Genomic DNA, 56883 nt, shown 5'->3' on the forward strand with positions numbered 1-56883 from the left:
TATTTCTATGCCGATTTACCTAAAGGCTACCAAATAACTCAGTTTGATACGCCAATCTGCACAGGCGGATACATCGAGATCAAGCTCCAGGAGAGTACAAAAAAGATCAATCTCACCCGTATTCATATGGAGGAAGATTCGGGTAAATCCATTCACGATCAGGATCCGTTTCACACATTGATCGACCTCAACCGTGCCGGGGTTCCACTATTGGAAATTGTAACGGAACCGGATATCAGAAGTGGTGAAGAAGCATATCAGTACCTTTCTGAAGTACGAAAACTGGTTCGCTACCTCGAGATTTGTGATGGAAATATGGAAGAAGGATCGCTTCGTTGTGATGCTAATATTTCGGTCAGACCCAAAGGATCCAAAGAGTTTGGACAAAAGGTAGAGGTCAAGAACATGAACTCGATTCGCAACGTGCAACGCGCGATTGAACACGAGACGAAAAGACAAATTGAAGCTCTCGAAAACAACGAAGAAATATTTCACGAAACGCGCACTTTCAATGCTGTAGATGGAACAACTACCAGTATGCGGAGTAAGGAAATGGACAATGATTATCGCTACTTCACAGAGCCCGATTTACTTCCGCTGGAAATTACTACGGAGTACATCGAGAAGATGAAAAACGAGCTTCCTCCTCTACCGAATGAGCTTTTCAAAAAGTATGTGGAGGATTTCAACCTCTCAGATTATGATGCCGGTATCCTTACAGACTCAAAAGAAATCGCACTCTACTTTGAAGAGGTTGTTTCAAACACGAAGAACTTCAAAGCTGCAGCAAACTGGGTGATGGTAAATGTGAAGTCTTATCTCAACGAGAACGCATTACACATTTCAGACTTCCCTGTTTCACCAAAACAAATTGCAGAGTTGATTCAACTCATTGATGATGGGAAAATCAGTCACTCGGTAGCGTCACAAAACTTATTTCCGGCTCTGACCGAAACATCAAACAAATCACCTCTCGAACTCGCTAAAGAATTAGATCTTATCCAGGATCAAAATGAGGATAATATCAAGCAGGCTATTGAAAGAGTAATTGAAAATAACCCTGATGAAACTGAGCGTTACCGCAACGGTGAAAAGAAATTACTAGGCTTTTTCATGGGACAACTCATGAAAGAAACGCGCGGTAAAGCTGATCCTAAAAAATCAAATTCGTTAATCAGAGAAATGTTAGAATTATGATACGTACACTTTCGCTTTTAACCTTAATCACATTTGCACTTTTCTCTTGCTCTCCTGAAGAGAAGGGAAATGTATCGATTGAAGGAAAAATTGACAATGCTCCTAACCAAACTCAAATTTACCTCTTCCATGTTTCACAGTCAACTCAGGCTGTCGATACGGCTGATTTCAACGAAGACGGAACTTTTAAAATGATTTATGATGTTGATAAGCCCGGTTATTACAGATTGGGGTTCAATAAGGCTAACAACTATGCTTCGTTGATTTTACAGCCAAATGATAAGATTACTGTGAATGGTACTTCAGGCAATTTAGAAGGCTACGCTCAGGTTAAGGGCTCTAAAGATGCAGAAGACTTACAGGAGATGCTCCAATTACAAATGTCCTATTACACGAAGGCTGATAGCCTCAAAAGGGCAATGCAGTATGCACAGCAGAACAAAGATCCTAATTCTTACAGAGAAGCTCTTGGCGTTTTGCAAAACTCAAGATCGCAAATGATGGAGTCGATGAAGACTTTCATCAAAAATCACAAGGGATCAATTGCTAACTTAGCTGCTATAGAGCAACTGAGACCAAATCAGAATTTTGAGTTGTATAAACAGGTTAGAGATGATCTTTCTGAGAAAATGGAAGGTGTTTACATCTATGATCGTTTTGCTCAACGAGTTGAAGGTATCGAAAAAACATCGGTTGGCAGTAAAGCTCCAGAATTAGCATTTCCAAATCCAGAAGGAGAAACTGTAAAACTATCTAGCCTACGAGGCGAATATGTTTTAATCGATTTTTGGGCATCGTGGTGCAAGCCATGTAGAGCTGAAAACCCTAATGTCGTTAGAATGTACAACAAATACAAAGACAAAGGATTTGAAATTTACGGTGTGTCTTTGGATAAAAAGCGCAACGCATGGCTGCAGGCAATTCAGCAAGACAACATTGAATGGGTTCAGGTCAGCGACTTAAAAGGATGGCAATCAGAAGCAGCAGGCATTTACAGCGTTAGCTCTATACCGGCAACATTCCTTCTCAATCCTGAAGGTGAAATCATTGCCAAAAACCTTAGAGGCAGAGAGCTTGAAAACAAGCTTCAGGAAATATTTGAATCCTAATTTACTTTTTTGAAACAAGTTCAATGAGGTCGGCTAGTCTGGTTGAGTAGCCGATCTCGTTATCGTACCAGCCCACAACTTTTACCATATTGCCAATTACACTCGTCAATAATGCATCGAATATACTCGAATGCTTGTTGCCCTGAATATCTACTGAAACAACAGGGTCTTCTGTATATTCCATAATCCCTTTCAACTCATTTTGAGCAGCTTTTTTGAATGCTTCATTGACCTGTTCAATAGTCAATTCATCTTTGATGATGAATGTCATATCTGTCAATGAACCATCGGGTACTGGTACACGGATTCCGGCTCCACCCATGTGGCCGTCTAGCTCGGGAAATATCTTTGTTATTGCCTTTGCAGCACCCGTTGTTGTTGGAACAATGCTCATAGCTGCTGCTCGAGCTCTTCTCAAATCAGAATGAGGAGCATCCTGTAGTTTTTGATCACTCGTGTAAGAGTGAACAGTCGTGATGTAAGCGGCTTCTATTTCGGTCAGATCCTTCATAACCTTTACCAAAGGCGCAGCAGAATTGGTAGTACATGAAGCATTGCTAATTATTTGTTCAGAACCATCAAGAATACCCTCATTGATCCCGATGCAAACACTTTTAATGTCATCACTTTTGGGTGGTGCAGAAAGAATTACCTTTTTGGCTCCGGCTTTAATGTGTAAACCTGCTTTGTCGATCGTTCTAAAGATACCTGTAGATTCAACTATAATATCAATATTCAAATCTTTCCAGGGTAAATTCTCTGGTGAACGTTCACTGAACATTTTAATCTCCTTGCCATCAATTGAAATTGAATTTTCATTCCATGACACATTTCCCTGGTACTTACCATGTACAGTATCGTACTTGAATAAGTGACCAAGTATAGACGGTTCTGAAAGATCATTAACTGCAACTAGATTGACATCACTACGAGTTATTAACTCTCTAGTGAGCATTCTTCCAATTCTTCCAAAACCATTTATTGCAACATTTATCATATCGAGTGACTTTCCGACAAATTTAACGGCTTATCATAAAAAAAGCCTCCAAATTGGAGGCTTTTTCAAAATATTAACTGAAATAAGTTATCTCATAATTACTTCACTACAATAAAGCGAGCAGTCTTTTTAACGCTGCCATTAGTAATTGTAGCGATATAAGTTCCGCCTTTAAAGTCTGATACATTTAGGCGAAGCTTTTTCTTACCGGATTGATTTGCTTTATCAGTAAATGATCTAACGAGTTTTCCACTCAGGTCATAGATAGCGACATCTACTTCTTCGTTTGCTGAAGCTGAGTATTCAAATGTTCCCACATTTGACATTGGATTTGGATACACTTTCATTTCAATGTCTCCATTTTTATCAGCAAAATCAGGATACTCTGGAGTTGAATTTACAAGATCACTTGTTCTCCAGATACCTCTACCATGAGTACCAGCGTAGATAACTTCATTGTTTGTCGCTTCAGTCCAACCTAATTTTTGCTGACGAACCTCAAAAACAGGAACGTTAGCTAAAGTTGCATTCTCATTACTCCAGGTAACGTTTGTACCGGAAGTTGAAAAATCTGAAGTTGACCAGATACCAAAGTCAGTACCTAGAAGTACAATGTTAGGATCCAACACATGATATTCAGCATCGTAAACCGGGAAATCTTCAAGATTACCCTGAGCATTTCTAGCTACAGCTGCACCAGGTGCAGAAACAGCGTTATCTAGTTCATAAACGTGGTTTTGATTTCCGTAATTACCAACTGTTACAAGAACTTTCTCAGGATCGTTAGGGTGAATTGCAAAACCAGTTATGTTGTTATTTTGACCAGCACTGAATAAATTCCCATTGTGCGTCAGAACGTTTGCTGGATCATCCTCCATATAAAGGTTTCTGAAACCACTAAATCTATGTACACGGCCATTTCGAGTTCCAACGAATAAGTGATTACCATCTTGAGAGAATTTGAGTGATCTTATTCCAGTGATCCCCCAAATATCAGCAAGATTATGCCATTCAGGTATAGTGTTATCTAAAACTTCTCTTGAGAAAATGATACCTGCATTTGTAACAGAAGCCATATATCCTTGTACAGGGTCCTGAATTCTTACAGAGTCTCCAACATTAAGTGCTGTTGTTAGTGTATAATCAAATGGATAATCTAATGTAGCACTATTGATTTTTAGCACATCTCCATTGTTAAATGTAGCTGCATAATAACCAAAGAAATCTGACTGATCTGCCGGAGCAGCGTCAAAGCTGAAGCTATAGTCGTAAGTATTGTAATCAAAAGTACCAACACTATCGCCATCTGTATTTTCTAAAACTCCATCACCATCATAATCATTTACCCTTTGAGGATTTCCTGGTGTTGGGTTAAAGAAAGAAATACTTCCTGGTGCAATTTCAGCCGCTGGTTGGTTTGGCACAACAGTACCTGAAAATGCTACCTGACTACCTGTGAGTTTTCCTAAAAACTGCTCTACAGTATCAGCTCTAAAGGTAATTGAATCAATACTTGTTGAATCATCAGCACTTTCCCAAATATCAAACTTTGTGTTAAAAGGAGCTTTTCCTAAACCAGCGTAAGGTGAAGTAGAATTAAAAGATCCCCTAAACTCAAAAAATGGTGTTGAGGTACTTGGTGGCTCAAACTTGATAATACGGTTGTAATAGAGCGAAACGAATCCAATTTCTCCTAGTTTGGAAATCTCGGTATCAAAACCGTCACCACCGGCAACTTCAACTCCATCTGTAGTACCACCGATGTCTGTATCACCAGTTTCAAGAAGGAAAGTACCATTATCCTGAGTACCACCTAAAACCTGACCCTGTGGCCCTACAGCAATATCGTAGAATTGAGTAGTAGTAAAATTACGGTTTAGCGTAGAAAATGACATACTTCCACTTGTTGCGTTGTAACTTACTCCAACACCACCGTCATTACCAATATACATTGTATTAGGATTGTTAGGATCAAAAGTGAAGTAGTGCTGATCGGCATGAACGTAAATACCAGAAAATGGACTTGCAAAAGTTTCAGCTACGCGAATCCATGAGCCATCGATTTTGTAAATCTGAACTCCACCGATCATTAATTTTTCACAATCATTTGGAAATACTTCAAGAGCAAGATCATAGAAACCCTGACCTGTTCCAAATAGGTTAAATGTAGAATCAAGCGTTGTTGTAGGAGGCAAAGGTGAATTAACTGACCAATTCAAACCACCGTCAGTTGATCTAAATACTCCTCCCAGGTCTCCACTATTAGTTGTAATAGCGTAAACGTAATTTGGATCAGAGTCACAATAATCTAAATCAATTCTTTCAATAGAAGCCGGGATTTGACCGGGTGCAGGTTGATAGCTGCAGTCAACAGTGGGATCATCAGAATACCATACACCAATACCAAGTCCAACTAAAACTCTTCCATCTGGAGTAATTTCGATATCCTGAACAAATGCATTATCCTGTGTGCAATTTGCTGTTAAGGTTTTCAATGGCTTCGTCCAGGTTTCACCACCATCAGTAGATACAAACAATCCATTAGAAGTACCAGCAAATACCTTGTTATCGTCATCAGGATGAACTTTAAGTCTGTTAACATAAGACCAATCCTGATTTGTATTGTATGCTGCAGGAATAGTTGATTGTAATTGCTCAAAAGTTTCACCGCCATCAGTAGATTTAAAAACACCACCACCTGGCATAGGTGCTGAACCTTCAAATTCAGATCCTGTACCCACATAGATTGTTCCATCAGGCCCCTGATCAATAGTAGAGATAATTAAACTTGGCATAAGATCATTGATCGGTTCCCAGGTTGATCCACCATTAAAACTCTGGAAAAGACCACCGGAAACACTACCAGCAATCAAATGTTGAGAATCTTGATTGTCAACAAGGATTGCTCTTGTACGGCCCCCTTGATTATCAGGGCCCATACTCTCCCAGTTAAGTCCTAATTGAGATGTTTTATTAGCTCTTTGTCTTGCAACTTTTTCTCTCGCTTCAAAAACGTCTTTTGGTTCAAACTTTCCTGTATTAACGTTTGCTCTCAACTCACTGAAGATTTTATCTCCACCCATCAAACGTTTTGCTTCATTATTCCCCTCTTCACGAGGCGCATATTGAGGTGTTTTTGGAATAATTTCTCCAAAAATGAAATACGCCCCAACTAATCCTGCGGCTATCGAGCTCAGTAAAACTTTAATCTTCATAGATTTACGTTCTTTAAACTATTTTTAAAAAATCTGTGCCAATTTATATTATTTTAACAACTAAGAAAAATTAAATTTAATTTCCGGTAGTTTTCCCTACATATTCGGGATGAAATTGGCGCTTTTCGGCTTATTTATCAATGTGTTTCTCGGCATGGTAGCTGGATCTAACAAGCGGACCACTCTCCACATATTTAAATCCTTTTTCCAGCCCTATTCTTTTATATTCAGCAAACTTCTCTGGTGTAATAAACTCATCTACGGGCAAATGGTTCGGTGTTGGTTGTAAGTATTGTCCCAGAGTCAGGATGGAAACTCCTACTGAACGAAGATCATCCATCGTTTCAATTATTTCTTCTTCAGTTTCTCCAAGTCCTAACATGATTCCACTCTTGGTTGTCATTCCGCCTTTTTTGAGTCTAAATAGAACTTCTAAGCTTCTATCGTACTTAGCTTGTATGCGGACTTGCTTTGTCAATCTTCTAACTGTTTCGAGATTATGTGAAACAATTTCAGGAGCTACTTCAATTACTCGCTGAAGGTTTCCCCACTCTCCTCTAAAATCAGGTATAAGAGTTTCAAGTGTGGTTCCGGGACTCAATCTACGTACGGCTCTGACCGTTTCAGCCCATATTTCAGATCCACCGTCTTTAAGGTCATCCCGATCGACTGATGTTAAAACGCAATGCTTAACTCCCATCAATTTCACAGATTTTGCTACTCTTACAGGTTCAAATGGATCAACTTTATCTGGTTTACCGGTTGCCACGTTGCAAAAGCCACAAGACCTGGTACAAACATTCCCGAGAATCATAAAGGTGGCTGTTCCTGCTCCCCAGCACTCACCCATATTTGGGCAGTTTCCACTCTCGCAAATCGTATGGAGCTTGTAGTTGTCTACAATCTCTCTAACTTCACGGTATTCTTTTCCAGTAGGTAATTTAACACGAAGCCATTTTGGCTTGTTTTTCATTACTCTACCTTCTTTGTTGTGAATAGATGTCTTACGTTGCTTTGTAGCTACTTCAGCCATATTATATAATCTTCTTTCCGAATTGAATATTTAAGTAAAATGTCAACCACAACTGGTTGTTGTCAGTATTTGCCATGATCGGAACCTCTTTGCTATATGCATCTAAAACGGCTCCAACCTCTAAAGCTTTCAATGTTTTATCGAGCGGTGCGTATTCAAAGTTCATCGCTACTCGTGCCGAAGCTCCCGGCACTAATGAGGAGTTTGCTAACCCGGTAAAAATTCCCGCTCTGCCGTGGATTATATTTGGATTATGAATCTCAGGATCGTAGCGCTCTACATTGATAATATCTGGTCTTGCAATTGTACCCTGCTCGGTAATTTCTAAATAGACCGGCTTTACTATTCCAAGGATAGGACCTCCAGAATAAACCCAACTAATCTCAACTCCTTTTTTCAACTCTTTCCCAAAAATCACATCTTGTCTACCAATGTGCATTCTCAAAGAGGTCAATGAATTTATTTTACCAAAAAAGTATCCTCTGGCATTATCATTATACGGGTTATAAACTTTCTTTTCCTTTGGATGCTTCATCATCAATAACTCGGCACTCCAAATCCGTTTCGATGAACCTGTCAAATATTGAGAATAGCGAAAGTTTACGCCAAAACCATGTGAATGGACAACCCCACCGCCAGAATAATCGGCACTGTAATACAGCTTTGTGTCGTCATCACTTTGGGCTCTGACCGAAGTAAAAGCCATAGCGATGATGAATAATAGATTAATTGTGATAGCTTTGAGTACTCTCATGAAAAAACAAATGTAGTGAAATAACGCATATAGGATTTTAATTGTTTTATGAAAATTGCAGCTTTAGAATACAAAGGAAATTTAAGAGTTGAATCTGTTCACCTCAATTCAAACCAATTGATTTTTACCGATGCTCCAAAAGACAACAATGGAGAGGGAAGAGCGCATTCTCCCACCGATTTATTTTGTGTTTCTCTCGCGAGTTGTATGCTTACGATGATCGGTATTAAAACCAAATCTTTGGATTTTGATCCATCTGGTACAAAGGCTGAAGTCCACAAAACGATGGATAGTGATCCCAGAAAAATCAAACAAATAGATATTCACTTCCAGTGGAATCAGAAAATTCAAGACAATAAGCTAAGAGAATTATTGACTCAAACAGCATTGAATTGCCCTGTTAGTTTGAGTATTAACCCTGACATCACTTTAAATACTTACTTCAACTTTGAATAGTGGTTAATGACTCAGCTTCAATATTGTTGTGTGACTCATGATGAACCACTTTGCCATTATCTATGACAATCAACTGGGGAGATTCGTGATATACTTTGAAATTATCTGCAATTATTTGAGATAATTGCCTGTTGCGAATAACATCAACTTCAAATATATCTACATCAGAAAATTCAGCCTTCCAATCAGACTGAAAAGACCGTTTAACCCAACTACTAACACCACAGCGTGAACTGTGCTTAAAAATAGCAAAGCTATATGGCTTCTCCTCTAATAAACGGTTTAACTCTTCCTCACTTTTGAGTTCGTGCCAACTCATGAACGTACATCAGTCGTTTTTTGAGGAGTTGCATCACCGTAAGCAGGACACTTTTCGTGACTTTTGCAAGAACTTATTAAAACTCCCAATACAAATACGACTAAACCAGTTAGGACTACTTTTTTCATTAGTTTCGAATTTTAATGTTGAACAAAGGTAAAGGATAATTACAATTATTCAATTTTACCGTTGTTTAGTTTTCACCATTAAAACGTGAATATCAAACAAGTGTTGCCATGAGTGAGCTAAAAATCAACCCTCAAATAGAACCTTCGTGGTTAGAGGTTTTAAAAGAAGAGTTCGAAAAAGATTACTTTAAATCGATTAAAGAACATCTTATTGAAGACAAAAAGAACCACACGATCTATCCTCCCGGAAGCATGATTTTTGAGGCATTCAATCAAACTCCTTTTGATAATACCAAGGTTGTTATTCTAGGTCAGGATCCTTACCACGGACACGGTCAGGCTCACGGAATGTGTTTTTCTGTGCAAAAAGGAGTTGCCATCCCTCCCTCTCTCAAGAATATTTACCAGGAATTAAAAAAAGACCTTGGAATTGAGCCCCCAAACCACGGACACCTCATGAGTTGGGCTAAAGAAGGCGTGTTCTTGCTCAATGCATTTTTGACGGTCAGAGCCAAATCACCTGCATCGCACCGCAAAATTGGATGGGAGAAATTTACAGATCAGGTGATTAAATTACTCTCTGATCATAAAGAACATCTCGTTTTCATCCTCTGGGGAAACTTTGCCAAACAAAAACAAGAATACATTGACACGGATAAACATTGTGTGATTACCTCACCTCATCCCTCACCTTTTTCAGCAAATAATGGTTTCTTTGGCAGCAAACCCTTTAGCAAAGCAAATGAATACTTACAATCTAAAGGGATTGAACCCGTTAATTGGGAAATTAAATAAAGTGAAAATACGGCTAGCATTCATATTTATAGTAGTCGCACAATTTGCTTACTCTCAAAACTGGAGTTTCCGTTTTCCTATAGACTCAGTAGATGTATCCAAAATTGAACTGGATGAAGAGTCGCTTACTCCGGTAAAAAAATCATTATTGGAAATCCAAAGTGATCTCTATCAAAACGGTTATTTAGCAGCCTCAATTGATAGTTTCAAAATTGATTCTGCATCAGCAATCATTAGTGTTTATCTCAAGAAAGGAGATTCGTACAAATGGACTTCTCTAAACCCCGGCAATACCGATGAAGGAATACTTTCCAAATTAGGTTACCGAACAAAAGTCTATCGAAATAAACCTGTAAACAGTAAACAGGTTGCAAATCTGCTCGATGATCTCATTACTCATTATGAAAACAATGGATTCCCATTTGCATCAGCCCAATTAGATTCTCTTAAAGTTGATGGAAATGATATTGAAGCATCTCTCTATGTAGAGAAAGGAACGAAAGTCACAATCGATTCAATAAGGTTTATATCAGAAGATAAACTACCTGAAAACTATTTGGCTAACTACATCAACATCACGAAAGGATCTCTGTACAGTGAAAAGAAAATCGGGCAAATTGAAACCCGTTTTCAGGAGCTGTCATTTGCCAATTTATCCAGAAAACCTGAAGTTCTGTTTGGGAAGAATAACACTATTTTGGTTCTGACCGTGAAAAAAGAAAAAGCGAACAACATTGACGGGGTTTTAGGTTTTCAACCTCAGGAAGATGAAAATGAAGACCCAATATTTACTGGCGATGTACAACTGAACTTTAAAAATGCCCTTGGAATAGCCGAAAAAATTGCGCTGCAATGGAAAAGACTCCAGGATCAAACTCAACGAATCGATTTGGAAGTTGAGATACCTTACATTTTTAAAACACGTTTTGGTGTATCAGGCGAGTTGGGCATTTACCGGCTAGATACTTCATTTACCAATATTGAGCAACAACTCGGCATTCATTATTACTTGCGTGGAGACGATAAAATCACGGCATTTATCAATCAGTCATCAACAAATTTGATCTCAACAGAGCAATTTGAACAAAATACATCTCTCCCTGAAAATGCAGATGTCTCTTATTTATCTTACGGCCTGGGAGCAACAATAAGCAACCTTGATTATCGATTGAACCCCTCAAAAGGTTATGAATTAAAAATAAAAGGGCTTGTTGGGAATAAAGAAATAGAACGAAATCCGGCACTTGAAAACGTGGATTACGACAGTATTGAACTCTCTACTACTCAATACAAAACCCAGCTCAATTTCAATCACTACATTCCATTAGCTGAGCGACTCGTTTTTAACAACAACGTTCAGGGAGGCTTGCTCTACAACGAATCGCTGTTCAAAAATGAGCTGTTTAGAATTGGCGGATTGCGCACTTTGCGTGGCTTTGATGAGGAAAGTATCTTTGCCTCGAGCTATGCAATCCATAAATCAGAGATCCGTTATATCTTAGAGCGAAATTCCTTTGTTTATGGCTTTTTCAACTGGGCATGGTACGAACGTGACATTTCAAACGAATTCGTAACTGATGTGCCTTACGGTTTTGGAGCCGGAGTTAGCTTTGAAACAAAAGCGGGAATTTTCACAATTAATTACGCGCTGGGAAAACAGTTTAATAACCCTGTCACATTCAGATCCGGAAAAGTGCATTTCGGATTTGCGAACTTCTTTTAATAATGGAAATAACAACGATCATATTATTAGTTTGCATCGGCATAATCGGGTTTGTGATCGGTAAGTTGATCGAGCAAAAAAACACCAGGTCCAGATTAGCAAAATCTGAGAATGAAGCTGTAAAAGCGAGTCAGGAGCTGGAATCTTCTCAAAAACATACCCAATACTGGCAAAAGCAAGCTGAAAAAGCTGACTTGCGTATTCAACAATTAATTGAAACGAAAGCTTCGCAGGAGAAAACGATCGAATACCTCCAGGAGCAAACACAAACACTCAAAAAAGTACGGGAAGACTTCAACAAAGAGTTCAACGCCATTGCTGATAAGCTTTTTAAAGAACACGCCAAATCGTTTTCTGAAACGAGTAAATCTGAACTCAATCAACATCTACTTCCATTCAAAGATCAACTCAAAAGTTTTGAAGATAAAGTTGAGTCGCTCAAAACACGAAACATTGAACAACACGCGGCTCTCAACAATCAGCTCAAGAGTTTAACCGAGCTCAACAAAACAATCGGAAAAGAAGCTGAAAATCTCATCAACGCGCTAAAAGGAGACAACCAAAAACAGGGAGCCTGGGGAGAAGTTATTTTAGAACGAGTTCTGGAAGAATCTGGACTTCAAAAGAACAGGGAATACGAGGTTCAACACTCAACATCCAATCAGGAATCGCGACAAATAAAACCCGATGTCATCGTTCACCTTCCCGAGAACAAACACATTATCATCGACTCTAAAGTTTCACTCAAAGCCTATGAGCAGTATGTTTCGGCCAATGATACTGAAGAGCGAAAAAAAGCCGGGCAGTTACACGCTGCTTCACTCAAAAAACACATAGCCGGGCTCAGCCACAAACAATACGAAACAGCCAAAGGCCTCACAGCTCCGGATTTCGTTTTGCTCTTCCTGCCAATCGAAGCTGCTTTTAGCACCGCTTTACAGTCAGATCCAAAACTTTTCACCGATGCATGGGAAAAAAGAATCGTGATTGTGAGCCCCACAACCCTGCTGGCAACGCTTAAAACGATTGAATCTATCTGGAAACAGGAACGACAAAACAACCACACAAAAGAAATTGCTGAGCAAGGTGGGAAGCTTTATGATAAATTTGTAAACTTTATTGCCGATTTGGAGCGTGTAGATAAAGAATTATCGCAGGCGCAAAAAGCTCTTGATGATGCTCACAACAAATTGCATACAGGGAAAGGAAGTCTCGTTTCAAGAGCTGAAAAAATGAAAAAACTTGGAGCCAAAGCACGACACCAAATCCCAGATAAATTCACCAACGATGAATAGATTTTTTTCAATACTCGTCATTGTTCTTGCAGCTTACTTCTTTCAGGGGTGTGCCTCAACAAAGTCGATCAGTAACAGCAACCTCTCCAGTCTTTACAAACGAGGGAATAAACTCTTAGAACCTGAATTTGATGTTTTTCATAAAAAGCACGGACAAACTGATGTCCACTTTAAAGTGAATACCAAACAATTGTTGTACGTCCGCAATCCGGCTGACAGCCTTTACAGCGGAAAAATCAAGATATCGTATTTACTCTACAAGCATTTCGACTCAAATGAACTTATCGACAGTGCATCAACTGTCCTGACTGATGTTACCGATTCTCTTCAAAGTAAAAATCTCTATGGCAAGTTTTCACTGACAATACCAATCGGAAACCGATATATATTGCGGGTTAAAACAACAGACCTCAACCGAAAACAAGAAACAGAGAAACTCATTCTCCTCGATCGTGAAACACCAACTAACAGGCAAAACTTTTTGGTTCTGAACGAAAAAACAAACCTTCCTTTTTTCAAGAAGTACGGAACCGAAAAAGACTCGTTGAGAGTTGTGTACAACATGCTTTTAGCTGCTGATGAAGTGACGGTTGATTTTTATCAGCGTGATTTCCCTGTTGCTCCTCCTCCATTTGCCGTTTACAAAAGAGAGCCTTTCAGTTACGAGCCCGATTCCAGTTTTACAGTAACAACCGGATCTGACAGTAGCTTTCATTTTACTCCTTCAAAAAAAGGCTTTTACCACTTTAAGGTAGATAGTAAAAGTAGAGAAGGATTGACGTTTTATCACTTTGATAAGCAGTTCCCTGAAATCTACAAAGTTGAGGATATGATCTCAGCTCTACGGTTTATCACCAGCAAACGCGAATATGAGCAATTACAAACTGCTCAAAACAAAAAGGTAGCTGTTGACAGTTTTTGGATTCAATTAGCTGATAGCAAAAAAAGAGCTCGTGAACTCATTAAAACTTTTTATAACCGCGTTCAAAATGCAAACTATTTTTTCACCTCTTACAAAGAAGGTTGGAAAACAGATCGCGGAATTGTCTATTTAGTTTTTGGTCCGCCAGAGATTGTCTATAAATCTTCAACAGGTGAAAGCTGGATTTACGGAGAAGAAAATAATTACCTCTCCACTACTTTCAACTTTGTCAAGATGAACAATCCATTTTCTGATAACGACTACTTACTCAAACGATCTCCAAGTTATAAAAACGCATGGTACCGCGCTGTTGAGAAATGGCGTGAAGGACGTGTTTCATCATTAGATTATTAATTATTGTGAAGAAAGAACAACTCATTTTTGGAATTCACCCAATCGAAGAAGCGATTGAAGAAGGGAAAACGATTGAAAAAATTTTCTTGCTTAAAGGTGACACAGGCGAGGGAATTAAAATGGTTCAAAATCTTGCCCGAAACCATGAAATTCCATTTCAATACGTCCCGCATCAAAAGCTAGAAAGACTAACAAAGAGTAATCACCAGGGAGCAATAGCCATTTTATCTCCGGTTGATTATCATGCCCTGGAAGATGTAGTTGTAGAAGTATTGGAAAGAGGAGACGATCCTTTTATTCTTCTCCTTGATGGAATTACCGATGTTCGAAATTTTGGCGCTATTGCCAGATCTGCTCAGGCAGCCGGAGTTCACGCTATCGTTGTTCCAAACAAAGGTGCTGCTCCAATTAATGAAGATGCGATCAAAACATCGGCCGGTGCGCTTTTGAAAATTCCAATTTGCAAGGAAGCACACCTCGCTGATGCTGTTTATCTGCTTCAGCAAAGCGGGATTCGCGTAATTAGCCTGACCGAAGAAGGAAAAGAATCGATCTACGACAAAACGATCAATGGTCCGGTTGGCATTATCATGGGCAACGAAGACAAAGGTATTTCTAAAAAGCTCTTGAAAATCAGCGATGAAACAGCACACATCCCAATGCCTGGGAATTTAGATTCCCTCAATGTAAGTGTGGCTTCCGGAGTAACGCTATTCGAAATTGTGCGTCAACGACTTAAAGGTTAAAAAAACTGCTATGAAAAATTCATTTCTCATTCTGTTCCTGTTTTTATCGGTAATGGTCAGATCGCAGGTGACTTACGACAACATGGAAAATCTCCGTTCAGATTCGATCGATGTTTTGCATTATCACCTCGATTTAGACATGACACAAACCGAAAACCAGTTTATAAGTGGAGCCGCTACCGTGAAATTCAGCTCGCTGGATGACGGATTACAGCACCTACCACTCGATCTGCTGGCTCTGACCGTTGATAGCGTAAAACAAGAAAATCAACAATTGAATTTTTCTTATAATGACACACTGCTCATCATTAATCTGGGCAGAGTGGTTGACTCTAGCGATGTTGATTCAGTAGTTGTACATTACAGCGGTTCGCCAACTCAGGATGCAACCTGGGGCGGGTTTTTCTTTTCAGGGAACTACGCGTATAACATGGGAGTTGGATTTGATGCTAAACCGCACAATTACGGACGTATTTGGCACCCTTGTTTTGATAATTTTAAAGAAAGGGCTACTTACTCATTCAATGTAAAAACAGATGACAATCAGGTATCGACCTGTAATGGGATTTTGGTCAATGAAACGCAAAATGGACAAGTAACGACAAGACAGTGGGAACTGAATGATGCAATCCCGAGTTATTTAGCCTGTATTGCAGTTGCCCCTTACGCAACGGTTCATCAAAACCACCGTAACATCCCGATTGAACTCTACTCACTTCCATCTGACACCAACAATTTAAAAGCCTCTTTTTCCACTCTTCCCGATGCGATGGACGCTTACATAGATAATTATGGTCCATATCGATTCAGCAAAGTAGGCTACTCGATTGTTCCATTTAATGCAGGCGCAATGGAACACGCGACCAATATTGCTTATCCGCGCTATGCGATTGACGGTACACTGGGAAATGAAACACTGATGGCTCATGAGCTCTCTCATCACTGGTGGGGCGATTTAGCAACTTGTGAAACACCTGAGGAAATGTGGCTCAACGAGGGAATGGCCAGTTTTTCAGAATACCTTTATCTGGAACACGTTTACGGCTACGATCGTGCAAAACAAGCTATCAAACAAACACTTGAAACAGTGGTCAAGAGAGCTCACATTGACGAAGATGAGTTCAGGCCAGTATCTGGCGTGCCGCATCAGTACACTTATGGACGCCATGTTTACGACAAAGGATCTCTTGTAGCTCACAACCTGCGTTTCTACCTTGGTGATTCTACATTCTTTAACGGAGTTGAATCCTTTCTCGATCAATACAGGTTTAAAACCATGAACTCTGAACAGCTCCGCGATCATCTGAATACTCAATCTACAACTGATATTTCTCCGTTTTTTGACGATTGGGTTTTTGGTGCCGGATTTCCAACAATTGAAATCGAAGAGTTTAGTTCGAGCCAATCAGGCAATAATTACGCTATTGAGCTCACAACTGAGCAAAAGCTGTTTGGAGCTGACGAGTTTTACACGAATGTTCCGGTCAATATCACTTTTTACGGTCAGAACCGGGAGAAGCACACTGTTCGTGTTGTTCATGATAGTCAGTTTGCAACACATTACATCAACAATGTTCCGTTTGACCCTCAGTTTGTAACAGTAAATGAGGATGTCAAACTTGCGCAAGCTGTATTAGATGACTTTTACGAGATTGAATCGCCCGGTCAGTTGACAGCCGATTACAGCAATTTTGATCTCGATGTAAAGCAAGTTTCAGACTCTGCTCTTTTGCGAGTTGAACACTATTATTCAGCCGCTGATGAAGTCGACAAATCTTTTCAGCCATATAAAATCTCAAATACGCATTACTGGCGAGTTGATGGTATTATCCCAATTGATTTCCACGCTACAGGATCACTGCAATACAGTGCATCAGGCACAAACTCATTCCTCGACACAGGACTGGTAAGTACAACTGAAGATAGTCTGATTCTACTTTACAGAGAAATTGGAAGTGACCAATGGAGCGAGTATCCTCACTACTCAAAAAATGTACTTGGGAACCCGAATAACGGTTTTGGTTTGATTCAGCTCGATACAGTGTTGTTAGGTGAATATGCTTTTGCGAATCTCGATCACTCTGTACTGGGAAAGAGTGAACTAAAAATGCCTTCTGAAAAAGATTACAAGCTATATCCTAATCCAACTAAAGACTTTGTAAATGTAAGTTGTAATGAATGCAAAGGCTCAAAATTGTCTTTGTTCAATGTGAAAGGACAACTGATCAAAGAGGATGAATTGACTCAGGATCTGACCAGAATCCAATTACCTGATAGCACAGGCAAATACATTTACATCATCAAAGACGATGATAAAATTCTTGAACGCGGAACATTGATTTCGCAATAGAATTTTTACCAAACAAAAAAAGCGAGTGTCTCCACTCGCTTTTTTTATGTCTATTTAAAACTCTCTTATCGTTTTTTGATATCAACGTAATCACGTTGGTTGTGACCTGTATAGATTTGACGCGGACGACCAATTGGTTCTTGATTTTCACGCATCTCTTTCCATTGTGCGATCCAGCCTGGAAGTCGTCCCATCGCAAACATCACGGTGAACATTTTAGTTGGAATTCCAAGTGCTCTGTAAATGATACCTGAATAGAAGTCAACATTTGGATAAAGTTTCTTCTCAACAAAGTATTCATCTTTGAGAGCAACTTCTTCAAGCTTCTTAGCTATATCCAATACAGGATCGTTGATTCCGAGACGACCGAGTACATCATCTGCCGCTTTCTTAATGATCTTAGCTCTTGGGTCAAAGTTTTTGTAAACTCTGTGTCCAAAGCCCATCAATCTAAATGGATCATTCTTGTCTTTCGCTTTCTTAATGTATTTCTCAACATCTCCGCCATCAGCTTTAATGTTTTCAAGCATTTCAATTACTGCCTGGTTAGCACCTCCGTGAAGTGGTCCCCAAAGCGCATTGATACCTGCAGAGATTGAAGCGTATAGACTTGCGTGAGATGATCCTACGATACGAACTGTTGATGCAGAGCAGTTTTGTTCGTGATCTGCGTGAAGGATTAAAAGTTTATCCAACGCGTCAGCAACAACGGGATCAACTTCGAAATCTTCAGCCGGTACTGCAAACATCATCTTAAGGAAGTTCTCAGTATAATTGAGGCTGTTATCTGGATAGTTTACAGGATGGCCCTGTTCGTTTTTGTAAGCCCAGGCCGCCATAGTTGGCAACTTAGCCAAAATACGAACAATGCTCATATTTACTTTTTCCCATGATCTGTTAGGATCAAGAGACTCAGGATAAAAAGCAGTCATTGAACAAACCAGAGACGACAAAACACCCATTGGATGCGAGTTTGAAGGAAAACCTTCTAAAATCTTACGCATGTCCTCGTGGATCATCGTGTGGTTTTGAATACTTCCTGTGAACTCATCGTATTGAGCTTTAGTTGGAAGTTCACCGTGAATAAGCAGGTACGTAACTTCGAGGAAGTTTGATTTTTCAGCTAAATCTTCAATCGAATATCCTCTGTAACGTAAAATCCCATTTTCACCATCTAGATATGTGATCTCACTCTTAGTAGAACCTGTGTTTTTGAAACCCGGGTCAATAGTAATTGCACCACTTTGAGCGCGCAATTTACCAATGTCAATTCCAGTTTCATTTTCAGTTCCTGTAACAAGAGGGAGCTGATAAGAATTTCCGTTTAATTTTAACTCTGCAAATTCACTCATTTTTGTAGAACGTTTTTATTTAAATATATGTTGATACAGCTTTCGCTGAAAGCTTTGCGAATTTAACAAATCAAATTGTCTTTTAAAAGCTCAATTCGATTAACAAAACTTAAAGGACTTACCCTGATAATAATCATTTCCTCTAAGGTCCTGTTCAATTCTCAAAAGCTGGTTGTATTTCGCTATTCGGTCAGATCGCGAGGCTGAGCCTGTTTTGATTTGACCGGTATTTAACGCAACCGCTAAATCGGCAATTGTGGTATCTTCCGTTTCTCCACTTCTGTGACTCATAACTGATGTGTAACCATTCTTATGAGCCATTTGTACAGCTTCAATCGTTTCAGTTAAAGTTCCAATTTGATTCACTTTAATAAGAATCGAATTAGCTGTATTCGTCTTGATTCCTTTTGCTAGACGCTCAGTATTTGTAACAAACAAATCATCACCAACTAGCTGAACTTTATCTCCAATTTTATCTGTCAAAGATTTCCAACCTTCCCAGTCATCTTCATCACATCCGTCTTCGATGGAGATAATAGGATATTTATCTACCCAGCTCTTCCAATAATCAACCATTTCACTGGAAGAAAGTTCTTCACCTGTTGATTTTTTTAAGATATATTTCTTTTTGTCTTTATCGTAAAACTCTGAAGCCGCAGCATCCATAGCGATGTAAACATCATCACCAGGCTTGAAACCAGCTTTTTCAATTGCTTTTAAAACTGTTTCAACAGCTTCATCGTTCGACTTTAAATTTGGAGCAAAACCACCTTCATCTCCAACGTTAGTTGAGTAGCCTCCATCTTTTAAAACCTGTTTCAAATGATGGAATATTTCAGTTCCCCATCTCAATCCTTCACTAAAAGTTTTTGCCCCAAATGGCATAACCATGAATTCCTGAAAATCAATTTTATTATCAGCATGAGCTCCACCATTGAGAATATTCATCATGGGAACGGGTAGCTCACTCGTGAAAGTTCCACCAACGTATTTGTAGAGCGGCAGCCCATGATCAATTGCTGCAGCTTTTGCTACTGCCAGAGAAACTCCCAGTATTGCATTAGCTCCAATATTTGCTTTGTTCTCTGTTCCATCAATCTCAATCATCATACGATCGATTCCTTCCTGGTCAGATACATCAAAGCCCTGCAGCTCTTCATTTAATACACCGTTGATATTTTCAACAGCTTTCAATACTCCTTTACCTAAAAACCTTGTTTTATCATTGTCTCGGAGTTCTACAGCTTCATGAACACCTGTAGACGCTCCTGATGGAACGGCAGCTGTACCAACAGCACCTGTATTTGTTATTGCATCAACCTCTACTGTTGGATTTCCTCTACTATCGAGAATTTGTCTTCCGATTAATCTTACTAATTGTCCCATGATTGAAATTATACTAGCGCAGCTTTGTGCTCACGCATTAGGTTTGTGAATTGATCGAATAAATATTTTGAGTCGTGTGGTCCTGCTGATGCTTCAGGGTGAAACTGTACACAAAAGGCTGGCTTATTTTTCCATTTCAATCCCTGTATCGTGTCATCATTCAGGTGAATATGCGTCACTTCAATATCATCGTTCTTCTCAACAGATTCTTTTGTCACGACAAAACCATGGTTCTGAGAAGTGATTTCTCCTCTACCTGTAACGAGGTTTTTAACCGGATGATTGATTCCTCTGTGACCGTTGTACATTTTATCTGTTGACAGGTTTCCCGCAAGCGCCATTAATTGATGACCGAGACAAATACCAAAAACAGGTTTTTCCTGATTCAGTATTTCTTTTACAAGTTCAATAGAGCTTTTCATTGCTGCCGGATCACCGGGACCGTTTGAAAGCATAAAACCATCAGGATCCCACGCTTGAATTTCTTCAAGTGTAGAAGTCATCGGGAATACTTTTACACGGCAACCGCGTTCTACAAGACTCCTGAAAATATTTTGTTTTAGTCCAAAGTCGAGCATTGCTACTTTGAATTCTTCGTTTTCGGTCGGAACCTCATACGCTTCTTTGCATGCAACTTTTGACGATAGCTCAAGCCCCTGCATACTGGGAACTTCTTTCATCATCTCTTTGAGCTTATCGATATCTAACTCGCTAGTTGAAATGATAGCATTCATTGCTCCTTTGTCACGAATATGACGTACAAGAGCTCTTGTATCAACATCACAAATTCCGGCAATGTTGTTTTTCTCAAAGTATTTGTGAACAGTTTCGATACCTGCTGGTCTTGAATAAACGTCTGATATCTCTTTACAAACGAGCCCTGAAATCTTCACTGAGTCAGACTCAACTTCCTCTGGATGGATTCCGTAATTCCCGATGTGTGACGGAGTCATAACAAGGATCTGACCGAAATAAGAAGGATCAGTGAATATTTCCTGATATCCCGTCATTCCTGTATTAAACGCGATTTCTCCTGAGGTTTCACCTTTGATTCCAAATCCGCGGCCGTAGAATACTGTACCGTCCTCGAGCAATAAAACTGCCTGATCTTTAAACTTAAATTGCATACTCAAATCATTTATACAAAAAAAGGACAGAACTAAAAGCCCTATCCTTTTTCAAATAACATTTATGTCATCATCCAATTATTCTGATGATTTGTCATCTTTTTTATCATCTTTAGCTTCAGACTTTGGAGCCTCTTTCTTTGGCTTCTCTTCTTTCTTTTCCTCAGCTTTCTTTGATTCAGTTTTAGCCTCAGTAGCTTTTTCTTCTTTTTGGTCAGAGCCAGACTCAGCAGCAGCTTTTTCTGTTGCTTTATTATCTGTAGACTTTTTGCTACCTCCGCCTCTACGACTTCTTCTTGTTTTCGTTTTAGCAGACTTCTCTTCTTTTCCGTAAACTTCGTTGAAGTCAACTAATTCGATAAGGCACATTTCAGCTGCATCACCCTGGCGAAAGCCAGTTTTGATGATACGTGTGTAACCACCCGGCCTGTCAGCTACCTTAGGAGCAACGGATCTGAATAGTTCAGATACTGCATCCTTGCTTTGGAGTTGTTTAAAAACAATTCTACGTGAATGTGTAGAATCGGTTTTAGAGCGTGTAATCATAGGCTCTATATAACCTCTCAAAGCTTTAGCTTTAGCTACGGTTGTTACAATTCTTTTATGCTCGATTAAAGAACAAGCCATATTTGCAAGCATTGCCCTTCTGTGGCCTGCTTTTCTTCCTAAATGATTAAAAGACTTTTTGTGTCTCATTGATTCGAGGTTTTCGGAAGCCCTAAAAGCTTCTTCGTAATGCTATTAATCTTTATCTAATTTGTATTTGGATAGATCCATACCGAACTCCAAACCTTTTCTGTCGATCAATTCATCGAGTTCAGTAAGCGATTTCTTTCCAAAGTTTCTAAACTTCAACAGGTCGTTGCGCTCGTACTGTACTAAATCACCGAGTGTTTCAACCTCTGCTGCTTTGAGGCAGTTGAGTGCTCTAACACTTAGGTCTAGATCAGTAAGTTTAGTTTTGAGCAACTGACGCATGTGAAGTGAAGTTTCATCAAACTCTTCTTCAGCTGATTTTTCTTCATCATCAAGTGTAATTTTCTCATCAGAGAATAACATGAAGTGATGGATAAGAATTTTAGCAGCTTCTTTAAGAGCGTCTTTAGGATGAATACTTCCATCAGTCTCTATATCGAAAACGAGTTTTTCGTAGTCAGTTTTTTGCTCCACTCGATAGTTTTCAATCGCGTATTTTACGTTTCTTATCGGAGTGAAGATAGAGTCAATGGCAATTTCTCCTATTGGAGGATTTTCGTTTTTGTTCTCTTCAGCAGGAACATAACCACGGCCTTTCCCGATTGTTACATCCATTTGAATAGAAACGCTTTCGTCCATGTTACAAATAACATGATCAGGGTTTAATACCTGGAAAGCAGAAGTGTATTTACCAATGTCGCCAGCGGTAAATTGCTTTTTACCGTCAACTTTAACTGTAACAGTTTCAGTATTAGTGTCTTCAATTTGTTGCTTGAAACGAACTTGTTTTAAATTGAGAACAAGTTCAGTAACATCTTCAATTACACCTTTAATTGTAGAGTACTCGTGGTCAACGCCTTCAATTTTGATATTGGTTATAGCATAACCTTCAAGAGACGAAAGTAAAATACGTCTCAAGGCATTACCTACAGTAATTCCATAGCCCGGCTCGAGTGGTCTGAATTCAAACTCACCACGGAAATCATCCGAGCTATTCATTATAACCTTATCGGGCTTTTGAAAATCTAATATTGCCATTGCAACTTAACTTTAAATTTATAAGCTATTATTTCGAGTACAACTCGACAATCAACTGTTCTTTAATATTCTCTGGAATATCTTCTCTTGTTGGTACACTAAGGAACTTACCTTTTAGAGATGATTTATCAAACTCTAACCATGGGTAACTTCTGTTAGTACCATGAACAGATTCAGTAATAGCTTCAAGTGATTTGGATCTTTCTCTTACAGCAATAACATCGCCTGGTTTCATCTCATAAGATGGAATGCTCACGATTTCGTCATTGACAGTAATGTGTCTGTGATTGACGAATTGACGAGCAGCTCTACGAGTAGGTGCAATACCTAATCTGTAAACTGTATTATCTAAGCGACCTTCACAAAGTTGTAAAAGGTTTTCACCAGTAATACCTTTAATGCTAGATGCTTTTTCAAACATCTTGCGAAATTGACGCTCAAGAATGCCGTAAGTGTATTTTGCTTTTTGCTTTTCAGCGAGCTGAACAGCATATTCAGATTGTTTACCTCTTCTTCTCGAGTTTCCGTGTTGTCCCGGACCGTAGTTTTTTCTTTCTAAAACTTTGTCAGGTCCAAAGATTGGATCTCTAAAGCGTCTTGCTACTTTCGATTTTGGTCCTCTATATCTAGCCATGATCTAAATTTCTTTTAAATTATACTCTTCTGCGCTTTGGTGGGCGACATCCATTGTGAGGTAATGGAGTAATGTCGATGATCTCGCTTACTTCAATACCGCTATTGTGAAGGGTACGTATTGCTGACTCACGGCCTGAGCCTGGACCTTTCACATAAACTTTAACTTTTCTCAAACCTGCTTCATAAGCAATCTTAGCGCAGTCCTGTACGGCTACCTGGGCTGCATAAGGAGTATTCTTTTTAGAACCTCTAAAACCTTGTTTTCCTGCAGATGACCAGGAAATTACCTGACCAGAAGCATTCGTCAATGAAATAATGATGTTATTAAATGACGAATGAATGTGAGCTTGACCTATTGGATCAACTTTTACTTTTCTTTTTCTTGCTGCTGATTTTGCCATATCCAACTAAATCAAATTACTATTTGGTTGCTTTTTTCTTGTTAGCAACTGTTTTACGCTTACCTTTTCTAGTTCTTGAGTTGTTTTTCGTACGCTGTCCACGCAATGGAAGACTTGCACGATGGCGAACACCTCTGTAACATCCAATATCCATCAAACGTTTGATGTTCATTGAAACCTCAGAGCGAAGTGCTCCTTCTACTTTCAACTCATCGTTAATGAAAGATCTAATTTTAGCGAGCTGGTCATCGTTCCAGTCTTCAACCTTAATACTTTCATCAACTCCTGATTCTTTCAATATTCTTTTTGAAGTAGAAAGACCGATTCCGTAGATGTAAGTCAATCCTATTACACCCCTTTTTTGTTTGGGTAAGTCAACTCCTGCAATTCTTGCCATAGTAAATTATCCTTGACGTTGTTTAAACTTAGGGTTCTTTTTGTTGATCACGTAAAGTCTACCCTTTCTGCGTACAATTTTACAATCAGAACTTCTCTTTTTAAGTGATGCTCTTACTTTCATAATCTAGTTTATTTATAGCGGTAAACAATTCTTCCTTTAGTAAGATCGTAAGGAGACATCTCCACTTTAACTTTATCACCGGGCAAAATTTTAATGTAATGCATTCTCATTTTTCCGGAGATGTGTGCGGTGATAACGTGCTCATTTTCCAACTCAACACGAAACATCGCATTAGACAAAGCTTCAATTATTGTCCCATCTTGTTCTATAGAAGATTGTTTTGCCATATATTCAAATTAAATTTTTATCCTGCCATACCGAAAGCTGAAGCTCTTCCCTTCAACTTTCCTGATTTCATTAATCCATCGTAATGTCTCATCAACAAATAACTTTCTATTTGTTGAAGTGTATCAAGAACAACTCCAACCATAATTAATAGAGATGTTCCTCCGAAAAAGAGTGCAAAGTTATTAGAAACTCCGGCATTGATAGCAAATGCTGGTAAAATTGCTATAAAAGCAAGAAATATCGCACCTGGTAAGGTTATTCTTGAAAGCACATTATCAAGGAAGTTACTTGTATCTTGCCCTGGTCGAACTCCTGGAATAAAACCATTATTCTTTTTGAGATCGTCAGCCATTTGCTGTGGATTGATCGTTATTGCTGTGTAGAAATATGTGAATAAAATGATCATTACAGCAAAAATAAAGTTGTACCAGAAACCACTGATATCATTGAATAGTGATGCCCATCCTGCGAGTTCTTCACTCTGAGAGAAATTCACGAGTGTAATAGGAATCATCATAAGTGCCTGAGCAAATATGATAGGCATAACTCCTGAAGCATTAACTTTTAATGGAATATACTGACGAGCACCTTGTGCCTGTTGCTGTCCACCGGCAACTTTTCTAGCGAAGTTAACAGGTACCCTTCGAACTCCCTGTACGAGGAGAACAGTCAATAGAATAACAACTAGAAGAATAAGTACTTCAATCAAAATGATCACGAGGCCACCACCTCCATCTCCCATTTGTTTATCAAACTCAAATAAGAATGCAGTTGGTAGACCAGCAATAATACCGATCATAATAATCAGAGAAATACCGTTTCCAATTCCGCGATCTGTTATCTTTTCACCTAACCACATAACGAATAATGTACCAGCTGTAAGAATAACGATTGACGGTAATGTAAAAGACATGAATCCAGGATCAACAACCGCAGCATCAGGAACCTGCGTAGCTAAATAGCCCGGTGCTTGTCCTGCAGTAATAGCAATAGTTAAAAACCTGGTATATTGATTTATTTTTCTACGCCCGCTTTCACCTTCTTTCTGCATTTTTTGTACAGCTGGAACAGCAATTCCTAATAGCTGCATAATAATAGATGCAGAGATGTAAGGCATGATACCCAACGCAAACACAGAGGCTCTTGAAAAAGCACCTCCTGCAAATATATTTAACAATGCGGCAAGGCCAGTGGCACCTTCAGAAGCTTCCTCGAGAACTATAGGGTCTACTCCGGGGAGAACAACAAAAGATCCAAGTCTGTACACAAGAATGAGACCAAGAGTCAAAAGAATACGATCTCTGAGCTCTTCGATCTTAAAAATATTTGCTATGGTATCAAAAAGGCGTTTCATCTACTAAACGGTTTTTGCTTCACCACCTTTATCTTCGATGGCTTTGCGTGCGGAGTTAGAAAATTTATGTGCTTGAACGGAAACTTTCGACTTAAGTTCACCACGTCCTAAAACTTTAATTTTATCGTGACGATCAGCCATTCCATTAGCAATAAAGTCCTCAACTTTTACTTCTTCCAATTTCTTAGCTTCTGCTAACTCAGAAATTGAGTCGAGGTTAATAGGTTTGTATGCAACACGATTAATGTTGTGGAAACCAAATTTAGGAAGCCTGCGCTGAAGTGGCATTTGCCCTCCTTCAAATCCTAATTTGCGGCTGTAACCAGATCTTGACTTAGCTCCTTTGTGACCTCTGGTAGCTGTGTCTCCATTACCAGATCCTTCACCACGAGCAATACGCTTGCGTTTACGAACAGATCCTTTAGCCGGTTTTAAGTTATGTAATTCCATCAGTTATCTTATTGTGCGATTAAACTTTCTCAACTTCGATAAGGTGATTCACCTTTCTAATCATTCCCTCTATTTGAGGATTTACTTCGTGCTCAACGCTATGGTTGATTTTTTTCAATCCGAGTGCTTGCAGCGTTCTTTTTTGACGCTGAGGTCTCTTGATTGAAGAGCGCTTTTGAGTTATTTTAATTTTTGCCATGAGGGTATCTTTATCCGTTAAATACTTTGTCAATACTAATACCTCTTGTTTGTGCAATTGTAGATGCATCTCTAAGTTGAGCTAATGCATCAATAGTTGCTTTAACAACATTAGCTGGGTTTGATGAACCTTTTGACTTAGCGAGTACATCTGTTACTCCTACACTTTCAAGTACAGCACGCATAGCACCACCGGCAATTACACCAGTACCATGAGATGCTGGTTGAATATAAACACGAGCTCCACCGTATTTACCCAATTGAGCATGTGGGATAGAACCGTTGATTACTGGAACCTTGATAAGGTTTTTCTTAGCATCATCAATACCTTTTGATATTGCAGTAGTAACTTCTTTTGCTTTACCTAACCCGTGACCAACAACACCGTTTTCATCACCTACTACTACAACTGCTGAAAAGCCAAAGGTTCTACCACCTTTTGTAACTTTAGTTACTCTGCGAATATTAACGAGCTTGTCTTTGAGCTCAATATCGCTGGATTTAACTTTCTTTATGTTCGTCTTAGCCATAATATCTTAAAATTTTAAACCAGCTTCTCTGGCTGCATCTGCGAAAGCTTTTACTCTACCGTGATAGAGATAACCATTTCGGTCGAATACAACTTTATTAATACCTGCTTCAACAGCTTTTTCTGCGGCTAACTTACCTACAAGTTTAGCCTGGTCTATTTTTGGAATTCCGTGTGCCTCTTTAACATTCAATGATGTTACTGAAAGTAGTGTTTTATCAGTTTTGTCATCAATGATTTGAGCATAAAACTCTTTATTACTTCTGTACACAGAAAGCCTTGGTCTTTCCGCATCACCAGATAGTGACTTGCGGATTCTTCTCTTGATCTTATTTCTTCTTTCTAACTTCGAGATAGCCATAGGTCAATTTTATTTAGCAGCTGCTTTACCAGCTTTTCTGCGAATATGTTCTCCAACAAAACGAATACCTTTTCCTTTGTAAGGCTCTGGTTTTCTAAGTGATCTCAATTTAGCAGCGCACATTCCAATGAGCTGTTTGTCATGAGATTCTAAAGTAACAAGTGGATTTTTACCACGCTCAGACACTGCAGTAACTTTAACCTCTTTAGGAAGTTGGAACACGATATTGTGTGAAAATCCTAATGAAAGCTCAAGGTTCTGACCCTGTGCAGTTGCACGGTAACCTACACCTACTAGTTCCATTTCTTTCTTGTAACCTTCTGTTACACCTACTACAGCGTTTTGGATTAAAGCACGGTATAATCCATGTTTAGATTTGTGGTCTTTGTCTTCGCTTTTACGCTCAAGAACGACCTCGTTATCTTCAACTTTAATCGAAACTGCTGAAGTATCGTACTTTTCAGTGAGCTCACCTTTTGAGCCTTTAACTGTTACGATATTGTTGTCAACTTTTACATCGACACCATCTGGTAATTTTATAGGTGATAATCCTATTCTTGACATAATAATATCTTTAGTAAACGTAGCAAATTACTTCACCACCAACATTATGCAATTTTGCTTCTTTCTCAGTCATCAACCCTTTTGAAGTTGACATGATAGCTATTCCTAAACCATTGAGAACTCTTGGTAAATCATCTTTACCTGTATATTTTCTCAAACCTGGCTTACTGACTTTTTTCAAACTGCGAAATGCGCACTCTTTTGTTTTACCATCGTATTTCAAAGCGATTTTGATGGTTCCCTGAGGGCCATTATCATCTTCAAACTTATAGTTGAGGATGTATCCTTTGTCAAACAAAATCTTTGTCATTTCCTTCTTCATATTAGAAGATGGAATTTCAACAAGTTTATGTTTGGCTTGTGCCGCGTTACGTACTCGCGTTAAGTAATCTGCTATTGGATCAGTATTCATTCTATTCGCTTTTTTTTACCAACTTGCTTTGGTTACACCTGGTATTAAACCTTTCACTGCCATTTCTCTAAAAGTTACACGCGACAAACCAAACTGGCGCATGTATCCTCTCGGGCGACCTGTGATCTTGCATCTGTTGTGTGCTCTGACCGGTGAAGAATTTTTTGGTAGCTTTTGTAGCTCTTCCCATTTTCCTTCTTCTTTGAGTCGCGCTCTTTTCTCAGCGTATTTTTCTATCATCTTTGCACGTTTTCTTTCACGTGCTTTCATCGATTCTTTTGCCATAATCGAATTCTATTTTTTAAATGGTAATCCAAGAGCCTCTAATAAAGCAAAGCCCTCTTCGTCCGTTTTGGCAGATGTCACAAATGTGATATCTAACCCATTTATATGTGATACTTTATCAATGTCTATCTCTGGAAAGATAATTTGTTCTTTAACTCCAAGAGTGTAATTACCTCTGCCGTCAAGTTTCTTATTTACGCCTCTAAAGTCACGAGTTCTTGGAAGTGAAACTGCGATTAGTCTGTCGACAAATTCGTACATCATATCACCTCTCAAAGTTACACGAGCTCCAATTGGCATTCCTTTTCTCAACTTGAAGTTTGAGATATCTTTCTTTGAATAAGTTGGTACTGCTTTTTGTCCAGCTATATCAGTAAGTTCTTCTACTGCTTTTTCTATTAGCTTTTTATCGGCAGTTGCTTTACCTATTCCCTGACTCAATATTACTTTTTTGAGTCTTGGAATTTCCATAACGGAACTGTAGCTAAAGCGTTCCTTGAGCTTAGGAGAAACTTCCTCAAGGTAGGTCTTTTTTAATCTTGGTTGGTAACTCATGACTTAATTTCCTCCTGACTTTTCTTAGAATATCTCACTAATTTTCCTTCAGAGTTCTTTTTTCTTCCAATCCTTGAAGCATCTCCTTTAGAGTCTACTACCATAAGATTAGAGATGTGAATACCAGCTTCAGTTTCAACAATTCCTCCCTGCGGATTCGTTGCTGATGGTTTTTGGTGCTTTTTAATCATGTTAACACCATCAACTGTAGCTCTATCTTTTTTTCTGAAAATTTCTTTTACTGTACCTGTCTTGCCTTTTTCGTTACCGGCAATAACTTTTACAGTGTCGCCTACCGTGATATGTAGTTTTTTTCTCATGATCTAAATTTTAAAGCACCTCTGGAGCTAGTGAAACAATTTTCATAAACTGTCTTTCACGAAGTTCACGTGCTACTGGACCAAATATCCTGGTACCTTTCATTTCTCCAGTAGGATTGAGAAGAACAACTGCATTGTCATCAAACCTGATGTAAGAGCCATCTTGTCTTCTAACTTCTTTTTTAGTACGTACAACAACAGCTGGAGAAACGGCACCTTTTTTAACGTTTCCATTAGGCATAGCATCTTTCACAGATACTATTATTTTATCTCCAATTGAAGCGTATCTTCTCTTTGTTCCGCCTAATACGCGAACACAAAGAACTTCTTTCGCTCCGCTGTTATCTGCAACTTTTAATCTACTTTCTTGCTGTATCATGGTTGCCCAGTATCAAATATTATTTTGCTTTTTCCAAAATCTCAACCAAACGCCAGTTCTTGCGCTTACTCAACGGTCTTGTTTCCATGATACGAACTGTATCACCAATTCCGCAGTCATTTTTTTCATCGTGCGCAACGAACTTGGAAGTCTTTTTCACAAACTTTCCATAAATAGGGTGCTTCACTTTACGCTCTACAGCAATCACAATGGATTTATCCATTTTATCGCTGGTTACAACACCAATTCTTTCTTTTCTTAAATTTCTTTCCATGGCGATTCAGTTATCCGTTGAGTTCGCGTTTAGTCAATTCTGTATTCAATCGCGCAATTGTTTTTCTCTTAGCGCGTATTTCCATCGGATTCTCAAGTTGAGATACGGAATGGTTCATCTTCAACTGCTCTAGAGCAGCGCTTTCATTCTCGAGCTTCTCGATGATCTCGTCCTTTGTCAATTGAACTATTTCTGATTGCTTCATTATTCTAAAGATTAACCAACGTAGTCTCTACGTACAACAAATTTTGTCTTTACAGGTAACTTTTGAGCAGCTAAGCGAAGTGCTTCTTGAGCTATTTCTTGCTTAACTCCATCTAGTTCAAAAAGAATCCTTCCTGGCTTAACTTTAGCTACCCAGTGATCCAATGCACCTTTACCTTTCCCCATTCTTACTTCAGCTGGTTTGCTTGTGATAGGCGTATCTGGGAATATGCGGATCCAAACCTGACCTTCCCTTTTCATATAACGCGTCATTGCAATCCTCGCTGCTTCAATTTGTCTCGAAGTAATACGAGCTGGTTCAAGTGTCTTAATTCCAAAAGATCCGAAAGAGATTTCTGCACCTCTGGTAGCATTACCCTTAATTCGTCCCTTTTGTACTTTTCTGTGCTTAACTTTTTTTGGTTGTAACATCTCAGCCTATTTGTTGTACGTTACTTGCGTTTTCTAAATTTCCCTTTACCTCCGCGTTGGTTACCTACACCAACGTTTGGAGATAGATCTCTTTTACCGTAAATCTCTCCACGGCAAATCCATACTTTTACACCAATACGGCCATAAGTAGTATGGGCTTCAGATAGAGCATAATCGATATCGGCTCTGAATGTGTGCAATGGCGTACGACCATCTTTATACATTTCTGTCCGAGCCATATCAGCTCCGTTTAATCGACCAGAGATACTAACTTTAATCCCTTCAGCTCCCATTCTCATCGTGCTGGCAATTGCCATTTTCGTAGCACGTCTAAAAGAGATACGACCCTCAATCTGGCGTGCAATGCTGTCGGCTACTAGTCGAGCATCGAGTTCTGGTCTTTTAATTTCGTGTATGTTGATTTGAACATCTTTACCCGTAAGCTTCTTGAGCTCTTCTTTCAACTTATCAACTTCCTGTCCACCTTTCCCGATGATAATACCAGGACGAGCAGTGTGAATAGTTACTGTGATAAGTTTAAGGGTACGTTCAATTATAATCTTGGCAACACTTGCTTTTCTAAGGCGAGCATTGAGATATCTGCGAATGTCGTGGTCTTCAGCGAGTTTATCACCGTAGTCATTACCACCGTACCAGTTAGAGTCCCAGCCTCTAATGATTCCTAATCGGTTTCCTATTGGATTCGTCTTTTGTCCCATTCTAATTCTCTTTGCTTTTAGTGTCCAGGATTAAAGTCACGTGATTTGAACGCTTGCGGATTCTGTGGGCTCTACCTTGTGGAGCTGGTTGAATACGCTTTAACATTCTGGCACTATCAACTTTTATTTCTTTTACATAAAGATCAGCGTCTTCCCAACTGCTTTCAGTCTTCTGCTCATAGTTAGCAAGTGCACTTCTCAATAGCTTTTCTATACGTCCTGAAGCGTCTTGCTTGCTGAATTGTAGTATAGCTGCTGCTTCGTTAACATCTTTCCCTCTCACTAGATCCGCAACAAGGCGCATTTTACGGGGTGATGTTGGACAGTTATTAAGCTTAGCGAGGTAAAGGTCTTTTCTTTCCTCTCTTATTTTTTCTGCTCTTAATCTTTTTCTAGCTCCCATAGCAATTACCTTTTACCTTTATCTTTACGGTTACCTGCGTGGCCACGGAAGTTACGAGTAGGAGCAAATTCACCTAATTTATGACCAACCATGTTTTCCGTAACAAATACAGGGATAAATTTATTGCCGTTGTATACCGCGATCGTTAAACCAACAAAGTCTGGTGTAATCATCGATGCTCTCGACCAAGTTTTGATCGTAGACTTCTTACTTGATTCCTGAGCTGCTTCAACTCTTTGCATTAACTTGTAATGTACAAAGGGCGGCTTTTTAAGTGACCTACTCATTATCTCTTATTTTTTCTGCGTTCAACGATATACTTGTTAGTCGCCTTTTTAGGTTTACGCGTTTTGTAACCCTTAGCTGGAACACCATTTCTAGAACGTGGGTGACCACCTGATGCGCGACCTTCACCACCACCCATTGGGTGATCGACTGGGTTCATAGCAACACCTCTTGTACGAGGTCTTCTACCTAACCATCTTGAGCGGCCTGCTTTACCACCTACTTCAAGAGCGTGATCAGAATTACTTACTGATCCTATAGTCGCTTTACAAGTTTTTAAAACTAATCTTGTTTCTCCACTTGGAAGCTTGATAACACCGTACTTTCCATCTTTCGCTACTAACTGAGCATAGGAACCGGCACTTCTTGCAAGCTTACCTCCCTGACCAGGGCGGAGTTCAATATTGTGAATGATTGTACCTAAAGGAAGATCACCAATGTACATGGCATTACCAACTTCAGGTGTAGCTTCTTTACCGGCAACAACTGATTGACCTACTTTAAGGCCAGCCGGAGCTATGATATATCTCTTTTCAGATCCGTATTGTACGAGTGCAATACGTGCAGATCTGTTTGGATCGTACTGAATAGATTCAACAGTACCTTTAACACCGTCATTATCTCTTCTGAAATCGATAATGCGGTAACGTCTTTTGTGACCGCCCCCTCTGTAGCGAACAGTCATTCTACCCTGGTTGTTACGACCACCTGATTTTTTAATCGGTGCTAACAAACTTCTTTCAGGTTTATCTGCCGTGATCGTATCAAACGAACTCACAACTCGATAACGCTGACTGGGCGTAGTCGGTTTTAACTTTCTTATTGCCATGACATCTTCTTCGTCTAATGGTTTCTTAAATACTCTTAAATGTTGCTGTAAAAGTCGATTACATCACCATCTTTAACAGTGACAACCGCCTTTTTATAAGTTCCGGTGTTTCCGTCAATGATTCCGGTCTTAGTGTAGCGTGTCTTGCGCTTACCAGGATGAACCATTGTATTAACAGATTCAACTGTTACACCGTAAGCATCTTCTACAGCATCTTTAATCTCAATCTTGTTTGCCTCACGTTGAACCTTAAAAGCGTACTTATTTCTAAGTTCACTTTCGTTAGTCATTTTTTCCGTGATTATCGGCTTAAGCAATATACTCATCGCTGTGTTGCTTAACTTAGTGTGTTTTCAATAATTTCAATAGAACTTTTCGTAAGTATAAGCGCTTTTGCATCCATTACATCATAGGTATTTAGCTGCGAAGCACTTATTACTTTAACCCCCTTCAAATTTCGGGCCGACAAATATACATTTTTATTTGCATCTCCAAGTACTATTAGGGACTTTTTATCTGAAGCTCCCATGTTATTTAATACTGATGCAAAATCTTTTGTTTTTGGGCTCTCAAAAGAAAGATCTTCGATAACCATGATGTTATCAGATTTAGCTTTAGCACTCAATGCACTTTTACGTGCTACGCGCTTCACTTTCTTATTAAGTTTAAAGCTATAATCTCTTGGAGCTGGACCAAATACGCGTCCACCACCTCTAAAGATAGGAGACTTAATACTACCCGCACGAGCAGTACCTGTACCCTTTTGTCTTTTGATTTTCTTCGTACTACCCGCAATATCTGCGCGCTCCTTAGCTTTGTGAGTACCTTGTCTCTGCTGTGCACGATACTGTTTAACATCAAGATAAACAGCGTGATCATTGAATTCAACTCCAAATACAGAGTCGCTCAACTTAACTTTAGAGCTAGTACTTTTTCCAGTTTTATCGTGTACTTTTAGTTCCATTACTTCTCTACAATTACGTATGAACCATTTGGTCCGGGAACTGAACCAGTTATTAATATCATATTCTTCTCGGTCAGAACCTTAACAACTTTGAGGTTTTGAGTCTTAACGCGAGAACCACCAGTTCTACCGGCCATTTTAACACCTTTGAAAACTCGGCTAGGATCTGAAGCCGCACCAATTGATCCCGGAGCTCTCTCCTGGTCACCCTGACCGTGAGTTCTGTCTCCAACACCTCCAAAACCGTGACGCTTCATTACACCCTGAAAACCTTTACCTTTTGATGTTCCAATTACGTCAATGAATTCACCTTCTTCAAAAAGGTCAACCTTAACTTCGTCTCCAACTTTATAGTCTCCATCAAAGTCGCGGAATTCAATAACCTTTCTTTTAGGTGCAGTCTTCGCTTTTTTAAAGTGACCTAGCATAGCACTAGAAACGTTCTTTTCACTTTGATCATCGTAAGCGAGCTGCAAGGCATTGTATCCGTCAGTGTCTTCGGTTTTAACCTGAGTTACAGCACATGGACCAGCTTCGACTATAGTCACAGGAATGTTTTTCCCGTTTTCATCGAAGACACTAGTCATTCCAATTTTTTTACCAATAATTCCTGACATCACAATCGAATTATTATACTTTAATTTCTACTTCTACTCCACTCGGTAATTCCAATTTCATAAGCGCATCTACAGTTTTTGAAGATGAACTGTATATGTCCATCAATCTTTTGTAAGCACTCAACTGGAATTGCTCTCTCGACTTCTTGTTCACGTGAGGAGAACGCAATACCGTGTAGATTTTTTTCTTGGTTGGTAAAGGGATCGGACCATTAACTACTGCTCCGGTTGACTTTACCGTTTTAACGATCTTTTCGGCTGACTTATCAACCAGGTTGTGATCGTATGATTTTAATTTTATTCTAATTTTCTGAGCCATGCTTAAACCAAATTATGCTGTAACGTTTCCTTTAGATTTTGCAATAATATCCTCCTGAATTCCTGATGGAACCTCAGAGTAATGGTCAAACTGCATCGTTGATGTAGCTCGTCCTGATGATATGGTTCTGAGCGAAGTCACATAGCCAAACATCTCAGAAAGAGGTACCATCGCAGTAACAACTTGTGCTCCACCTCTTGAATCCATTCCTTCTACCTGACCACGTCTTTTGTTAAGGTCACCTACGATATCTCCCATACTTTCTTCTGGTGTGATAACCTCAACTTTCATAATTGGCTCTAAAATTACCGGCTTAGCTTTAGGAAGAGCTGTACGGTAAGCTAATTTAGCAGCCATTTCGAATGACAATTGATCAGAATCAACAGGGTGGAATGAACCATCTTTAAGAGTTACTTTCATTCTATCCATAGGATATCCGGCAAGAACACCATTTTCCATAGCGTCTTTGAAACCTTTCTCTACAGATGGAATGAATTCTCTTGGAATGTTACCACCTTTTATAGTATTCACAAATTCTAATCCATGCTCATCGTCATCGCGTGGTTCAATAGTAATATCGATATCAGCAAACTTACCACGTCCACCAGTTTGTTTCTTGTAAACTTCGCGGTGATCGATTGCTCCTTTGATAGTCTCTTTGTAAGATACCTGAGGAGCACCTTCGCTAACTTCAACTTTAAATTCACGCTTCAAACGATCAACAAGTACTTCGAGGTGAAGCTCACCCATACCTTCAATTACAGTTTGTCCTGAATCTTCATCAGTTTTAACTGTAAATGTTGGATCCTCTTCTGCAAGTTTAGAGAGGGCAACACCTAACTTATCTACGTCTTTAGAAGATTTTGGCTCAATAGCCAATCCGATTACCGGATCAGGGAATTCCATTGACTCGAGCACAATTGGGTGCTTCTCGTCACATAGAGTATCTCCTGTTCTTATATCTTTAAATCCAACTGCTGCTCCAATATCACCACAGTGCAACTCATCGATAGAGTTCTGTTTATTAGAGTGCATTTGGAATAATCTCGAAATACGTTCTTTCTTACCGGTTCTCATGTTTGTAACATAAGATCCTGCCTGGATAGAACCAGAGTAACAACGCATGAAACAAAGACGACCAACGAAAGGATCTGTAGCAATTTTAAATGCTAAAGAAGCCATCGGCTCATCTTTAGAAGGCTTGCGTTCTTCTTTTTCTTCAGAATTCGGGTTGATTCCCTGAATCGCACCTACATCAAGTGGAGATGGAAGGAATTCGATAACTGCATTGAGAAGTGCCTGAACACCTTTATTCTTAAATGCAGAACCACACATCATCGGAATGATTTTCATTTCGATTGTTGCCTGGCGAATTGCTTCGATCATTTCTTCTTCAGAGATTGAATTCTCATCCTCAAAGAATTTCTCGAGAAGCTCTTCATTTGTTTCAGCTACGGCTTCAACTAATTTACCTCTCCATTCGTGTGCAGATTCTTTGAGCTCTTCAGGAATTTCGGCTTCAGTGTAAGTCATACCCTGATCTTCCTCATTCCATAAAATAGCTTTATTACTGATAAGATCAACAACTCCCTGGAAAGTATCTTCAGCTCCAATAGGCACCTGTAATGGCATTGGATTTCCACTAAGTCTCTCGCGAACTTGCTCAACAACTTTGAAGAAATCAGCACCCTGACGGTCCATTTTGTTTACAAAACCCAAACGTGGAACTTTGTATTTATCCATCTGTCTCCATACAGTCTCTGATTGTGGCTCAACACCACCAACAGCACAGTAAAGAGCAACAGCTCCATCGAGTACACGCATTGAACGCTCTACCTCAACAGTAAAGTCAACGTGACCGGGAGTATCAATAATATTAACACGGTAATCTTCCGTGTTTGGAAGTAATTCACCCTGTTTAGTTGGGTACTTCCAAAAAGTAGTAGTTGCAGCAGAAGTAATTGTAATACCTCTTTCCTGCTCCTGCTCCATCCAGTCCATGGTAGCAGCACCATCGTGAACTTCACCAATTTTGTGGCTCAACCCGGTGTAGTATAAAACACGCTCAGTTGTTGTGGTTTTACCCGCATCAATGTGAGCTGAAATTCCAATATTTCTCGTAAATCTGAGGTCTCTCTTTTTTGCCATAACAGTAAGCCTTCGCTTGGGTTCTTAAAATCTAAAGTGAGAAAAAGCTTTGTTTGCTTCAGCCATACGGTGAGTATCTTCTTTCTTCTTGAAAGCACCACCTTCGCCTTTAGAGGCTGCCAACAACTCTTCAGCGAGTTTTTGCCCCATCGACTTCCCGCTTCTTGCGCGAGCAAATTTCACTATCCATTTCATAGCGAGTGAAATTTTACGGCTGGTGCGAACTTCCTGAGGAATTTGGAATGTTGCGCCCCCCACTCTTCTACTGCGTACTTCAACTTGTGGAGTAACATTCTCAACAGCCTTTTTGAAAGTAGCTAACGCTCCTTCTTCAGACTTTTCTTCCATTACGTCCATAGCTTCGTAAAATACTCGGTAAGCTAAACTCTTCTTACCTTGCAACATCAAGTTGTTTACGAATTTAGCTACTAACGTATCCTGATAGCGTGGATCAGGATCTACCTCTCTTAATTTCGCTTTTGCTTTTCTCATGTTATCTTAGAATAAGTTCAATTCTTACTTCTTCGGCCTTTTAGTACCGTACTTTGATCTTCTCTGTGTTCTTCCTTCAACACCTGCAGTATCGAGTGCTCCGCGAACAATGTGATAACGCACACCTGGTAAATCCTTCACACGACCACCACGTACAAGCACAATTGAGTGCTCCTGGAGGTTGTGACCTTCACCCGGAATGTAAGCGTTCACCTCGTTACCATTCGTCAAACGAACACGGGCAACTTTACGCATTGCTGAATTCGGTTTCTTAGGTGTTGTCGTGTAAACACGAGTACAAACACCTCTTCTCTGTGGACAAGAAGCTAGTGCAGCAGATTTACTTTGCTGAACTCTTCTGTTACGTCCTTTTCTAATTAATTGCTGAATTGTTGGCATATTCAGTTATAATACAGTTAATTCTATCAAATAATATAATCCCCACCGATTTTAAGCGGGGTGCAAATGTACATGATTATAATTTAAAAACAATAACCAGTTCAAAAAAATTGAGATAAGTATAAATTTATCAATCATTTAGGCCTCTAGCCTCACTTTTGAGCGTTTTTGGCCATATTTGTCACCTATTTTCAATACTCTTCTCTACAGTCAGAACCGAATTATACTTTTGCATCGTGAATTATCTAGACGAACTAAACGAAGAACAACGAAAAGCAGTTGAACAAACTGAAGGTCCTGTCATGGTTTTAGCAGGAGCAGGATCAGGTAAAACAAGAGTTCTAACTTATCGCATTGCACACCTTATTAACAAGGGAGTGCCTCCATTCAATATTCTATCTCTCACATTTACCAATAAAGCGGCCCGTGAAATGAAGGATCGTATTGGAAAAATAGTGGGCGAAAGTACAGCTAAATCGATTTGGATGGGAACTTTTCACTCTGTTTTTGCCAGAATCCTGCGATCTGAGGCTGAAAAGATTGGCTACCCTTCAAATTTTACCATTTACGATACTGATGACTCCAAAAGACTGGTCAAGCAAATCATCAAGGATCTAAATCTCGATGATAAAGTTTACAAGCCCAATCTTGTTCGGAACCGAATTTCTTCTGCAAAGAACAATCTGCTCAGTCCGCAGGCATATAAAGATAACCCAACTCTTGCTAAAGAAGATGCCCAGGCCAAAAAGCCTGAAATCGGTAGAATCTATGAAATCTACGACAAGCGTCTTTTCAAAGCGGGGGCGATGGACTTTGACGACCTCTTGTTTAAAACGAATATTTTACTCCGCGACTTCCCCGATGTATTATTTAAGTACCAGGAAAAATTCAGGTATATTCTCGTTGACGAGTATCAGGATACCAACTTCTCACAGTACATTATTGTAAAAGCTCTCGCTTCACGATTCGAGAATATTTGTGTTGTGGGAGACGATGCTCAGAGTATCTATTCTTTCCGCGGTGCTAACATTCAAAACATCCTGAACTTTAAAAAGGATTATCCCGATACCGAGACTTTCAAACTCGAACAAAATTACCGCTCAACTCAAAATATTGTAGAGGCAGCAAACAGCCTTATCGACAAAAACCAGGAGCAGTTCAAGAAGAATGTTTGGACGAGCAACGATACAGGGACGAAAATCAAGCTGACCCAGGCTCTGAGCGATAATGAAGAAGGACTAAACGTAGCTCATGAAATCTATGCTCTTCATTCTACCCATAACGCAGCGTACAGCAACTTTGCCATACTCTACAGGACAAATGCTCAATCACGAGCGATGGAAGACGCGATGCGCAAACTCAACATTCCTTACAAGATTTATGGCGGACTCAGCTTTTACCAGCGAAAAGAGATCAAAGACCTCATGGCCTATTTCAGGCTGGTGATAAACCCGCAAGATGAAGATGCGCTGAAAAGAGTGATCAACTATCCGAAAAGAGGAATAGGAAAAACGACAATCGATCGGCTTACGCTTTACGGAAATGAAAATGATATTGGTCTATGGGAGCTCATCAATTCGCTTCCAGCACATAGTGTTAACATACCGGGATCGGCTCGTAATAAAATTGCTCAATTTGCTGAGTTGATCAAATCGTTCCAAAATGTAGCTGAGAAGAAAAACGCTTATGATACAGGAACTATCATCGCTAAAAGCACCGGAATATTAAAGGAACACCACAACGATAAAAGTGCTGAGGGCGTTGCTCGCTACGAAAACATTCAGGAGCTACTCAACTCTATGAAGGAATTCGTAGAAGATGACGAAGCTGAAAACGAGAAAGATTTGCCGTCATTTGTTCAGGATATTCCGTTGCTAACTGATCAGGATCAGGACAGTGAGGAGGACCAAAACAAGGTTACCCTCATGACCATTCACGCTTCAAAAGGCCTTGAGTTTCCCAATGTTTTTATCGTGGGCATGGAAGAAGAATTATTCCCTTCACAAATGTCTACACAATCTCGGTCAGATCTCGAAGAAGAGCGAAGATTGTTCTACGTGGCATTGACACGATCAGAAGAGCGATGCTATTTGTCATTTGCGCGCAGCCGCTACAAATGGGGAAATCTCATACACTGCGAACCGAGTCGCTTCCTACAGGAAATAGACCCGGATTTCGTAGATGCTTCTGGCGTAACGCCAAATCAGCCCAGCAAAGATCCGTTTGCAACGAAAGGTGACTGGGGTTCATCAATGGGTGGTGGATCTGACCGAAGCGCTTCAACTCAAAGGAGAAGTGTAACTCCTCCACGACAAAAAATGATGAGGGTACCTAAAACCGATACTTCTAACTTTAAAGGTGATGATACTGCAAACCTGAGAGAAGGTATGGAAGTTGAACACGGTCGCTTTGGCCGCGGAACTGTCGTTTCAATAGAAGTGGCAGGAAACCGCAAAGCAGTTGTCGATTTTGAGGAACACGGCAAAAAGCAACTTTTATTAAAATTTGCCAAACTAAAAATATTGAACTAATTTCTCAGTTAAAAGCCTATTTTTGAGGCACAATTATATTCTTATGAAGTACAATACTACGAGAAAGCACCTCGTACTCCCTGAATACGGTCGAAATATTCAGGACATGGTTGATTACACACTCACAATTGAAGACAAGGAAGAGAAGAATAAAGCTGCGCGATCTATCGTGAAGTTGATGGAGCAAATGCACCCTGAAGTGCGTGAAATAGATGATTATCAGCATAAACTGTGGGATCACCTACACGTAATGGCAGATTATCAACTTGACTGCGATTCACCTTATCCAAAGCCGAATAGGATTGAGTTTGAAAGCAAACCGGATAGAGTTTCTTATCCATCGAACAATATTCGCTTCCGCCACTACGGTAAAGTAATCGAGAGAATGATCGAGAAAGCTACCGAATATCCTGAGGGCGAAGAAAAAGACGCACTCATCAACACAATTGCTAACCTGATGAAGCGTTTTTACCTCGTGTGGAATCGCGACTCTGTTAACGATGATGATATTTGGAATCACGTTAAAATGTTATCGGGTGGAAAACTCGTTAAGCCAGAAGGTGCAGATTTAACTGATACTTCTGACATTTTGAGAAGTAACAAGCCAAACAAGAAACGCTCACACAAGAAAAACCGCAAACACAGAAATCGCTAATAACAAATGGGTGTATTTGAAGTCAAAGGAGGTCGTGAACTCAAAGGAGAAATAACACCTCAAGGTGCAAAAAATGAAGCTCTACAGGTTTTAAATGCTGTATTGCTCACTCCAGAAAAAGTCACTATATCAAATATCCCAAACATCAGGGATGTCAACAAACTTATCGACCTGCTAAAATCGCTCGGTGTCAAAATTGAACAACTCAATGACGACACTTACACTTTCCAGGCTGATGAAATAGATATCGAATACCTCACAACGCCCGAGTTTAAAGAAAAAGGTGGCGGACTGAGAGGTTCAATCATGATCGTTGGTCCGCTTTTGGCTCGTTTTGGCAAAGGTTATATTCCAAAACCGGGTGGAGATAAAATCGGCAGACGCAGATTAGACACACACTTTGAAGGTCTTCAAAAACTGGGAGCAAACTTCGAATACGACTCAAACACCAACTTCTACAAAACTGAAGCAGCTAAGCTCAAAGGAACTTACATGCTCCTCGATGAAGCATCAGTAACCGGAACTGCTAATATCGTGATGGCGGCTTCAATGGCCAAAGGCAAAACCACAATTTACAACGCTGCCTGTGAACCATACCTCCAGCAGCTTTGCAACATGTTGGTGAACATGGGAGCCAAGATCAGTGGAATCGGCTCTAACCTACTCACGATTGAAGGAGTTAAAGAACTTCATGGTACGGAGCACCGCTGCCTTCCAGATATGATTGAGATCGGTAGTTTCATCGGAATGGCAGCAATGACGAATAGTGAAATCACAATCAAGGATGTTCACTACGATCAACTGGGAATGATTCCTCAGGTCTTTAGCCGACTCGGAATCACAATTGTAAGGCGCGATGATGATCTCATTATTCCAAAACAAAACCATTACGAAATCGACCAATTCATCGATGGTTCGATTCTCACTGTTTCAGATGCACCATGGCCGGGTTTCACGCCAGACTTATTGAGTATAGTGCTCGTTGTAGCTACACAGGCTAAAGGCAGCGTACTCGTGCATCAAAAAATGTTTGAAAGTCGTTTATTCTTCGTGGATAAATTGATTGACATGGGTGCTCAAATCATTCTTTGTGACCCGCACAGGGCTACAGTAATCGGGCTCGATAAGCAAGTTCCATTACGTGGAATAAGCATGACATCACCTGATATTCGTGCTGGTGTGGCGCTCCTCATCGCAGCATTATCGGCTGAGGGAACGAGCCACATCCACAACATCGAACAAATCGATCGCGGATACCAGTATATCGATAAGCGCCTCCAGGCACTTGGAGCTCGTATCAAACGAATTGACTAAAAGAACAACTTATGAAACCGACAGCATATTTATTACTTACCGCACTTTTCTCAGTTGTAGCCTGCTCTTTCGTGAATAAAGACGCAGCAAAAACACAACAGTCAGAACCGGTTAGAGTAAGTACCACTCCACCTGATTTATCTTCACAGTCAGAACCGGAAGTTGGAACTGATGTGGGAGACCTCGCACCGGAGATCAACCTACCCACCCCGGATGGAAAAGAAATTGCACTCTCTGATCTCAGAGGAAAAATGGTTCTCATCGACTTTTGGGCATCCTGGTGCGGGCCATGCCGTAGAGAAAACCCCAATCTCGTTAAGGCTTACGAAAAATACAAAGATGCAGAGTACGAAAATGCTGACGGATTCACGATTTACAGCGTATCGCTCGACAAAAACAAAAGCTCGTGGGAAAAAGCAATTGAACAGGATAACCTTTCCTGGAAGTACCACGTGAGTGATCTCAATTTTTGGAGCTCAAAGCCAGTATCAGAATACGGAGTGCGTGCTATTCCTACAAACTTTCTTATAAATGAAGATGGAATTATTGTAGCAAAGGATTTGAGAGGCGCACTTCTTCACCGCACAATGGATGAGTACGTGACTTCATTTTAATCGAGCGTCAGTCTCTAAGAAATACAATTAAGACAGGTTCAATACGACCTGTCTTTTTTATTTAACCACATTGAACTAATCAGTTAATCAGTTTGTGTGACAATTTGTCGGCAAGTCACACTTGGCAGAATCATTGATAAATAAGACAGCACAAATTTTAAGGATATGAGCAAGAAGGATAAAAAGAATCAAAACACTGATAAAGAGAAAGATATAAAAAACGAAGAGCAGTCTGCTCAAAACGAACAAACTGAAGAAAAAGCAGTTGACGAAAAAGAGACTGACAATTCGAACGGCTCTGACCAAAAAGAAGATAAAAAAGAGCCTACCTGGGAAGATAAATACAACGACCTCAACGACAAGTATCTGCGCCTCTACTCTGAGTTTGAAAACTTTAGAAGAAGAACAGCTAAGGAACGCGTTGAGATGATGAGTAATGCCGGATCTGACATGATCAAGGAAGTGCTTCCTGTCCTCGATGACATGGAACGCGCTATTGAGTCAAATAAAGATTCTGACGACATTGAATCGATCAAGGAAGGCTTTAACCTGGTTCACAACAAGCTATTTAAAACTCTTGAAGGAAAAGGTTTAAAACCGATGAACAGCATCGGTGAAGAATTTGATCCTGAAACTGCTGATGCTATCGCTAAAATCCCCGCACCTGAGAAAAAGATGAAGGGAAAAGTAGTTGATGTGGTTGAAAAAGGGTATTACTTAAATGATAGCATCTTGCGCTACGCCAAAGTAGTTGTAGGAGAGTAAAGCAAATTATTTATGTCGAAAAGAGACTATTACGAAGTATTAGGTGTTTCAAAAGACGCTTCAGACTCTGAATTGAAGAAGGCTTATCGCAAACTCGCGCTCAAATATCACCCCGATAGAAACCCGGGTGATGAGGAAGCTGAAAACAAGTTTAAAGAAGCGGCTGAAGCGTACGAAGTACTTGGAAATAAAGAAAAACGACAACGATACGATCAATTTGGTCATGCCGGTGTTGGTGGAGCTGCCGGAGGCGGTGGCTTTGGCGGTGGCGGTATGAATATGGACGACATATTCAGCCAGTTTGGTGACATCTTTGGCTCTGCCTTTGGTGGCGGAGGCGGTGGCTTTGGCGGTGGTGGCGGCCGCGCCAGAGCTCGCAAGGGAAGTAACCTGCGCATCAGGGTACAACTCACGCTCGAAGATATTGCTCATGGTGTCAAGAAAAAGATCAAAGTCAAAAAGCTTGTCAACGCTCCGGGCAACTCATACAAAACGTGTCCAACCTGTAATGGATCGGGGCGTGTGACGCGTGTTACCAATACTTTCCTTGGACAAATGCAAACGGCTTCTACCTGCCCTACTTGTGGCGGACAGGGAAAATCGCTCGACAACAAAGCTTCCGGATCTGACCAAAACGGACAGTTGCGCAAAGAAGAGGAGCTCGAGATTGAGATTCCACCGGGAGTTGAAGAAGGAATGCAGCTCACTGTTCGCGGAAAGGGTAACGAAGCGCCAATGGATGGAATTCCGGGCGATTTACTCATCGTAATTGAAGAGAAAAAGCACGAACATTTAGAGCGTGAAGGTCAGAACCTTCATTACGATCTGTTCCTGAACTTTGCCGATTTGGCTCTTGGCGAAACTGCTGAGATACCGACAGTTGATGGAAAAGCAAAAATCAAAATTGCTGCCGGGACAAATGCCGGAAGAATCTTGAGGTTAAAAGGAAAAGGGTTACCGAGCGTAAATGCTTACGGAAAAGGTGATTTACTGGTGCACGTTAATGTTTGGACGCCTAAAAACCTCACATCTGAAGAGAAAAAAATACTCGAAAAACTACGCGAATCGGAGAACTTCAAACCCAACCCAACGGGTAAGGAAAAGAGTTTCTTCGGCAGAATGAAGGAGTATTTTAACTAGGCATTATTCCACTCGTCAATTTTTTGACTTAGAACTTGTTTAATGTTGTAGAAAAATTTCGAGCGTAAAGGCTTGTGTTTGCTGACGAATCTCCATTTTTCTTGCATAGCCGGAGTGCTACGTAAGAAAAATTAGATGAAGTTCAGCGGACGCAATGTTTTGCGCGCAGTTTTTTATACCAACTATAAACAAGTTCTTTAGAAATATGTACTTAATTTTAGCCGCACAATTAAAGTGCGGCTTTTTTATGGATACACTTTTAGATGTCAAATCAGTAAGTAAGTGGTATGTCAACTACAAAGCGTTGAACAACGTATCACTTCAGGTTCCCAAAGGCAGTATTTTCGGTTTGTTGGGTCCAAACGGAGCGGGAAAAACCACGCTCATCAGAATTATCAATCAGATCACAGCTCCCGATGAAGGCGAAATCCTCTTCAATGGTGAATCGCTAAAGCAAAAGCACATTGCGCAAATTGGGTACTTACCTGAGGAACGCGGACTCTACAGCAAAATGAAGGTGGGTGAACAAGCACTTTACCTCGCCCAGCTGAAAGGGATGCCCAAAGCTGAAGCGATGGAAAAGCTGAAAAAGTGGTTCATCAAATTCGGTATTGAGGAATGGTGGAACAAAAAAATTGAGGAGTTATCAAAAGGGATGGCTCAAAAAATCCAGTTCGTGGTAACAGTTGTCCATGAACCGGAACTACTCATTTTAGACGAACCATTCTCAGGTTTTGACCCCATCAATACCAACCTCATCAAAGATGAAATCATGAAGCTGCGCGATAATGGAACAACCGTTATTTTCTCAACTCACAATATGGGTTCAGTAGAAGAAATTTGTGACCGAATTGCATTGATCAATAAATCAGAAAAGATCCTTGAAGGTCCGGTTGCTGATATCAAAGAGCAACACAAGCCGCACATTTTCAAGCTTACGTTCAAAGGCAATATGATCAAATTCACCAATGCATTGTGGACCGGCTTTGAGCTTGTCGATCACAAAGAGATTGGCGAAAACACCTTTGAAGCGAAAGTTAAAATCAAAGAAAACAGTACTCCTAACGACTTATTAGGTGCACTCATTCCAAATGTGGAAATCCACTCGATGAATGAAATTATGCCAACGATGAACGAAATATTCATCCAACAGGTAACGGGAAAGAACGAAAATGTTGAACTCGAAAACGAGGAGGCTTAACCATGGGAAAAATCGGATTGATCATACAGAGAGAATACCTCACTCGCGTTAAGAAAAAGTCGTTCTTGTTGATGACCATCCTCGGGCCACTCTTACTTGCCGGAGTTGTGGCTTTAGTAGCCTATCTCGGCTTTCAGGATGACAAAGAATACGATATTCTCGTGGTAGATGATTCTGGCGGAGCATTCAAGAGCATGGAAAATGGTGAAAACTTCACTTTTCATTATATTGACGGACTCGGAATTGAAGAAGCCAAGGATTCTTTCAAAGATTCAGAATACAGCGTTATTCTCCACTTACCTGACGGAATTCTCGCTCAAAAAAGACCTATCCTCTACTTCAAGGAACAGCCGAGCATGTCGGTGGAGAAAAGTATTGAGGCACGGATTGAAAATCTCGTAGAACGCGAAAAACTCAAGCTCTACGACATCAGCTATGCCGATTACAAACGAATCAAAACTGAGTTCAGCCTCACCATGATCAAATTCACCGAATCCGGTGAGGAAGAAACAGTAACCCGCGAAAAAGCACTCGTTGGTTTCTTCTTTGGTTTAGCTGTTTACCTTTTCATTTTCCTCTACGGAGTACAGGTGATGCGCGGTGTCATTGAAGAAAAAAATAACCGCATCGTGGAAGTGATTATTTCATCTGTGAAGCCGTTCCAGTTGATGATGGGAAAAATTGTGGGAATCGCACTTGTGGGGCTCACACAATTTGTACTGTGGATTGTGTTATCCTTTACTTTCATCACAGTTACGCAGCAAGTACTCTTCCAGGATAAAATGGAATCGCTCGCACAACAGCAGGTCCAAAAATCAACAGAACTATCAAAACAAACCGCTCCTAAACAAATTCAGGCTGATGTAGATTTTTCGGATCTGACCAATCCTAACCACATCGTGAACCGCATCAACTGGCCGCTCATGTTGAGCCTATTCCTCTTCTACTTTATTGGCGGTTATTTGTTGTACAGCGCCTTGTTTGCAGCAATTGGCTCGGCAGTGGATAACGACACCGATACGCAGCAATTTATGCTTCCCGTCACAGCTCCGCTCATCGTGGCTTATTTCATTGCCTTTACGCTAATGGAAAACCCTGAGAGTGATGCGGCATTTTGGGCTTCGCTGATTCCGTTCACTTCGCCCATCATCATGATTGAACGCGTGGCAATTGGCCTTTCACCAAACGAATACTGGGAACTGGGACTGTCGATGGTATTGCTCGTATTGGGCTTCATTTTCACGACCTGGCTGGCCGGTAAAATCTATCGCACAGGCGTTCTCATGTACGGTAAAAAAGTGAATTACAAAGAACTGTGGAAATGGATCCGTTACCATGATTGATCTCACGGCTATCATAGACATGGGCTCAAACACATTCAACCTGTTGGTTGTGAGGGAAAATGAGGACGGTTCTCCGCTCTATGTTTACAAGACAAAAAAGCCCGTAAAGTTAGGACAGGGAGGTATCGGTCAGAACCGAATCGCTGATGACGCCATCGAGCGTGCTCACGAGGCAATAGAGAGTTTTGTCTCCGTAGCAAAAGGCTACGAATGCATTACCATAAAAGCATTTGCCACATCGGCTATTCGCAGTGCCGAGAATGGATCATCTGTCATCGATCAACTGAGTAAAGAGTACGATCTCGATATTGAAGTCATTGACGGATTGAGAGAAGCACAACTCATTTACAAGGGAGCGCGAGCAGCAGTTGAGCTGACAGAAAAACCGGCTCTGATCATGGACATTGGCGGAGGTAGTGTGGAGTTCATTCTCGCTAACAATAAAACCGTTTTTTGGCAAAACAGCTACGATTTGGGAATTACCAGATTGCGCGAAAAATTCAATATCCCTGATAAAATCGAAAAAATCGATCGGGAAAACCTGGAGTTCTTCCTCGATCAAACCACTACCGAGCTGTTTGAATCGCTGGCACAATATCCGGCCGATTCGCTCATCGGGGCGAGTGGTTCGTTCGAAGCTTTCGCCAAAATGATTGAAGCGCAAAAGGAAAACACTTTTGACGAAAAAGCTTCATCTTACAAATACGGAGACGAGTTTCAGCCCCTCATCGATGCGCTTATCGGCTCTGACCGTGAAAAACGAGAAACATGGCCCGGGCTGGAAGAAATGCGAATCGACACGATTCATATTGCTGCTTATTTGGTACGGTATTTATTGGATAAAAAGACATTTGAACACCACTGGCTCTCGCAGTTTGCACTGAAAGAGGGCGCGTGGTTTGAAATAAAAGAACAACAACATGGCTGAGATTTTAGTAGTTGATGACGAACGGAGTATCCGCAATACGTTGCGCGAGATTTTGGAATATGAAAAGTTCAAGGTTGAAGAGGCTGAGGACGGACAAAAAGCGCTCAACATTCTCAAGAAAAAGAGCTTTGACCTGATGCTTTGTGACATCAAAATGCCCAAAACGGACGGAATGGATCTCCTCGAGCTTTCGATGAAAATCCACCCCGATATGCCGGTTGTGATGATCTCGGGCCACGGAAACATCGAAACAGCAGTTGACGCGATCAAAGCCGGAGCTTACGATTTCATCGAAAAACCGATCGACCTCAACCGTTTGTTGGTAACTGTGCGCAATGCACTGGATAAGAGTAGCCTAGTCGAAGAAACAAAAACACTTCGCAAGAAAATATCGGGTAAGAAAGGATCTGACATAATTGGAGAATCAAAAGCGATCAATGAAGTAAAGGAAATGATCGAAAAGGTTGCTCCAACTGATGCTCGTGTTCTCATCACCGGCCCAAACGGAACGGGGAAAGAGCTCGTTGCACGCCAGCTTCACGCTCACAGCGAGAGAAGTAAAAAACCGTTTGTTGAAGTCAACTGTGCTGCTATCCCGTCAGAACTCATCGAGAGCGAACTCTTCGGTCATGAAAAAGGTGCGTTTACCTCAGCCGTGAAGCAGCGCAAAGGAAAGTTTGAACAGGCAGAGGGCGGCACACTATTCCTCGATGAAATTGGAGATATGAGCCTGAAAGCACAGGCTAAGGTGTTGAGAGCTTTGCAGGAAAGTAAGATCAACCGTGTTGGTGGCGATAAAGACATCAATGTTGATGTGCGCGTTATTGCTGCAACGAATAAAAACCTCAAAGAAGAAATCGAGGAGAAAAATTTTAGGGAAGACCTTTACCACAGATTGAGCGTTATTTTAATTGAAGTTCCTGCTCTAAACGATAGAAAAGAAGATATTCCGCTCCTCACCGATCACTTTTTGGATAGTATTTGCAAAGAGCAAGGCATCGCTAAAAAATCGATGGATAAAAAAGCACTTGACGAACTCCAAAAGCACGACTTTTCAGGAAACATTCGCGAACTTCGCAACATTATTGAGCGACTCGTCATTCTTTCAGGCAAGTCAATTACTGCGAGTGATGTGAAGAAGTATTGTTAATCCAAATACCTTTTTTGCTTCTTTCTTTTCTCGCGGCCCAGCTTGGGGAATAAATTCAACGGATTTACGCAACGGAGAAAACTCCAGTCTGGTTGTGGGCGCTTGTAGCCTCGTTTACAATCAAGGCTTGTAAAAATAGCGTGCTTCAGGTGAACATATCCTCCAAAATGGTAAATGTCCTGTCCGGTCAAAACGGGGAGAAGATTTGAAACACCCAGGCTCAACGACCAAAAGCGCAAACCAAAACCTAAATTAGCCGCTCCTTTTTGGTTGATGGAAAACGGAAGTGAAAACTCAAACCTTTTCTTTTCAATCCGCGGAGTAAAGGCTATCCAGCTCATGCGTTGAACCCCAACCATGTTTGATTTTGGAATTCCGATCATCCCACTAACATTCAAAAAGATGTTTTTTCGAAATGTATTGTAGTCGAACTGTGCTGAAATAGCCATTGGCAACCATGCTCTCACACTGTTTGACGAATTGGAAAACTGACCGTCAAAACGAGTTTCAAAGCCGTTGCGGATTTTTTGTAGATCATTGTTGACAAAAGCCATCCGCCTGTCCCAGGTCGAAGAGCCGTTTTCAATTTCCCTAACTTGCGTTTCATTGGTGTAGTTGACATAACCTACATCCAGCAAACTCACACCAAAGCGGTAATGATAATCGATATGATCACAATTAGCATCCAGAGAGTGCGGAACATAGCGTTCAATCCCTTTCATCATCTTTTTGAACGTTACACCAATATCACCACTCACACCCCAACCGTTGAAAATATTGAGTGGTGAGGTTGAGTATTGTCCGGTCATGTTGGAAACCTGAAAAGTAGTATCGTTCGGAACCGAGTAATCGAACTGCTGGATTTTAAAGCTGGTTTGGTTGATGCCCCGCAAAATTTTGACTGTCCCGCCAAGTGTCCACATGTTGTTATTCCGTCTCCTAATTATTCCACTCCCATTAAAACCCAGTTCCATCCAGCTCATTCCATTCACGCGAAAGTTACCGGATGAGAAAGATTGCCCAACATGATCATCAACTTTCCAGTCGTACCAGTAATTATCAGCCATATCAACCGGAACGTCACGAGCACTTCCAAACACACGCACTGCAGAGTTTATTCCAATAGACCAATTCCCTGAAACGAGTGAAAATCCCGGCCCTGTTAGTCGTGCTTCGCCATTTGCCCAAACGGGTGATTCAGAGCCGGTACTAAAATCAGGATTGAATTTAAACTTGTACAGATTAAAATTCTCTTTTGAGAAAAAACCGTAGTTGTTTGTGAAATGACCGAAACCACCACCAAAATGCATATCGAGCCAGGGTTTAGCATCTGCACTGAAAGAAGGATTCAGCCTCACTCCTTCAGTCACGTTCGCGTTGCCCTGCGCAAGTCCGATCTGCTCCTGGGCTCTGACCGTGAAAAAACTCAGGGTCATGAGGATGATAAAAAATGGGGTTAAGAACTTGAGGTGCATTAATTCTATGTTTACATTTTTTCGCTATTTATACCTTTGACCGCTCAAAAGTTACGAAATGGAAAGCCTTCAACCAATCGATATTTTTCACCTAATGTACGATAATGATCCATTCAGCAAGTGGATGGACATGAAACTATCGCACATCGAAAAAGGTTCATGTACGCTCGAAATGACCGTGAAAGAACCCATGTTAAACGGCTTTTCTATCGCTCACGGTGGCATCTCCTACTCACTGGCCGATAGTGCTCTCGCATTTGCAGCCAACTCTCGCGGTCCGCAGTGTGTGAGCATTGAAACATCCATTTCGCATCTCGCGCCCACTGCTAAAGGTGATCAACTAAAAGCTGTGGCAAAGGAAAAACATCGCGGCAAAAAAACCGCAATCTACGAAGTCACAATCACCAATCAACACAACAAAACTGTAGCTTTGTTCAAAGGAACAGTCTACATCACATCTAAGAACTGGAATAACATCAAATAAAATGAGTAAAGAAGCTTATATAGTTGACGGAATACGAACAGGAATAGGAAATTTCACAGGAACTCTCTCTCCGGTCAGAGCCGATGACCTCGGAGCGCACGTCATCAAAGCCTTGATGGATCGCCATCCCGATTTAGACAAGGAAGCGATAGATGACGTGATCATGGGTTGTGCCAATCAGGCCGGTGAAGACAACCGAAACGTTGCGCGTATGTCATTGCTCCTTGCCGGATTGCCTTTTACCGTTCCGGGAGAAACTGTAAACAGGTTGTGTTCTTCAGGCATGAGCGCTGCTATTCACGCTTACCGAGCGATTAGAAACGGTGACGGTCACCTTTTTATCTCAGGTGGTGTTGAACACATGACACGCGGACCATGGGTTATTTCTAAAGTGAGCAAGCCTTACGGCCGCGATGCACAGATGCACGACTCAAGCTTCGGCTGGCGTTTCATCAACCCTAAAATGGAAGAGCTCTACGGAACTGAAGGAATGGGAATGACGGCTGAAAACCTCGCTCAGAAATACAATATCAATCGCGAAGATCAGGACAAATTTGCTTACTGGTCGCAAATGAAAGCGACAAAAGCACAGGAAAACGGACGTTTGAGTGAAGAGATTATTCCGGTTGAAATTCCACAGCGCAAAAAAGATCCAATTATTTTCAAGCACGATGAGTTTGTCAAGCCAAAATCGAGCATGGAGATCCTTGGCAAGTTACGTCCTGCTTTCCGCAAAGACGGAACAGTGACTGCCGGAAATGCATCGGGATTAAATGACGGAGCTGGCACACTACTTATCGCATCAGAAGACGGATTGAAACAACACAACTTAAAACCGATGGCTCGCATTGTATCATCAGGTGTTGCGGGTGTTGAGCCGCGTATTATGGGAATTGGTCCGGTTTACGCAACGGAAAAAGCGTTGAAAAAAGCCGGCTTGACCATGGACGACATGGATATCATTGAACTCAACGAAGCATTTGCTGCTCAGTCACTGGCCTGTACCCGCAAATGGGGAATTGCTGATGACGATGAGCGCCTCAACCCAAATGGTGGAGCAATCGCAATTGGTCACCCATTGGGAATGTCTGGTCAGCGATTGTTGCAAACTGCTGCGATCGAACTCAATAAAACGGGTAAAAAATATGCTCTTTGTACGATGTGTGTAGGTGTTGGACAAGGATACGCTACCATTATTGAAAATGTAAATGCATAGAGATGGATCCGAGAGTTGACGACTTTTTGGAAAAGAAAGCTACCGGCTGGAAACACGAGGTGCTGAGCAAAATAAGAGCTCTCATTCTCGATACCAGCCCAAAACTGAAAGAGACGATCAAATGGGGAGTTCCCTATTACGAGGGAAAGAAAAATATCCTCGGCATGACCTCTTTCAAAGATCACGTAGCTATCTGGTTTCAGGAAGGTGTTCACTTGTCAGATCCGAAAAAGTTACTCGTTCAGGCTAAGGATGTAACCAAAGCGCAGCGTCAAATTAGGATTTCAGAAAACGATAATCCGGATTACGAAACAATCGCTCAGTATATTCAAGAAGCAGCCGAGAATGATGCTAAAGGAATTCACACAAAGCCGGCTAAAAAACCAAAAACAGTTGAGTTACCCGCTGAGCTGGATTCGGCTCTGACCGATAACGAACGAGCAAAAGAAGAATTTGAAAATCTGAGTCCGTACAAGAAACGCGAATACGCTGAATACATTGAAACAGCGAAACGTGAAGATACGAAGCAGAGGCGATTGGAAAAGATCATCCCCATGATCGAAAAGGGAAAGGGACTCAATGACAAATACAAATAACATGGCGAATATATACGAGTTTAACGGCTACAAACCGGTCATTCACAAATCGGCATTCATCCACCCCAACGCAACGGTGACAGGAAATGTCATCATCGGGAAGGATGTTTATGTGGGTCCGGGAGCTGCTATTCGTGGCGACTGGGGCGAAATTGTGATAGAAGATGGTTGCAATGTGCAGGAAAACTGCACCATTCATATGTTTCCCGGCACAACGGTTACGCTTAAAAAATCGGCTCACATCGGACACGGAGCAATTATTCACGGAGGCACAATTGGCGAAAACACACTCGTGGGCATGAATGCTGTGGTGATGGATGATGCAGAAATCGGGAAAGAGTGCATCATTGGAGCACTGGCTTTTGTTCCGGCAAAGACCAAGCTAGAGGACAGGAGCTTGGCTGTTGGAAATCCGGCTAAAGTCATCAAAAAAGTTACGGATGAAATGGCCGATTGGAAAACGCGCGGAACCGAATTGTACCAAAAACTTCCTCAGGATTGCCGCGATTCACTAAAACCCTGCGAGCCATTGAGAGAAAAACCAAAATTCAGACCCAAACAGGACGACATTTACCAAACCTGGATGGACACAAAATCAACTGACAAAAAATGAAGCACACGATATTTTTCATCAACAAAAATCCTGAGTGGAATCAGGAATTAGCTGATCGCAGGTACAAGGGCGAAGAAAGTGAACGCAACCTCTACATCTTGTGGGAAGACGAAATCGATATTGAAGGTGAGCCCATGAGCTTTGAAGTTTTAGAAGATGAAACCTTCACAGTCAGAGCCGAAAAAGACGGTTCACCTATCGAGATCAAAGTTCCGGAAACAACCGTTTTCCGTTACAACTATGCAGATGGCAACTCGACCGATTTAGCTGTCTCTTCCTCTATCGTAGAAGAAATAGACCGCAGGCGAATCAACAACGAAGAAGTTGTTTATGTGTACATGAAAGCTGAAAAGGAAATTTTTAGACCTTATGCGGGTCTGTATTTGGAGGAAGAGCCTGAATTATAGGAATGATATTATAACAACAGTTGGAGTCACTTTTTAAGGAGGAGTTCCCTCCTTTTTCTGCGCCATTTTTTCTTAGGTACTTTTGGGGACAGTCATTTTTAATCATAGTGAAACCTACATTTCGCTACTAAAATTTCTCCCTCATTGTATTGGTATATCAGTCTGTGTTCACCATCAATTCGTCTAGACCAAAATCCTGCGTATTTGTGTTTTAAAGGTTCTGGTTTTCCAATTCCATCAAACGGATTACGAGCTATATCTTTTAACAGTTTATTTATTCTTTTCAGTTTCTTTTTGTCCGTTTTTTGCCAATACAGGTAATCTTCCCAGGACTCGTCTACAAATACATATTTCATGTGTCTTGGTCTTCGATTAGCTCTTTGTCAAAAGATTCTCCCTTTTTAAGTTTTTCGATGGCTGAGTCCAGTCTCACTTCATTTTTTCGTGAAGAAAGTTCGTGGTTAGTAGCCATTAACGAATTATACTCTTTTAATGACATCACAACTATTGCTGAATCTTTACCTCGATTGATAATCAAGGTTTCAAAGTTTTTCACTACTCTGTCCAGGTAATTCTTGATATCTTTTCTAAAATGAGAAACAGTTGTGACTTGCATGATTTTGTATTTTTTAAGTGTACAAATATATGTACAAATAATAGTCTTTACAATATTCCTTTTGGGGATAGCATAACTTGAAAACTAAAAATATAGATTTAATTTCAGTAAAAATTAGTGATAGAACTCATATCCCGTAATCCAACTAATAACAACTTGTTTCTATCGATTTCACTATTTTTGAAACCAAACCTGGCGTTTAACCAGAATTAATAAATTGGTTTCAATAACTTGCAACCCTATCAACTGATTTAGAAATGAAGAAAGCATTATTACTCTTTGCAGCTGCTGCAAGTCTTGTAGCCTGCAATCAATCACAAAAACAGGAAAAAAAGGCTAAGGCCGAGTGGAAACAATTTGACGTGAAATATCCCGAAACGAAAAAAGTAGATACGGTTGATGAATATTTTGGCGTAAAAGTAAAAGACCCTTATCGCTGGCTCGAAAATGACACTTCCAAAGACACTGAAGCCTGGGTGGAAAAGCAGAATGAGGTGACTTTCGGTTATCTCGATAAAATCCCATACCGCGACTCTATTAAAAGTCGCTACACTGAGTTGATGAACTACCCAAAAGTATCAGCTCCCAGAAAAGTGGGTGATTACTTTTTCATTTACAAGAATGATGGTCTCCAGGATCAAAGTGTCATTTACTACAAAAAAGGGAAAGATGGCGAGGAAAAAGTATTCATGGATCCCAATAAAATGAGTGATGACGGAACTGTTACAGTTTCTCTTATGGGAGCCAGTGACGATGATAAGTACATGGCGTACCGCTACTCTGAGGCCGGATCTGACTGGGGCGAAATTCGAGTTCGTGATATCGAAAAAAATGAAAATACTGGTGATATCCTCAAGTGGGTGAAATTCTCGGGTGCAGCATGGTACAAAGATGGCTTTTACTACAGTCGTTACCCCGCACCAAAAGACGGATTTGAACTATCAGCCAAAAACACATTCCACCAGGTTTATTACCACAAACTGGGAACTTCACAGGATGAAGATAAACTGATTTATGCCAATAAGGAAAACCCTAAGTTGTACCACAACATTGGCGTTACGGAGGATGACGAATATCTCATCCTCAATGTTTCTGAAGGAACAGAAAACAACGACATTTATTTCCGCAAAACAGCTAATGAAGGTGGAGACTTCAAGCCACTTATCGATGGTTTTAAAGCGAAGAGTTCTGTTACCGATCACAAGGACGGAAAGTTCTATGTTGTTACTGATCTCAACGCGCCAAACAATCGTTTCGTAGCAATTGATGTCAACAATGTTGATGAAGCAGGTTGGGAAAATATTCTGGATGAATCTGAAAGTAAGCTAAATGGTGTTTCAAAAGGTGGCGGATATTTATTCGCTCAATACATGGAAAACGCTACAGACAAGGTTTACCGCATGAATTATGATGGATCTGACCGTGTTGAAGTGAAGCTTCCCGGGACTGGTAGTGCTGGCGGATTCTACGCTAAAAAAGAAGAAGACAAGCTCTATTACACATTCACTTCTTTCACTTACCCGAACACGATTTTCGAGTACAACATCGAAAAGAATGAGAGCAAAG

General features: G+C 40.5%; 69 protein-coding genes (2 of these 69 running past the window's edge). 25 read left to right on the plus strand and 44 right to left on the minus strand.

What is annotated here, in order from left to right:
* Together gatB and F3059_RS01635 are read left to right on the plus strand one after the other, a co-directional pair.
* On the plus strand, window positions 1-1197 hold the 3' portion of the coding sequence (gatB, locus tag F3059_RS01630; protein ID WP_151166187.1) for an Asp-tRNA(Asn)/Glu-tRNA(Gln) amidotransferase subunit GatB. It extends 246 nt beyond the left edge of the window; only the last 1197 of its 1443 coding nucleotides appear in the window; its start codon lies beyond the left edge, outside the window; it ends in the stop codon at window positions 1195-1197.
* Complete coding sequence (locus F3059_RS01635) at window positions 1194-2306, plus strand: TlpA disulfide reductase family protein (protein ID WP_151166188.1); 1113 nt, start codon at window positions 1194-1196, stop codon at window positions 2304-2306. The genes gatB and F3059_RS01635 overlap by 4 nt, the downstream gene beginning before the upstream one ends.
* A 1-nt stretch (window position 2307) precedes the next feature.
* Here the strand turns inward: F3059_RS01635 and gap are convergent, their stop codons facing one another.
* From gap to F3059_RS01655, 4 genes are all read right to left on the minus strand, one after another.
* Window positions 2308-3303, minus strand: a complete 996-nt coding sequence (gene gap, locus F3059_RS01640; protein ID WP_151166189.1) for a type I glyceraldehyde-3-phosphate dehydrogenase — start codon at window positions 3301-3303, stop codon at window positions 2308-2310.
* A gap of 98 nt (window positions 3304-3401) precedes the next feature.
* Window positions 3402-6518, minus strand: coding sequence for a T9SS type A sorting domain-containing protein (locus tag F3059_RS01645; RefSeq protein WP_151166190.1), 3117 nt, complete (start codon window positions 6516-6518; stop codon window positions 3402-3404).
* 130 nt (window positions 6519-6648) lie between these two features.
* Window positions 6649-7551: a lipoyl synthase gene (gene lipA / locus F3059_RS01650; RefSeq protein WP_151166191.1), complete on the minus strand. Its 903-nt coding sequence runs from the start codon at window positions 7549-7551 to the stop codon at window positions 6649-6651.
* Window position 7552: 1 nt separating this feature from the next.
* Entirely contained in the window at window positions 7553-8305 is a 753-nt protein-coding gene (locus F3059_RS01655) for a hypothetical protein (RefSeq protein WP_151166192.1), read from the minus strand.
* Window positions 8306-8353: 48 nt separating this feature from the next.
* On the opposite strand from F3059_RS01655, the gene F3059_RS01660 reads away from it, so the two are divergent.
* Entirely contained in the window at window positions 8354-8761 is a 408-nt protein-coding gene (locus F3059_RS01660; protein WP_151166193.1) for an OsmC family protein, read from the plus strand.
* On the opposite strand, the gene ytxJ is transcribed toward F3059_RS01660, so the two are convergent.
* A complete protein-coding gene (ytxJ, locus tag F3059_RS01665; protein WP_151166194.1) occupies window positions 8748-9080 on the minus strand; it encodes a bacillithiol system redox-active protein YtxJ in 333 nt (110 codons plus the stop codon). The two genes, F3059_RS01660 and ytxJ, sit on opposite strands and share 14 nt — an antisense overlap.
* Window positions 9077-9208 carry a hypothetical protein gene (locus F3059_RS13820; protein ID WP_262713924.1) on the minus strand — a complete coding sequence of 44 codons (132 nt, stop codon included), beginning with the start codon at window positions 9206-9208 and terminating at the stop codon, window positions 9077-9079. Before F3059_RS13820 ends, ytxJ begins: the two co-directional genes overlap by 4 nt.
* 108 nt (window positions 9209-9316) lie before the next feature.
* Between F3059_RS13820 and ung the strand changes: the two genes are divergently transcribed.
* Genes ung through F3059_RS01695 form a run of 6 tightly spaced genes read left to right on the plus strand, consistent with a single transcriptional unit; the run spans window position 9317 to window position 17393 of the window.
* Window positions 9317-10003 carry a uracil-DNA glycosylase gene (gene ung, locus F3059_RS01670; protein WP_151166195.1) on the plus strand — a complete coding sequence of 229 codons (687 nt, stop codon included), beginning with the start codon at window positions 9317-9319 and terminating at the stop codon, window positions 10001-10003.
* Between the two features lies 1 nt (window position 10004).
* The gene (locus tag F3059_RS01675; protein WP_170264983.1) at window positions 10005-11726 is read left to right on the plus strand and encodes a ShlB/FhaC/HecB family hemolysin secretion/activation protein; all 1722 of its coding nucleotides are present in this window, start codon (window positions 10005-10007) and stop codon (window positions 11724-11726) included.
* A 2-nt stretch (window positions 11727-11728) separates the two neighbouring features.
* Window positions 11729-13021, plus strand: a complete 1293-nt coding sequence (locus F3059_RS01680; protein WP_151166197.1) for a DNA recombination protein RmuC — start codon at window positions 11729-11731, stop codon at window positions 13019-13021.
* Window positions 13014-14297 (plus strand): GWxTD domain-containing protein, encoded by a 1284-nt coding sequence (locus F3059_RS01685; RefSeq protein ID WP_151166198.1) that lies wholly within the window; start codon window positions 13014-13016, stop codon window positions 14295-14297. The genes F3059_RS01680 and F3059_RS01685 overlap by 8 nt, the downstream gene beginning before the upstream one ends.
* A 5-nt stretch (window positions 14298-14302) precedes the next feature.
* On the plus strand, window positions 14303-15043 hold the full coding sequence (gene rlmB / locus F3059_RS01690) for a 23S rRNA (guanosine(2251)-2'-O)-methyltransferase RlmB (RefSeq protein ID WP_151166199.1): 741 nt from the start codon (window positions 14303-14305) through the stop codon (window positions 15041-15043).
* Window positions 15044-15053: 10 nt separating this feature from the next.
* Complete coding sequence (locus F3059_RS01695) at window positions 15054-17393, plus strand: M1 family aminopeptidase (protein ID WP_151166200.1); 2340 nt, start codon at window positions 15054-15056, stop codon at window positions 17391-17393.
* A 65-nt stretch (window positions 17394-17458) separates the two neighbouring features.
* Here the strand turns inward: F3059_RS01695 and F3059_RS01700 are convergent, their stop codons facing one another.
* From F3059_RS01700 to rpsL, 35 genes are all read right to left on the minus strand, one after another.
* A complete protein-coding gene (locus F3059_RS01700) occupies window positions 17459-18745 on the minus strand; it encodes a citrate synthase (RefSeq protein ID WP_151166201.1) in 1287 nt (428 codons plus the stop codon).
* Between the two features lie 99 nt (window positions 18746-18844).
* Complete coding sequence (gene eno / locus F3059_RS01705; RefSeq protein WP_151166202.1) at window positions 18845-20131, minus strand: phosphopyruvate hydratase; 1287 nt, start codon at window positions 20129-20131, stop codon at window positions 18845-18847.
* Window positions 20132-20139: 8 nt separating this feature from the next.
* Window positions 20140-21258, minus strand: a complete 1119-nt coding sequence (gene carA, locus F3059_RS01710; RefSeq protein WP_151166203.1) for a glutamine-hydrolyzing carbamoyl-phosphate synthase small subunit — start codon at window positions 21256-21258, stop codon at window positions 20140-20142.
* A gap of 78 nt (window positions 21259-21336) precedes the next feature.
* Entirely contained in the window at window positions 21337-21954 is a 618-nt protein-coding gene (gene rplQ, locus F3059_RS01715; protein WP_151166204.1) for a 50S ribosomal protein L17, read from the minus strand.
* Between the two features lie 45 nt (window positions 21955-21999).
* Window positions 22000-22992, minus strand: coding sequence for a DNA-directed RNA polymerase subunit alpha (locus tag F3059_RS01720; RefSeq protein WP_151166205.1), 993 nt, complete (start codon window positions 22990-22992; stop codon window positions 22000-22002).
* Window positions 22993-23020: 28 nt separating this feature from the next.
* Window positions 23021-23626: a 30S ribosomal protein S4 gene (gene rpsD / locus F3059_RS01725; protein WP_151166206.1), complete on the minus strand. Its 606-nt coding sequence runs from the start codon at window positions 23624-23626 to the stop codon at window positions 23021-23023.
* A 19-nt stretch (window positions 23627-23645) separates the two neighbouring features.
* Entirely contained in the window at window positions 23646-24029 is a 384-nt protein-coding gene (rpsK, locus tag F3059_RS01730; protein WP_151166207.1) for a 30S ribosomal protein S11, read from the minus strand.
* A gap of 19 nt (window positions 24030-24048) precedes the next feature.
* Window positions 24049-24426 carry a 30S ribosomal protein S13 gene (gene rpsM / locus F3059_RS01735; protein WP_151166208.1) on the minus strand — a complete coding sequence of 126 codons (378 nt, stop codon included), beginning with the start codon at window positions 24424-24426 and terminating at the stop codon, window positions 24049-24051.
* 6 nt (window positions 24427-24432) lie between these two features.
* A complete protein-coding gene (ykgO, locus tag F3059_RS01740) occupies window positions 24433-24549 on the minus strand; it encodes a type B 50S ribosomal protein L36 (protein WP_151166209.1) in 117 nt (38 codons plus the stop codon).
* Between the two features lie 8 nt (window positions 24550-24557).
* Window positions 24558-24776, minus strand: a complete 219-nt coding sequence (infA, locus tag F3059_RS01745; RefSeq protein ID WP_151166210.1) for a translation initiation factor IF-1 — start codon at window positions 24774-24776, stop codon at window positions 24558-24560.
* Window positions 24777-24793: 17 nt separating this feature from the next.
* Window positions 24794-26131 (minus strand): preprotein translocase subunit SecY, encoded by a 1338-nt coding sequence (gene secY, locus F3059_RS01750; RefSeq protein WP_151166211.1) that lies wholly within the window; start codon window positions 26129-26131, stop codon window positions 24794-24796.
* Window positions 26132-26134: 3 nt separating this feature from the next.
* On the minus strand, window positions 26135-26581 hold the full coding sequence (gene rplO, locus F3059_RS01755) for a 50S ribosomal protein L15 (protein WP_151166212.1): 447 nt from the start codon (window positions 26579-26581) through the stop codon (window positions 26135-26137).
* Window positions 26582-26600: 19 nt separating this feature from the next.
* Window positions 26601-26780 carry a 50S ribosomal protein L30 gene (gene rpmD / locus F3059_RS01760; protein WP_151166213.1) on the minus strand — a complete coding sequence of 60 codons (180 nt, stop codon included), beginning with the start codon at window positions 26778-26780 and terminating at the stop codon, window positions 26601-26603.
* A 10-nt stretch (window positions 26781-26790) separates the two neighbouring features.
* Window positions 26791-27309, minus strand: a complete 519-nt coding sequence (rpsE, locus tag F3059_RS01765; protein ID WP_151166214.1) for a 30S ribosomal protein S5 — start codon at window positions 27307-27309, stop codon at window positions 26791-26793.
* 6 nt (window positions 27310-27315) lie between these two features.
* Window positions 27316-27669: a 50S ribosomal protein L18 gene (gene rplR, locus F3059_RS01770; RefSeq protein ID WP_151166215.1), complete on the minus strand. Its 354-nt coding sequence runs from the start codon at window positions 27667-27669 to the stop codon at window positions 27316-27318.
* Between the two features lie 9 nt (window positions 27670-27678).
* On the minus strand, window positions 27679-28233 hold the full coding sequence (gene rplF / locus F3059_RS01775) for a 50S ribosomal protein L6 (protein ID WP_151166216.1): 555 nt from the start codon (window positions 28231-28233) through the stop codon (window positions 27679-27681).
* Between the two features lie 10 nt (window positions 28234-28243).
* Complete coding sequence (rpsH, locus tag F3059_RS01780) at window positions 28244-28645, minus strand: 30S ribosomal protein S8 (protein ID WP_151166217.1); 402 nt, start codon at window positions 28643-28645, stop codon at window positions 28244-28246.
* Window positions 28646-28660: 15 nt separating this feature from the next.
* Window positions 28661-28930 (minus strand): 30S ribosomal protein S14, encoded by a 270-nt coding sequence (rpsN, locus tag F3059_RS01785; protein WP_151166218.1) that lies wholly within the window; start codon window positions 28928-28930, stop codon window positions 28661-28663.
* A 9-nt stretch (window positions 28931-28939) separates the two neighbouring features.
* Window positions 28940-29485, minus strand: a complete 546-nt coding sequence (rplE, locus tag F3059_RS01790) for a 50S ribosomal protein L5 (RefSeq protein ID WP_151166219.1) — start codon at window positions 29483-29485, stop codon at window positions 28940-28942.
* Entirely contained in the window at window positions 29482-29805 is a 324-nt protein-coding gene (gene rplX / locus F3059_RS01795) for a 50S ribosomal protein L24 (protein WP_151166220.1), read from the minus strand. The genes rplE and rplX overlap by 4 nt, the downstream gene beginning before the upstream one ends.
* A 10-nt stretch (window positions 29806-29815) precedes the next feature.
* Entirely contained in the window at window positions 29816-30184 is a 369-nt protein-coding gene (gene rplN / locus F3059_RS01800; RefSeq protein WP_151166221.1) for a 50S ribosomal protein L14, read from the minus strand.
* A 19-nt stretch (window positions 30185-30203) separates the two neighbouring features.
* On the minus strand, window positions 30204-30458 hold the full coding sequence (gene rpsQ / locus F3059_RS01805) for a 30S ribosomal protein S17 (RefSeq protein ID WP_151166222.1): 255 nt from the start codon (window positions 30456-30458) through the stop codon (window positions 30204-30206).
* Between the two features lie 10 nt (window positions 30459-30468).
* Complete coding sequence (gene rpmC, locus F3059_RS01810) at window positions 30469-30663, minus strand: 50S ribosomal protein L29 (RefSeq protein ID WP_151166223.1); 195 nt, start codon at window positions 30661-30663, stop codon at window positions 30469-30471.
* Window positions 30664-30674: 11 nt separating this feature from the next.
* Window positions 30675-31094: a 50S ribosomal protein L16 gene (gene rplP, locus F3059_RS01815; RefSeq protein WP_151166224.1), complete on the minus strand. Its 420-nt coding sequence runs from the start codon at window positions 31092-31094 to the stop codon at window positions 30675-30677.
* A 20-nt stretch (window positions 31095-31114) separates the two neighbouring features.
* The gene (gene rpsC / locus F3059_RS01820) at window positions 31115-31813 is read right to left on the minus strand and encodes a 30S ribosomal protein S3 (RefSeq protein WP_151166225.1); all 699 of its coding nucleotides are present in this window, start codon (window positions 31811-31813) and stop codon (window positions 31115-31117) included.
* A 1-nt stretch (window position 31814) separates the two neighbouring features.
* Window positions 31815-32216, minus strand: coding sequence for a 50S ribosomal protein L22 (gene rplV, locus F3059_RS01825; protein ID WP_151166226.1), 402 nt, complete (start codon window positions 32214-32216; stop codon window positions 31815-31817).
* Between the two features lie 5 nt (window positions 32217-32221).
* Entirely contained in the window at window positions 32222-32503 is a 282-nt protein-coding gene (gene rpsS, locus F3059_RS01830; protein ID WP_151166227.1) for a 30S ribosomal protein S19, read from the minus strand.
* The gene (rplB, locus tag F3059_RS01835; protein WP_151166228.1) at window positions 32503-33330 is read right to left on the minus strand and encodes a 50S ribosomal protein L2; all 828 of its coding nucleotides are present in this window, start codon (window positions 33328-33330) and stop codon (window positions 32503-32505) included. The genes rpsS and rplB overlap by 1 nt, the downstream gene beginning before the upstream one ends.
* A gap of 35 nt (window positions 33331-33365) precedes the next feature.
* Entirely contained in the window at window positions 33366-33656 is a 291-nt protein-coding gene (gene rplW / locus F3059_RS01840; protein WP_151166229.1) for a 50S ribosomal protein L23, read from the minus strand.
* 11 nt (window positions 33657-33667) lie between these two features.
* Window positions 33668-34294, minus strand: a complete 627-nt coding sequence (gene rplD, locus F3059_RS01845; protein WP_151166230.1) for a 50S ribosomal protein L4 — start codon at window positions 34292-34294, stop codon at window positions 33668-33670.
* The gene (rplC, locus tag F3059_RS01850; protein ID WP_151166231.1) at window positions 34294-34911 is read right to left on the minus strand and encodes a 50S ribosomal protein L3; all 618 of its coding nucleotides are present in this window, start codon (window positions 34909-34911) and stop codon (window positions 34294-34296) included. The genes rplD and rplC overlap by 1 nt, the downstream gene beginning before the upstream one ends.
* 13 nt (window positions 34912-34924) lie before the next feature.
* Window positions 34925-35230 (minus strand): 30S ribosomal protein S10, encoded by a 306-nt coding sequence (gene rpsJ / locus F3059_RS01855; protein WP_151166232.1) that lies wholly within the window; start codon window positions 35228-35230, stop codon window positions 34925-34927.
* A 12-nt stretch (window positions 35231-35242) separates the two neighbouring features.
* The gene (gene fusA, locus F3059_RS01860; protein WP_151166233.1) at window positions 35243-37378 is read right to left on the minus strand and encodes an elongation factor G; all 2136 of its coding nucleotides are present in this window, start codon (window positions 37376-37378) and stop codon (window positions 35243-35245) included.
* Window positions 37379-37402: 24 nt separating this feature from the next.
* Window positions 37403-37870, minus strand: a complete 468-nt coding sequence (gene rpsG / locus F3059_RS01865; protein WP_151166234.1) for a 30S ribosomal protein S7 — start codon at window positions 37868-37870, stop codon at window positions 37403-37405.
* A 24-nt stretch (window positions 37871-37894) separates the two neighbouring features.
* The gene (gene rpsL, locus F3059_RS01870) at window positions 37895-38269 is read right to left on the minus strand and encodes a 30S ribosomal protein S12 (protein ID WP_151166235.1); all 375 of its coding nucleotides are present in this window, start codon (window positions 38267-38269) and stop codon (window positions 37895-37897) included.
* A 236-nt stretch (window positions 38270-38505) separates the two neighbouring features.
* Between rpsL and F3059_RS01875 the strand changes: the two genes are divergently transcribed.
* From F3059_RS01875 to F3059_RS01920, 10 genes are all read left to right on the plus strand, one after another.
* Complete coding sequence (locus tag F3059_RS01875) at window positions 38506-40800, plus strand: ATP-dependent helicase (RefSeq protein ID WP_151166236.1); 2295 nt, start codon at window positions 38506-38508, stop codon at window positions 40798-40800.
* 43 nt (window positions 40801-40843) lie between these two features.
* On the plus strand, window positions 40844-41455 hold the full coding sequence (locus F3059_RS01880) for a DUF4290 domain-containing protein (RefSeq protein ID WP_151166237.1): 612 nt from the start codon (window positions 40844-40846) through the stop codon (window positions 41453-41455).
* A gap of 6 nt (window positions 41456-41461) precedes the next feature.
* The gene (murA, locus tag F3059_RS01885; RefSeq protein WP_151166238.1) at window positions 41462-42769 is read left to right on the plus strand and encodes a UDP-N-acetylglucosamine 1-carboxyvinyltransferase; all 1308 of its coding nucleotides are present in this window, start codon (window positions 41462-41464) and stop codon (window positions 42767-42769) included.
* An 11-nt stretch (window positions 42770-42780) separates the two neighbouring features.
* Complete coding sequence (locus tag F3059_RS01890) at window positions 42781-43383, plus strand: peroxiredoxin family protein (protein ID WP_151166239.1); 603 nt, start codon at window positions 42781-42783, stop codon at window positions 43381-43383.
* A gap of 165 nt (window positions 43384-43548) precedes the next feature.
* Window positions 43549-44148, plus strand: coding sequence for a nucleotide exchange factor GrpE (locus F3059_RS01895; protein ID WP_151166240.1), 600 nt, complete (start codon window positions 43549-43551; stop codon window positions 44146-44148).
* A 12-nt stretch (window positions 44149-44160) separates the two neighbouring features.
* The gene (dnaJ, locus tag F3059_RS01900) at window positions 44161-45288 is read left to right on the plus strand and encodes a molecular chaperone DnaJ (RefSeq protein WP_151166241.1); all 1128 of its coding nucleotides are present in this window, start codon (window positions 44161-44163) and stop codon (window positions 45286-45288) included.
* A 247-nt stretch (window positions 45289-45535) separates the two neighbouring features.
* A complete protein-coding gene (locus F3059_RS01905) occupies window positions 45536-46489 on the plus strand; it encodes an ABC transporter ATP-binding protein (RefSeq protein WP_151166242.1) in 954 nt (317 codons plus the stop codon).
* Between the two features lie 2 nt (window positions 46490-46491).
* Entirely contained in the window at window positions 46492-47832 is a 1341-nt protein-coding gene (locus F3059_RS01910; protein WP_151166243.1) for an ABC transporter permease, read from the plus strand.
* Entirely contained in the window at window positions 47825-48760 is a 936-nt protein-coding gene (locus F3059_RS01915) for a Ppx/GppA phosphatase family protein (RefSeq protein WP_151166244.1), read from the plus strand. Before F3059_RS01910 ends, F3059_RS01915 begins: the two co-directional genes overlap by 8 nt.
* Window positions 48753-49910 (plus strand): sigma-54-dependent transcriptional regulator, encoded by a 1158-nt coding sequence (locus tag F3059_RS01920; RefSeq protein ID WP_151166245.1) that lies wholly within the window; start codon window positions 48753-48755, stop codon window positions 49908-49910. Before F3059_RS01915 ends, F3059_RS01920 begins: the two co-directional genes overlap by 8 nt.
* On the opposite strand, the gene F3059_RS01925 is transcribed toward F3059_RS01920, so the two are convergent.
* Window positions 49907-51385 carry a DUF5723 family protein gene (locus tag F3059_RS01925; RefSeq protein WP_151166246.1) on the minus strand — a complete coding sequence of 493 codons (1479 nt, stop codon included), beginning with the start codon at window positions 51383-51385 and terminating at the stop codon, window positions 49907-49909. The genes F3059_RS01920 and F3059_RS01925 overlap by 4 nt on opposite strands.
* A 58-nt stretch (window positions 51386-51443) precedes the next feature.
* Here F3059_RS01925 and paaI point away from each other — a divergent pair, with 58 nt between their 5' ends.
* From paaI to F3059_RS01950, 5 genes are read left to right on the plus strand one after another with little or no spacing between them, the layout of a single operon-like run.
* The gene (gene paaI / locus F3059_RS01930) at window positions 51444-51869 is read left to right on the plus strand and encodes a hydroxyphenylacetyl-CoA thioesterase PaaI (RefSeq protein WP_151166247.1); all 426 of its coding nucleotides are present in this window, start codon (window positions 51444-51446) and stop codon (window positions 51867-51869) included.
* Between the two features lies 1 nt (window position 51870).
* Window positions 51871-53085 carry a 3-oxoadipyl-CoA thiolase gene (gene pcaF, locus F3059_RS01935; protein WP_151166248.1) on the plus strand — a complete coding sequence of 405 codons (1215 nt, stop codon included), beginning with the start codon at window positions 51871-51873 and terminating at the stop codon, window positions 53083-53085.
* A 2-nt stretch (window positions 53086-53087) separates the two neighbouring features.
* Entirely contained in the window at window positions 53088-53681 is a 594-nt protein-coding gene (locus F3059_RS01940; protein ID WP_151166249.1) for a YdeI/OmpD-associated family protein, read from the plus strand.
* Window position 53682: 1 nt separating this feature from the next.
* Complete coding sequence (locus F3059_RS01945) at window positions 53683-54294, plus strand: acyltransferase (RefSeq protein WP_151166250.1); 612 nt, start codon at window positions 53683-53685, stop codon at window positions 54292-54294.
* Window positions 54291-54701, plus strand: coding sequence for a hypothetical protein (locus F3059_RS01950; protein ID WP_151166251.1), 411 nt, complete (start codon window positions 54291-54293; stop codon window positions 54699-54701). Before F3059_RS01945 ends, F3059_RS01950 begins: the two co-directional genes overlap by 4 nt.
* A 98-nt stretch (window positions 54702-54799) precedes the next feature.
* Here the strand turns inward: F3059_RS01950 and F3059_RS01955 are convergent, their stop codons facing one another.
* Both F3059_RS01955 and F3059_RS01960 read right to left on the minus strand, forming a co-directional pair.
* Window positions 54800-55057: a Txe/YoeB family addiction module toxin gene (locus tag F3059_RS01955; RefSeq protein ID WP_151166252.1), complete on the minus strand. Its 258-nt coding sequence runs from the start codon at window positions 55055-55057 to the stop codon at window positions 54800-54802.
* Window positions 55054-55317, minus strand: coding sequence for a type II toxin-antitoxin system Phd/YefM family antitoxin (locus F3059_RS01960; RefSeq protein WP_151166253.1), 264 nt, complete (start codon window positions 55315-55317; stop codon window positions 55054-55056). The genes F3059_RS01955 and F3059_RS01960 overlap by 4 nt, the downstream gene beginning before the upstream one ends.
* Window positions 55318-55574: 257 nt before the next feature.
* On the opposite strand from F3059_RS01960, the gene F3059_RS01965 reads away from it, so the two are divergent.
* Window positions 55575-56883, plus strand: the 5' portion of a protein-coding gene (locus tag F3059_RS01965; RefSeq protein WP_151166254.1) for a prolyl oligopeptidase family serine peptidase. The gene runs 854 nt beyond the window's last position; 1309 of the gene's 2163 nt are visible here — the first part of the coding sequence; the start codon lies at window positions 55575-55577; its stop codon lies beyond the right edge, outside the window.

Source organism: Salibacter halophilus, from assembly GCF_008806325.1.
GTDB classification, from domain to species: domain Bacteria; phylum Bacteroidota; class Bacteroidia; order Flavobacteriales_G; family Salibacteraceae; genus Salibacter; species Salibacter halophilus.

Coding starts and splice junctions, on each gene's coding strand:
- F3059_RS01635 (WP_151166188.1), top strand. CDS start 1,194: ATGATACGTACACTTTCGCTTTTAACCTTAATCACATTTGCACTTTTC.
- gap (WP_151166189.1), bottom strand. CDS start 3,303: ATGATAAATGTTGCAATAAATGGTTTTGGAAGAATTGGAAGAATGCTC.
- F3059_RS01645 (WP_151166190.1), bottom strand. CDS start 6,518: ATGAAGATTAAAGTTTTACTGAGCTCGATAGCCGCAGGATTAGTTGGG.
- lipA (WP_151166191.1), bottom strand. CDS start 7,551: ATGGCTGAAGTAGCTACAAAGCAACGTAAGACATCTATTCACAACAAA.
- F3059_RS01655 (WP_151166192.1), bottom strand. CDS start 8,305: ATGAGAGTACTCAAAGCTATCACAATTAATCTATTATTCATCATCGCT.
- F3059_RS01660 (WP_151166193.1), top strand. CDS start 8,354: ATGAAAATTGCAGCTTTAGAATACAAAGGAAATTTAAGAGTTGAATCT.
- ytxJ (WP_151166194.1), bottom strand. CDS start 9,080: ATGAGTTGGCACGAACTCAAAAGTGAGGAAGAGTTAAACCGTTTATTA.
- F3059_RS13820 (WP_262713924.1), bottom strand. CDS start 9,208: ATGAAAAAAGTAGTCCTAACTGGTTTAGTCGTATTTGTATTGGGAGTT.
- ung (WP_151166195.1), top strand. CDS start 9,317: ATGAGTGAGCTAAAAATCAACCCTCAAATAGAACCTTCGTGGTTAGAG.
- F3059_RS01680 (WP_151166197.1), top strand. CDS start 11,729: ATGGAAATAACAACGATCATATTATTAGTTTGCATCGGCATAATCGGG.
- F3059_RS01685 (WP_151166198.1), top strand. CDS start 13,014: ATGAATAGATTTTTTTCAATACTCGTCATTGTTCTTGCAGCTTACTTC.
- F3059_RS01695 (WP_151166200.1), top strand. CDS start 15,054: ATGAAAAATTCATTTCTCATTCTGTTCCTGTTTTTATCGGTAATGGTC.
- F3059_RS01700 (WP_151166201.1), bottom strand. CDS start 18,745: ATGAGTGAATTTGCAGAGTTAAAATTAAACGGAAATTCTTATCAGCTC.
- eno (WP_151166202.1), bottom strand. CDS start 20,131: ATGGGACAATTAGTAAGATTAATCGGAAGACAAATTCTCGATAGTAGA.
- carA (WP_151166203.1), bottom strand. CDS start 21,258: ATGCAATTTAAGTTTAAAGATCAGGCAGTTTTATTGCTCGAGGACGGT.
- rplQ (WP_151166204.1), bottom strand. CDS start 21,954: ATGAGACACAAAAAGTCTTTTAATCATTTAGGAAGAAAAGCAGGCCAC.
- F3059_RS01720 (WP_151166205.1), bottom strand. CDS start 22,992: ATGGCAATATTAGATTTTCAAAAGCCCGATAAGGTTATAATGAATAGC.
- rpsD (WP_151166206.1), bottom strand. CDS start 23,626: ATGGCTAGATATAGAGGACCAAAATCGAAAGTAGCAAGACGCTTTAGA.
- rpsK (WP_151166207.1), bottom strand. CDS start 24,029: ATGGCAAAATCAGCAGCAAGAAAAAGAAAAGTAAAAGTTGATCCAATA.
- rpsM (WP_151166208.1), bottom strand. CDS start 24,426: ATGGCAAGAATTGCAGGAGTTGACTTACCCAAACAAAAAAGGGGTGTA.
- ykgO (WP_151166209.1), bottom strand. CDS start 24,549: ATGAAAGTAAGAGCATCACTTAAAAAGAGAAGTTCTGATTGTAAAATT.
- infA (WP_151166210.1), bottom strand. CDS start 24,776: ATGGCAAAACAATCTTCTATAGAACAAGATGGGACAATAATTGAAGCT.
- secY (WP_151166211.1), bottom strand. CDS start 26,131: ATGAAACGCCTTTTTGATACCATAGCAAATATTTTTAAGATCGAAGAG.
- rplO (WP_151166212.1), bottom strand. CDS start 26,581: ATGGAATTACATAACTTAAAACCGGCTAAAGGATCTGTTCGTAAACGC.
- rpmD (WP_151166213.1), bottom strand. CDS start 26,780: ATGGCAAAAATTAAAATAACTCAAAAGCGCTCTTCAATCAAGAGACCT.
- rpsE (WP_151166214.1), bottom strand. CDS start 27,309: ATGGCTAAGACGAACATAAAGAAAGTTAAATCCAGCGATATTGAGCTC.
- rplR (WP_151166215.1), bottom strand. CDS start 27,669: ATGGCTATCTCGAAGTTAGAAAGAAGAAATAAGATCAAGAGAAGAATC.
- rplF (WP_151166216.1), bottom strand. CDS start 28,233: ATGTCAAGAATAGGATTATCACCTATAAAATTACCAGATGGTGTCGAT.
- rpsH (WP_151166217.1), bottom strand. CDS start 28,645: ATGAATACTGATCCAATAGCAGATTACTTAACGCGAGTACGTAACGCG.
- rpsN (WP_151166218.1), bottom strand. CDS start 28,930: ATGGCAAAAGAATCGATGAAAGCACGTGAAAGAAAACGTGCAAAGATG.
- rplE (WP_151166219.1), bottom strand. CDS start 29,485: ATGAGTTACCAACCAAGATTAAAAAAGACCTACCTTGAGGAAGTTTCT.
- rplX (WP_151166220.1), bottom strand. CDS start 29,805: ATGAGAAAAAAACTACATATCACGGTAGGCGACACTGTAAAAGTTATT.
- rplN (WP_151166221.1), bottom strand. CDS start 30,184: ATGATACAGCAAGAAAGTAGATTAAAAGTTGCAGATAACAGCGGAGCG.
- rpsQ (WP_151166222.1), bottom strand. CDS start 30,458: ATGGAAAGAAATTTAAGAAAAGAAAGAATTGGTGTTGTAACCAGCGAT.
- rpmC (WP_151166223.1), bottom strand. CDS start 30,663: ATGAAGCAATCAGAAATAGTTCAATTGACAAAGGACGAGATCATCGAG.
- rplP (WP_151166224.1), bottom strand. CDS start 31,094: ATGTTACAACCAAAAAAAGTTAAGCACAGAAAAGTACAAAAGGGACGA.
- rpsC (WP_151166225.1), bottom strand. CDS start 31,813: ATGGGACAAAAGACGAATCCAATAGGAAACCGATTAGGAATCATTAGA.
- rplV (WP_151166226.1), bottom strand. CDS start 32,216: ATGGGAGCTAGAAAAAGATTAAGAGCAGAAAAAATAAGAGAGGAAAGA.
- rpsS (WP_151166227.1), bottom strand. CDS start 32,503: ATGAGTAGGTCACTTAAAAAGCCGCCCTTTGTACATTACAAGTTAATG.
- rplB (WP_151166228.1), bottom strand. CDS start 33,330: ATGGCAATAAGAAAGTTAAAACCGACTACGCCCAGTCAGCGTTATCGA.
- rplW (WP_151166229.1), bottom strand. CDS start 33,656: ATGAGTATATTGCTTAAGCCGATAATCACGGAAAAAATGACTAACGAA.
- rplD (WP_151166230.1), bottom strand. CDS start 34,294: ATGGAACTAAAAGTACACGATAAAACTGGAAAAAGTACTAGCTCTAAA.
- rplC (WP_151166231.1), bottom strand. CDS start 34,911: ATGTCAGGAATTATTGGTAAAAAAATTGGAATGACTAGTGTCTTCGAT.
- rpsJ (WP_151166232.1), bottom strand. CDS start 35,230: ATGGCTCAGAAAATTAGAATAAAATTAAAATCATACGATCACAACCTG.
- fusA (WP_151166233.1), bottom strand. CDS start 37,378: ATGGCAAAAAAGAGAGACCTCAGATTTACGAGAAATATTGGAATTTCA.
- rpsG (WP_151166234.1), bottom strand. CDS start 37,870: ATGAGAAAAGCAAAAGCGAAATTAAGAGAGGTAGATCCTGATCCACGC.
- rpsL (WP_151166235.1), bottom strand. CDS start 38,269: ATGCCAACAATTCAGCAATTAATTAGAAAAGGACGTAACAGAAGAGTT.
- F3059_RS01880 (WP_151166237.1), top strand. CDS start 40,844: ATGAAGTACAATACTACGAGAAAGCACCTCGTACTCCCTGAATACGGT.
- murA (WP_151166238.1), top strand. CDS start 41,462: ATGGGTGTATTTGAAGTCAAAGGAGGTCGTGAACTCAAAGGAGAAATA.
- F3059_RS01890 (WP_151166239.1), top strand. CDS start 42,781: ATGAAACCGACAGCATATTTATTACTTACCGCACTTTTCTCAGTTGTA.
- F3059_RS01895 (WP_151166240.1), top strand. CDS start 43,549: ATGAGCAAGAAGGATAAAAAGAATCAAAACACTGATAAAGAGAAAGAT.
- dnaJ (WP_151166241.1), top strand. CDS start 44,161: ATGTCGAAAAGAGACTATTACGAAGTATTAGGTGTTTCAAAAGACGCT.
- F3059_RS01905 (WP_151166242.1), top strand. CDS start 45,536: ATGGATACACTTTTAGATGTCAAATCAGTAAGTAAGTGGTATGTCAAC.
- F3059_RS01910 (WP_151166243.1), top strand. CDS start 46,492: ATGGGAAAAATCGGATTGATCATACAGAGAGAATACCTCACTCGCGTT.
- F3059_RS01915 (WP_151166244.1), top strand. CDS start 47,825: ATGATTGATCTCACGGCTATCATAGACATGGGCTCAAACACATTCAAC.
- F3059_RS01920 (WP_151166245.1), top strand. CDS start 48,753: ATGGCTGAGATTTTAGTAGTTGATGACGAACGGAGTATCCGCAATACG.
- F3059_RS01925 (WP_151166246.1), bottom strand. CDS start 51,385: ATGCACCTCAAGTTCTTAACCCCATTTTTTATCATCCTCATGACCCTG.
- paaI (WP_151166247.1), top strand. CDS start 51,444: ATGGAAAGCCTTCAACCAATCGATATTTTTCACCTAATGTACGATAAT.
- pcaF (WP_151166248.1), top strand. CDS start 51,871: ATGAGTAAAGAAGCTTATATAGTTGACGGAATACGAACAGGAATAGGA.
- F3059_RS01940 (WP_151166249.1), top strand. CDS start 53,088: ATGGATCCGAGAGTTGACGACTTTTTGGAAAAGAAAGCTACCGGCTGG.
- F3059_RS01945 (WP_151166250.1), top strand. CDS start 53,683: ATGGCGAATATATACGAGTTTAACGGCTACAAACCGGTCATTCACAAA.
- F3059_RS01950 (WP_151166251.1), top strand. CDS start 54,291: ATGAAGCACACGATATTTTTCATCAACAAAAATCCTGAGTGGAATCAG.
- F3059_RS01955 (WP_151166252.1), bottom strand. CDS start 55,057: ATGAAATATGTATTTGTAGACGAGTCCTGGGAAGATTACCTGTATTGG.
- F3059_RS01960 (WP_151166253.1), bottom strand. CDS start 55,317: ATGCAAGTCACAACTGTTTCTCATTTTAGAAAAGATATCAAGAATTAC.